Here is a 57,671-nt window from a genome sequence, read left to right on the forward strand (position 1 = left end):
CTTCGGCGGCGCCTTTGTTGGCCGCCTCCATGATGCCCGGGCCGCCGCCGGTAATGACGGCGATGCCGTTGCTGGCGATGTCGTGGGCCATCCGATAGGCCTCCTGGTACATGCGTTCATGCGGCTGCACCCGGGCGGAACCGAAAATCGACACCGCAGGCCCAAGCTCTGCCAGCGCGCCGAAGCCGTCGACGAATTCCGACTGGATGCGCAGCACGCGCCATGGATCGTGGTGCAGCCAGTCGCCGTCATCCTGCTTGAGCAGGCTTTCGGTGGAGCTTTCGCGCGGAATCATGTTGCCGCGCAGGATCACGGGTCCCTGCTGGTATGCCTTCCCTAGCGGCGAGCCGCCTTCGCCCTGCCCTGCTTCATCGCGAAGCGCCTGACGGGCGCTCCCCTTGTTGATCTGAGGTGCCATGCGAACCACTTCCCTTGCCCATTTTCTGACTGACCACCACAGTACCATCGGCAAGGGTGCTGACGACTTCGCCGGCAGTGGATTCCAGGGCTTCCTCCTGTGCCTCGAGCGCCGGATGCGCCTTGGCGAAGCGGGCGGACTGGCGGCTCAGGAGCACGCCGGAGACGGCGGCGGCGATCAGCGATGCCATCAGCACGCCGAAACGCCCTTCCGCCGACAGCTCGGCGTCCGAATAGGCCAGCGAGGCGATCAGGAACGATACGGTGAAGCCGATGCCGCAGGCGCAGGCGGCCGGGAACATGTCGCGCACGCGCAGGCCCTTGGGCATCTTCAGGCCGCCTGCATGCGTAGAGAGCCATGCCGTAATCATGATGCCCAGCGGCTTGCCGACGACCAGCGCGACGACGATGGCGATGACGACCGGCGACACGAGCAGCCTCGGCGTAATGGAATCGAAGTGGACTCCCGTGGCGAAGAAGGCGAAGATCGGCAGCGCCAGCAGCGCCGAGAACGGCTGCAGCTTCTCCGCATAGCGTTCGGCGCGCGGGCTGCGTTCGCCGTACACGGCGCGCGCGGGGGTGAGCAAGCCGACCAGCACGCCGGCAAGCGTCGGATGGACGCCGGCTTCATACATCATCACCCAGGCGAGGATGCCGATGACGGCCACGCCGAACCACGGCACCTTCTTCATGCGCACGAGGAAATACCACGCCACGCCGCACACGGCGATGCCGAGGAACCAGTACCATGCGTTCAGCGACGAGAAGAACACGGCGATGAGGATGATGGCCAACAGGTCGTCGACGGTGGCCAGCGTCATCAGGAAGGCGCGGATGGAGCCGGGCAGCGCTTTGGCGAAGAGCGCCAGCACTGCCAGCGAGAACGCGATGTCGGTGGCCGTCGGGATGGCCCAGCCATGGGCCGTCTGCCCGAAGGTGAACATCGAGCCGTTGGCGATGAGCAGGCTGCCGGGATCGCCGGCGCCTGCGTGGCAGAACAGCGCGATGACGGCCAGGAACAGCACCGGCGGCACGATCATGCCCCCTACCGCGCACAGCATCGGCACGGCGGCCGCCTTCGGATTGGCCAGCGAGCCGGTCGACAGCTCCTGGCGCAGCTCCAGCCCGACCACGAGGAAGAAGATCGTCAGCAGGCCGTCCTGGGCCCAGTGCCCCAGCCCCATGTCGATATTGGTGCCGGGAATGCCGATGTGGAATTCCGCCAGTTCCTCGAACCAGTGCGCGGTAGCCGGGATGTTGGCCAGCAACAGGCCGGCAAGGGCGAACCCCAGCATGATCAGGCCGGAAATCCTGTCGGATGCGGCTATATGCCTGATTTTCGCCCATACGCCGTGCGTGGATTCCATCGGTCCCTCCAGTCAGGCCATGCGGCCCCTAGGCTTCGCAAAACGAAAGGCCGCGCAAACGGCCAGCCTTTCCATTATGCCGCGCCGCGCGTCCTATGGCAGGGAACGGCCCGTTCCTTGACCAGAACTCCCCAATCGCAAACAAATTGGAAAAGCCCTTGCGTGCATGCGCTCGCAAGGGCTTGTCGTGCGCGAGACAGGATTCGAACCTGCGACCTGCTGATCCGTAGTCAGCTGCTCTAATCCGCTGGGCTACTCGCGCAACGCCATATTCATTTCTATGACCAAGCCGGCACATCCGCAATGAACGTTCCAGCTCCGTGCGCGAGACAGGATTCGAACCTGCGACCTGCTGATCCGTAGTCAGCTGCTCTAATCCGCTGGGCTACTCGCGCAACATCGCCCTGAGCTGCAATCTCTTGCTTGCTTCAGGCAACTCGTTTAATCTACAACCGTTTGAGCAAAACGCCAAATCACGGCGTGTCGCATATTGACAACCCAGGCGGAAGCGTGGCCAGAGGCGCCCTATTCGCGCATTGCGCTGCGGGCCACGCCTCCCCGGACGATATTCAGCCCGCGGGCGCGGGCGCCCTGCGGCTCATGCATCAGCAACGGCACGCCTCCGGCGACCGTATCCTCGGTGACCACGACTTCGGCCACGTCGTTCCACTCCCCCAGATCATACATCGCGCCTTCCAGCGTTTTCTCGAGGATGGCGCGCAGCCCGCGTGCGCCGGTCCCCTGCGCAATCGCCTTGTCCGCGATGGCGCCGATGGCGCCTTCGGTAAAGGACAGCCTCACGTCGTCCACGGCGAACAGGCGCTGGTATTGGCGCACCAGCGCATCGGCCGGCTCCGTCAGGATGCGCATCAGGTCTTCGCGCACCAGCCCGTCAAGGGCCGTGACAATGGGAAGGCGCCCGATGAATTCCGGCAGCAGCCCGAACCGGGCGAGATCGTCGGGCGTCGTCTGCGCCAGCAGGTCCTCTGGCGGCACCTGCCGGTCATGCCACGCCGTCGCGAAGCCGCTTTCGCGCTGCCCGAGGCGCCGGGCGACGATATCGTCGAGGCCGACGAACGCGCCTCCGCAGATGAACAGGATGCCGCGCGTATCGAGGCGCACCGTTTCCGGCTCGCGGCCGCGGCGCGCGGGTTCGACGGGCACGTTCGCCACGGTGCCTTCGAGGATCTTGAGCAGCGACTGCTGCACGCCTTCGCCGGAAACGTCGCGGGCCACCGCGGCGTTCTCGCCGGCGCCCCGGCGTGAGATCTTGTCGATTTCATCGATGTAGACGATGCCGTGGCTTGCGCGGCGCACATCGCCATCCGCAGCCTCCACCAGCCGCTGCAGCAGCGTTTCAACGTCGTCGCCAGCATAGCCGGCTTCGGTCAGCGACGTGGCGTCCGCTATCGCGAAGGGCACCTCCATGGCCTGCGCCAGCGTCTGGGCAAGGTACGTCTTGCCCACGCCGGTCGGCCCCAGCAGCAGCACATTCGATTTGGCGACATGCACATCGCCGAGCCGCGCGCCTGCCGCATCCTGGCGTGCAGCCGTGTCGCGTCCCTGCGCCAGCCGGTCGCGCAACGGACCGTAACGCACGGCGTCGGACTGCTCCTCTTCGATGCGGATGCGCTTGAAATGGTTGGTTACGGCAACGGCCAGCGTGCGCTTCGCCGCATCCTGGCCGATGACGTACCGGTCAAGATACCGGCGGATCTGGTCCGGGGAAGGCAACGGGGCCTCTTCGCGTTCCTCGAACGGAGGGTCTTCGGCTATGATGTCGACGCACAGCGCGATGCATTCGTCGCAGATGGCGACGCCGGCGCCGGCGACGAGCTTATGGACGTCGCGCTCCGATTTGCCGCAGAACGCGCAGCGCTTCACGCCGTCGTCGTAGCTGATGACCCTCCCCATGGCGACTTCCCTACCGGTGCTCGAGCACCTCGTCGACGATGCCGTACTCCTTGGCTTCCTGGGCCGTCAGGAACGTGTCGACCTCGATGTCCTTGCGGATGCGTTCGATGGGCTGCCCGGTATGCTTGGCCAGCGTCTTCTCCAGCCAGTCGCGCATGCGCAGCATTTCCTTGGCCTGGATTTCGATTTCGGTAGCCTTGCCGAACCCCTGGTCGATGGCGGGCTGGTGGATCAGCACGCGCGCATTCGGCAGGATCAGGCGCTTGCCCTTCGTGCCGGCAGCCAGCAGGATCGCGGCCGCGGAAGCGGCCTGGCCAAGGCAGACGGTCTGCACGTCGGGCTTGATGTACTGCATCGTGTCGTAGATCGCCGTCATCGCCGTCATCGAGCCGCCCGGGGAATTGATGTACATCATGACATCGCGCTGCGGATCCATGCTTTCCAGCACCAGCAGCTGCGCCATGATGTCGTCGGCGGACGTATCGTCCACCTGCACCCCAAGCCAGATGATGCGGTCCTCGAACAGGCGCGTATACGGGTTCTGGCGCTTGAATCCGTAGGGCGTCTTCTCCTCGAATTCCGGCACGACATAGCGGTCGGCCGGGGCCAGCGCCTCGTCGCGGCGCCAGGACGGCTGGAAGCCCGCGATGCCGGCAGGTCCGGCGAGACGGGCGGCACGGGCTGCAAAACGCGCTTCTTCGCTTGCCATTGCGCTACTCCCCCTTGCTTTCGTTCATCGTGTCGTGAGTCGAGACGAGCTTGTCGACGAACCCGTAGTCCAGCGCCTCCTTGGCGGTGAACCAGTGGTCGTATTCGTTGTCGCGGTAGATTTCCTCGACGGTATGCCCGGTCTGTTCGGCCGTCAGCTCGGCGAGCGTCTTCTTCATGTCCATGATCAGTTCGGCGCTGATGCGCACATCCGTGGACGTGCCCCCGATGCCGCCGGAAGGCTGGTGCATCAGCACGCGCGCATGGCTGGTCAGGAAACGCTTGCCCTTCGTGCCGGAGCTCAGCAGGAACTGCCCCATCGAGGCGCACATGCCGATGCCCACGGTGGCCACGTCGGGCTCGATGAGCTGCATCGTATCGTAGATGGCCATGCCGGCGGTGATCGAGCCGCCAGGCGAGTTGATGTACAGCCAGATGTCCTTCTTGGGATCCTCGGCTGCCAGCATCAGCATCTGCGCGCAGATGCGGTTGGCCATCTCGTCCTTGACCTCTTCGCCCATCCAAATGATGCGGTCCTTGAGCAGCCGGTTGAAAATCGGGTCGACAGGTCCCGCGGGCACCTCGTCGCCTTCCATTCGCGGCGACGGTGTCATGAGATTGTTCACCTTGTCTCCTTTGCTTTATCCGTGTCAAAAGACTACAACTTTCAAGCGACTCGCCTACGGCGTTATTCCACCGGCCGGGTCCCTTGCGCCGCCCTTCCCCGCTCCATGGCACGCGCGGTAGCGGCGGCAACCGCGCAGATGAACGCCGCCGGTACGAACAGGTTCATCGGCGCATCGGTCAGTTCCATGACCAGGCTCATCGCCATCAGCGGCGCGTTCTGCGACGCCGCGAGCAGCGCGCAGGCCCCCAGCATGGCATAGACCCCGATGGAATTGGTGCCGGCCAGCTGCATCCACAGGATTCCCAGTACGCATCCCATCGACGACCCCAGCGCGATTGCCGGCGTCAGCACGCCGCCGGAAGCGCCGGCGCGGATCGTCGCCAGCGTCATGGCCCATTTCGCCGCGAAGGACAGGAGCAGCAATCCTATGAGCGCCATCGACGGCGTACCGGAAAAGCCCATCTGCGCCGTGGCGCGCCCATTGCCCATGACCTGGGGCACCCATATCGCCACGATGCCGGTGGCGATGCCCGCCACCGGCAGCATCCACAGTATGGCGCGCCCAGACGCCTTGCTCCGTTCCGCCCATCGCGAACCGCGCCGGAACCAGGCCCCCAGTGCGCCGAGCACGATGCCGGCAGGCAGCGCGAACAGCATCAGGTCGGGGCTGAAATCGGCGTTGACGGCGCCGAGCTCATAGAACGCGTGGGCGCCCTTGACCAGGGACGCGACCCATGCGGCAAGCGAGGAGCAGGCCAGCGCCAGCACTGCCTTCCGGACGGTGATGTCGGCCAGCAGGATCTCCAGCGTGAAGAACGCGCCGGCCAGCGGCGCGTTATAGACGCCCGCCAGCCCCGCGCCGGCCGCCACCGCCACGACGGTGGCGATGTCGCGGTCGTCGAGCCTCAGCAGGCGCCCGGCGCGCTGCCCGAGCATCGCGCCTACCTCCCTCGGCGCAACCTCGCGCCCTACCGACAGCCCGGTGCCGACGATGAAGATCTGCAGGCCCGCGTGCGCCAGGGTCTGCCACCAGGGCATTTCGACGCCGCGCACCGCCTGGGCCACCGACGGCACCCGCTTCGCATGCCCGCGCAGCAGGAACCAGGAGATCGCCGCTATCACGGCGCCAAGCGTGCAGGACACCAGGCGTCTGCGCCAGTCCGTTTCGAACGGGCCGGGCAGCTGCGGCGATTCCACGAAGCCCAGCGCGGCATGCTCGATCCCGTAGAGCAGCAGCGTCAGCAGTCCCGCGCACGCCCCCACGCCCGCGCCGAGGGCAAGCACCGCCGTGGCCAGGGCAAAGCCCCGCGACACGACCGGAGGCTTGGCGCCGGCGGCCTCGCCGTCGCTTCCCAGCCGGGAGGGGACGGCGAAATCGTTGTCGAAATGCCCGCTGCCGAGTGGTTCCCCCATGCCGGATGCCTCCTTGGAAGTCGCTTATGCCATTCCCCAGCATATACGCGGGCGCCCTCCCTGCGCGTTGCGTGCAGGGAGGGCGCCTGGCAAAGCCCTAGTGGGCGCGGAATCACTCGGCGTCGGCCGGGGCTTCCTCGGTGTTCGCCAGTTCGTCGGCGACAGCGGCGGCTGCGGCGGCAGCGGCGACCGTTTCGTCCTCTTCCGGAGCCTGGGCTTCCTCGGAGCCCAGGAACTCGGTGACGTCGTAGTCTTCGCCGTCGATCGTGAACTTCACCTTGCGCATGCCGGCGACCATGCCCTTGGAACGGGCGACTTCCTCGACCGCGGAACCGATCTGGCCGTTCTTGATGATGGCCTGGATGAACATGTTCGGGTCCATGCCGTACTGCTGGGCGATCGACGCCAGGAACTGGAAGACATCGCTCTGGGCGACCTGGACGTCCATCTGCTCGGCGAGCTGGTCGAGGACCATCTGGGTCTTGATGTCCTTGTCGACGGCTTCCTCGGCGTCCTTCTTGGCCTCTTCGCTGGCTTCGGCCGGATCGCCGGACACCTGCTTGAGCTGCTGCTCGACCATGTTCTCCTTGATGCCCTTCGGCACCGGGATGTCGAGGCCGTCCTCGAGCTTGGCGATGAACGCGTCGCGCGCGGCCGTGAACTGGCGGCCCTTGGCCATTTCGGCGGCCGACTTCCTCAGGTCTTCCTTGAGCTCGTCGAGCGTATCGAACTCAGAGGCTTCCTGGGCGAACTCGTCGTCCAGTTCAGGCAGTTCCTCGGCCTTGACGGAGTTGACCTTGACCTTGACCTGCGCCTTCTGGCCTTCGTGCTCGCCGGCCTCCAGCGTGGATTCGAACGTCGTCTCCTCGCCGGCGGACAGGCCTTCGAGGGCCTCGTCGATGCCGTCCAGCATCGTGCCGGAACCGATTTCGTAGCTGACGCCTTCCTGGGCATCCACGCTTTCGCCGTCGATCTGGGCGTCGAGGTCGATGTTCACGTAGTCGCCCTTGGCAGCCGGGCGGTCCACGCCGACGAGCGTGCCGAAGCGCTGGCGCAGCGCCTGGAGGCGCGCGTTGACGTCTTCGTCGGAAACCTCGACCTTCTCGACCTCGACGACCATGTCGTCCAGGCTCGGCAGCTCGAAGTCGGGACGGCGTTCCAGCGTCGCCGTGAACTTGAGCTTCGTATCGTCGTCAGCCGACTGGGGCACCTCGACGACCTCGATCTCCGGACGGTCCATCGGATGGATCTTCTTGGTCTCGATGGCCTGCGAATAGAATTCAGGAACGGCCTTGTTCAGGGCCTCGCCGGCGACGGCGCCGAAGCCGACGCGCTGGTCGACGATCTTGGCGGGCACGTGGCCCTTGCGGAAGCCGGGAACGGTGATCTGGCCGGCGATGTCCTTGCGGGCCTGGTCGAGGAAAGGCTCGAACTCTTCCTGGTCAACGGTGATGGTGAGCTTGGCCTTGGTCGGCTCGAGGTTCCTAACGCTGATTTTCACGCTTTTCGCTCCTCACGATTAGCTTATGTCGTATTCTTCTGCCCGAGGGCAACTGCTACATGATAACGCGACTCAACGACGCTGAAACGAGCTCGATCTGCCACGGCCGGGCCCCCTGGTCCGCAAGGAATGCGGGCACGTCCAGATGCGAGGGATTCGCCCAGCACAGATTGCGCAGGATCGCCGGCTTGAGCAGCACGTCGGGCGCGATCTGCACGTCCTGCGCAATGGACGCGACTTCCTTGCGCGCCCTCTGGAGCCGCTCGTAGCGCCGGGGATGGTGCGTCTTCCAGATGCGCATGTTCTTGGGCGCATTGGCATGCGCATCGTCATCGCCGCCGTTGGAGGGCAGTTCGGGCCACTCGCTGCGAGGAAGCGCCAGCGCCTCCTGGATGGTCTCCTTCCACACGGAGGGCTTGACCTGGCGCTGGATCGGCGCATAGCGTTCGTACATCTTGTCCTGCTCGGTGCCCAGCTGCATGCGCACGCGTTCATTGAGGGAGCGGATGGCGCGGAAGGCGCGCGCATTGCGCGGCTTCTTCTGGGCGGCCTCGATGATGGCCCTGTCGCTCAGGAGCAGCGACGGCGAGATGTCGTAGCGCCGCGCGAGTTCGTCGCGCTTCGTCCACAGCGCCTTGACGACCGCAAGCCCCTGGCCGTCCTTATGCAGGGCGGTGATATGCGAGACATGCATCCACGGCACCGCATGCCTGCGAGGCCCTTGCCTGCCCTGCGCAAGCATGTAGCTGAATTCCTGCAGGGCCCACTCGTATTTCCCGGCGGCCTTCAGCTCGGCGGTCATGATGTCTTCCAGCTCGATGAGCAGCTCGACGTCCAGCGCGGCATAGCTGCGCCAGTCGCGCGGCAGCGGACGGTAGCTCCAGTCGGCAGCGGAATGCTCCTTGGCCAGCCGCACGCCCAGATAGTGCTCGGTGACGTACGCCAGCCCGAAACGGCGCAGCCCGAGAAGCCTGGCGGCCATCTCGGTGTCGAACAGGCGCTGGGGCTCCATGCCGAGCGCGAAGAAGCCCGGCAGGTCCTGCGGGGAATCGTGCAGGATCCAGGTGGCGTCCCCGATCGCATCGTTGAAACGCCCCCAGTCGGCGCCCGCATTCCCCAGCGCCACCGGATCGGCCAGCGCTATGCCGGCGCCTTCGCGCTTGAACTGCACGAGCCAGTCTTCATGGCCGTACCGGTAGCCGGAGGCGCGCTCGGCATCGGCCGCCAGGGAACCCGAGCCCTGCGCGAACCGCTCGCACATCGCCTCGAACCCTTCCAGCGTATCGATGACGTCGGGAACCCCCTCCTGGGGTTCGGTCTGCAATACCGGCGCGTCCTCCACGGCACCTCCCGCCCACGACGTTAAGGACAATCCTCACTTACTGGATGATGGCCCCACTCCCCGACAGCGTCAGTACACCTTGAACCCGTGCGATTCGAACTGCTCCTTGACGCGGGCCTTGAGCGCCGCGCTCGGGCCTTTCTGGTCCTCCAGCGGATAGGGAATGCGCAGCTCATGCCACTTGGGGCGCCCCAGCTGGTGGAAGGGCAGCACGTCGATGTGCTCGACGGCATCGCCGAACCGCTCGCAGATGCGGGCCACGTTCTCCACGTTCTCCTCCGAGCTGGTCAGTCCGGGCACCAGCACGAAGCGCACCCAGATCTTCTTGCCGGCCTTCGCAAGCCGTTCGCCGAAATCGATGGTCGGCTGCAGCACGCCGCCGGTGACCCTGCGGTAGGTCTCCTCGTCGCCGGACTTGACATCCAGCAGGCACAGGTCGATATCCTCGATCATGTCGTCGGTATAGTCCTTGTTTAGGAATCCGGAGGTATCCAGGCAGGTATGCACGCCCATCTGCCTGGCGGCGTGGAAGACCCGCGAGACGAACTTGCCTTGCATCATCGATTCGCCGCCGGAAAAGGTGATGCCGCCGCGGGTCGCCTGGAACAGGTCCTTGTACCGTTCGACCTTGGCGATCATGGCGTCGAGCGTCACCGGCTTGCCGTCGCGCATCTTCCACGTGTCGGGGTTCTGGCAATACTGGCAGCGCAGCGGGCAGCCGCTCATGAACACCGTCATGCGCGTGCCGGGCCCGTCAACGGACGTGTTGATGTCCCAGGAATGCACGAAGCCGATATCGCCGCTCTTGAGGGCGGCGATCCGGTCGCGCCGGTCCAGGCCGATCGGCGATTCGAAGCCCGACAGGCCTCCCATCAGCGTCTGGCTGCGGTATTCCTTCGATTCGCGCAGCATGTGCCGTTTCGTTGAGCGGAACTGGGCACTCTGTTCCATGGCGGGCCCCTTTCTCGGGCAATCGGTTCAGGTACGGGCGGCCGGCAATGCGCAGGCCGCAACGAAAAGGAGGCGGAAGGCCGCAGCCTCCCGCCTCCGGCCGGCACGCTGGCCGGTCAATGGCGCGCTATCAGTCGGTGACGGCGCCCTGGTGGAACGTACGCGAAATGACGTCCAGCTGCTGTTCCTTCGTCAGCTTGACGAAGTTCACGGCGTAGCCCGAAACGCGCACGGTCAGGTGCGGGTACTTCTCGGGGTGCTCGACGGCGTCCTCGAGCTGCTCCTTGCGCAGCACGTTGATGTTCGCGTGGTACAGGCCATGGCCGTTGCCGGCGTCGAGGATGCCCACGAGGTTGGCGATGCGCTCGTCTTCGTCGCGGCCCAGGCCATCAGGCGTGATGGTGTTGGTCAGCGAGATGCCGTCGAGGGCGTCGTTGTAGTCGATCTTGCCGACCGAGAACATGCTCGGCAGCATGCCGTGGGAGTCCATGCCGTTCTCCGGGTTGGCGCCCGGAGCATACGGCGTGCCCTTGTGGTGGCCCGACGGGAAGGAACCGGTGTTCTTGCCGTACTCCACGTTCGAGGTGATCGTCAGGATCGACTGCGTCGGGACGGCGCCGCGGTAGACCGGAAGGCGCTTGACCTGGCCCATGACCGTGCTCACGACCCACTTGGCGATGTCGTCGGCGCGGTCGTCGTCGTTGCCGTAGACCGGGAACTCGCCCTCGGTGCGGTAGCCGACGATCAGGTCGTCGTCGGCGCCTTCGACGTACTCGTACTCGTGGCCCGGCATGTCCTTGGCGTCCTTGTTGTAGATCGGGTACACCTTGGCGTACTTGCAGGCCGACAGCGAATCGGCGGCGATGGACAGGCCGGACATGCCGCAGCCGAGGGTGCGGTAGACCTCGCGGTCGTGCAGCGCCATCTCGATCGATTCATACGCGTACTTATCGTGCATGTAGTGGATGATGTTCAGCGCCTCGACGTAGGTTTCCGAGAGCCATTCGAGGGCCTTCTCGTAGTTGGCCTTGACCTTCTCGTAGTCCAGCGAGCCGTCGGCTTCCGGCTTGATCGGGTCGATGATGCCCTTGTCGATGACCTGCATGCCGGTCATTTCATCGCGGCCGCCGTTGATGGCGTACAGCAGCGCCTTCGCGGAGTTCACTCGCGCGGCGAAGAACTGCATCTGCTTGCCGACGCGCATCGGGGACACGCAGCATGCGATGGCTGCGTCGTCGCCCCAGTGCGAGCGGATTTCCTTGTCGGATTCGTACTGGATGGCGGACGTGTCGATCGACGTCTTCGCGCAGAAGCGCTTGTAGCCCTCCGGCAGCTTCGGATCCCAGAAGATCGTGATGTTCGGTTCCGGGCCCGGGCCGAGGTGCTCGAGCGTCAGCGTGTTGAGCAGGCGGAACGAGGTCTTCGTGACCATCGTGCGGCCGTCGTCGCCGAAGCCGGCGTCAGACCAGGTCGCCCAGTAGGGGTCGCCGGAGAAGATCGCGTCGTAGTCCTTCGTGCGCAGGAAGCGTACGATGCGCAGCTTCATGACGAGGTTGTCGATGATTTCCTGCGCCTCTTCCTCGGTGAGGATGCCGCGCTTGAAATCGCGCTCGAAGTAGCAGTCGAAGAACGCGGACACGCGGCCGAAGCTCATGGCGGCGCCGTCCTGGCTCTTGATGGAGGCAAGGTAGCCCATGTAGGTCCACTGCACCGCTTCCTTGGCGTTCATGGCCGGACGCGACAGGTCCAGGCCGTATTCGTTGCCGAGGGCGATGAGCTTCTTGAGCGCCTTGATCTGCTCGTCGTGCTCTTCGCGGTAGCGGATCCAGTGCTCGATTTCCGGCTCGGTGAAGTCGTTGCGGTACGGCACCGCGTCCTTGTCGCGCTGCTTGAACTTGATCAGCTGGTCGACGCCGTAGAGGGCGACGCGGCGGTAGTCGCCGATGATGCGGCCACGGCCGTAGGCATCCGGCAGCCCCGTGAGGATCTTGTTGTGGCGGGCGAGCTTGATGTTCTTCGTGTAGACGCCGAACACGCCGTCGTTGTGGGTCTTGCGGTACTTGGTGAAGATCTTCTTGACGTCCGGGTCGACTTCCTTGCCGGCTTCCTTGATGGCCTGCTCGACCATGCGCCAGCCGCCGTTCGGCATCATGGCGCGCTTGCAGGGCTCGTCGGTCTGCAGGCCGACGATGACGTCGTCGACTTCCGGGGACTCGATGTAGCCGGCCTTGAACGCGTCGATATCGGCCGGGGTGTGGGTATCGACGTCGTACACGCGCTGCTTGCGCTCGACGGCGAGGTAGTTGTCGTCGAGGTATTCCCACAGGTGCTTCGTCTTGTCCGTGGCGTCGGCGAGGAACGATTCGTCGCCTTCATACGGCGTGTAGTTCTTCTGGATGAAGTCGCGTACGTCGATGTCCTCTTCCCAGTGGCCGGGAACGAAGCCTTCCCAGGCTTCCTCCTTCAGCGCTTCCGGGGAGACCGGGGTCGCATCAACTGCTGCCATTTCCACTCCTTCTTTGGGGATCAATAACGACGCGCCTTCGTGTCGTTGCCTGACATCCAAGTGTAACGAAAAAGGGCCCGGAAAACAGCCAGTTAGGGCGTGAGCTTCGTCACATTTGCCCCGAAACGGACCGGGGCGGCCGATTCCCGTACGAACCGTCCGCCCCGATAGGGCCTCATTGCGCAAGGCCAGCCGCTACAGGACGGACGCGCGAACCGTCCGTCCCTGATAGGGGCGCCTTCGCCGGCGGCCAGCCACTGGAGCTACTTGCCGGCGGCGTCGGGCCATGCGTTCCATTCGCGGTTCTCCTCGTCCCATTTGCGGTTGCGCTCCTTCGCCGTCTGGAGCGCCTGCTCGGCCTCCTGGCGCGTCGGATAGGGGCCGAGGCGGTTTTCCATCGGCGATTGCGGCCCGAGCTCCACCTTGCCTGTGGCCGTATTGAAGTACCATTCCTGCTTGTCCATTGCGTTTCCTTCCTGATGCGGCATTGTCGTTGCGGCGGCGCGGGCGCGCCGCTATTCGCGGAACCGGCTGGTGACCGGCAGGCGCCGGTCGCGGCCGAACGCCAGCGCGCTGACCTTCGGCCCCAGCGGATACTGGCGCCGCTTCCATTCAGCCCGGTCCACCAGGCGCATGACGGTGTCGACGGTTGCCTCGTCGAAGCCATCGGCAAGCAGGTCGGCGCGGCCGTGCGCATGTTCAATATACGCTTCGAGCACCTGGTCGAGCAGGCCGTATTCGGGCAGCGAATCGGAATCCTTCTGCCCGGGCCGCAGCTCCGCGCTCGGCGGCTTCTCGATCGAGCTGACCGGAATGACGTCGCCGTCGACCGGGATGCCGGTCCAGCCGGATTCGTTGCCGACGATGGGCAGGCCGCCGATGCCGATGCCGTTCCGGGCCGCCTCGTTGCGCCAGCGCGCCAGCTGCCAGACCCTCGTTTTGAACAGGTCCTTGATGGGGGCGTAGCCGCCGACCGCGTCGCCGTAGATCGTCGAGTACCCGCAGGCCAGCTCGCTCTTGTTGCCGGTCGCCAGCGCCAGGACGCCGCGGGAATTCGACGAGGCCATGACGATGACGCCGCGGATGCGCGCCTGCAGGTTCTCCGCCGCCACCCCTTGGAGGGCAAGCTGGCGCTGGAACGCCTCGAACAGCGGCTCGATGGGCTGGATCTCATAGTGCGCGCCGATATTGGCGGCCAGCTGCGCCGCATCGTCCTTCGAACCGTCCGACGAATACATGCTGGGCATCGAGATGCCCCATACGTTTGCGCCGCCGCAGGCATCGGCCGCCATGGCCGCCACCAGCGCCGAATCGATGCCGCCGGACAGCCCCAGCGTCACGCCCGTGAAGCCGTTCTTGGCCATGTAGTCCTTCAGGCCGAGCACGCAGGCGCAGTAGACCTCTTCATCGGGTCCCATTGGCTCGGCGATGTCGCCGGGCCGCTGGCGGGCGGCCTGCGGATCGATGTCGAGCAGGCTCAGGTGCTCGCGGAACATCGGCGCCTGCACGAGCAGCGTGCCATCGGCGTCGACGGCGAAGCTGGCGCCGTCGAAGACCAGGTCGTCCTGGCCGCCGACCTGGTTGACGTATATCAGCGGCGCATCCACCTGCGCCGCGCGGCGCCGGGCCAGTTCATAGCGCACGCCCGACTTGCCTTCCTCATAGGGCGATCCGTTGAGCGTGAGCAGCACGTCGATGCCGTTGCCGGCCAATTCGGCGACCGGGCCGCCATCCTGCCAGATGTCCTCGCAGATCGCCACGCCTACGCGCACGCCTTCGATGTCGAGGACCACCGAGCGCTCCCCCGGCGAGAAGATGCGGAATTCGTCGAACACCCCGTAATTAGGCAGGAAGTGCTTGTCGTAGGCCGCCCAGACGACGCCGCCGTGCAGCACGACAAGCCGGTTGCGCGGCTTGCCGGTTTCATGGTCGGTGCCGATGGTGCCGACGACGACGTACAGCGACGCGAGGCCGTCGCCTGCCAGCCGGCGCGCGATTTCCTGGGCTGCCGTCCACGCCGCACGGCGGAACGTCGCGCGCAGGGCGAGGTCCTCGATCGGGTAGCCGGTCAGCGTCATTTCGGGGAACGCGACGACCTGCGCCCCCTGGGCCGCAGCCTGCTGCGCATAGGAAAGGATCTTGTCGGCGTTGCCTTCCAGATCCCCTACGCAGGTATCGATCTGGGCAAGCGCAAAACGAATCGTGCTCATGGAAGGCAACTTTACTCCGCAAGCGCGCCCGGCACCGCCAGGTCGAGCGCGGCGTTCGCATAGAAGCTGGCGCCCGTGGCGACCGCCTCGTCCAGCGCGTTGAATTCCGGCGAATGCCATCCAGCGCATCCCGGCGCGCCATTGGAGCCGATGAAGGCGAAGAGCAGGCGCGTGCGCTTTCCGTATTCGGCGAAGTCTTCGCCCGCCATCGACGGGATGATCGGGCGCAGCGACGCGTATTCGGGAACGCGCCGCGCCGCGATGGCCGCCAGTCGCGCGTCGCTGGCAAGCGGCACCTGGATGTCGTCCCACTCGATGTCGGCGTCGATGCCGTAGGCGCTGGCCGTTGACGATACGATCCGCGCGAACCTTTCGTGCGCCAGCCGCCCGTCAGCCGGCGTGAAGTACCGTACGGTGCCCTGGAATCCGGCTTCGGCAGGCACGACGTTCCATACATCGCCGCCATGCACTTCGGTGACGGACACCACCAGCGGGCTGAAGGCCGATACGTTGCGGCTGACGATCGTCTGCAGCGACTGCACCATCGCAGCCATCGCCTCGATTGGGCCCGTTCCCCGCTCCGGGTAGCCGGCGTGCGTGCCTTCGGCGTGCAGCGCCACGGAGAACTTCACGCAGCCGGCCATCATGGGTTCGGTTCCGACGGCGATCTGCCCGACCTTGTAGAGCGGGTTGTTGTGGGTGCCGACGATGGCGTCGACGCCATCGAGCAGCCCGGCCTTCATGACGGCCTTGGCACCCAGCCCCGTTTCCTCGGCCGGCTGGAACAGCAGCCGCACGTTCCCGCAAAAGGCCTGCGGATGTTCGGCAAGCCAGAACGCGGCGCCCAGCAGCGATGCCATATGGATGTCATGGCCGCACGCGTGCATCGTTCCGGGGTTGGCCGATGCGAAGGGCAGTCCGGTGCGCTCGGTGACCGGCAGAGCGTCGATGTCGGCGCGCAATGCGATGCACGGCCCTCCATCGGCGCCGGGCGCGGCACCGCGAATCTGGGCGGCCAGCCCTGTTTCCATCGAGTCCTCGAGGAACTCAACGCGTTCGTATTCGCCAAGCAGGCGCCGCAGGTACGCGGTGGTCTGCCGCTCCTGGAAGCCGCGCTCGGGGTGTTCATGGAGGTAATGGCGTATGGCCCGCAGCTGCGGGGTGAATTCGATGTTGACGGTCATACCACCAAAATACCGCCTGAGGCGCACGGCCATGGCACAGCATCTCGCAAGGCCCGGCTTCCGGCGGACCAGCGGACGCAGACGGGCGCCCAACCTCCCGATGCACTCCAGGCTCGGATCCCTCCCAGCGGACGCAGACCGCCTTGTTGCTGAACGGCTGCCATCCCAACGAAGTCGCTCCCAGCCCCGCGGGCACAAGCTGCCTGGGCATGAAGAAGCCCCGTCCAGTGGACGGGGCTGGGGACGGCACAACCGGCTGGATGGCCCTATCGCCTCAGCAGCCGCTTGGCGATGGCGTTGGCGATGCCCTGCACGACCTGGACGAGCACGATCATGATGATGACGGCGGTCCACGTCACCGTCTGGTCGAACTTCTGGTAGCCATAGGCGATGGCGAAATTGCCCAGGCCGCCTCCGCCGATATAGCCCGCCATCGCGCTCATGTCGAGCACGCCGATGAACAGGAAGGCGTACGCGAGGATCAGCGGGGCCAGCGCCTCGGGAATCAGCACCGTGCGGATGATCGTCAGCTTGGATGCCCCCATTGCGCGGGCGGCCTCGATGACGCCCGGATCGACGGGCACGAGGTTCTGCTCGACCAGTCGGCTCGTGGCGAACGTGCACATCACGCACATCGGGAAAATGGCTGCGGCGGTGCCGATGGACGTGCCGATGACGGCGATGGTCACCGGCTGCATGGCCGCCAGGAAGATGATGAACGGAATGGGGCGCACGATGTTGACGAGGATGTCCAGAACGCGGTAGACCACGCGGTTCTCGAACAGGTTGCCGGGACGCGTGCCGTAGAGCACTACGCCAAGAACCAGCCCGAGGGCGCCTCCGACGACGAGCGTGACGAGCACCATCTGCAGCGTCTGCCCGATGGACTGCCACAGCAGCGGCTTGAGCACCTCCCAATCGGTGCGCGAAGCAAGCGTGGCGGCCTGCGTCTCCATGTTCAGTGCATTCACTGGCGTTCCTCCTTGGGCGCAACATCGACGACGTCGTCTACTTGTTCAAGCGAGCTGCCGGCAGGCTCGGCATCGGCCGCCCCGGGGGCCGCGGACACGGCGGATGCCTGCGCGACACCCTGCGCGATGTTCGCGGCCGCCACGGCCTGGCCGTATGGCACGGGGTGATCCTTCGTGCCGAAATCCACCACGTCGCTGTTGCGTTTGAGCTCGGCGAGGAAGGACTCCAGCGCCGGGCCTTCTCCCCCGAATTCGTAGGTAAGGGCGCCGATGGCCATGCCGCGCACCGTGTCGATGCCTCCGTACAGCAGGCTGGACGCGATGCCGTAGCGCGCGATGAGTTCGGAAACGTTCTGGCCAGACGCGGTGATGATGGGATTGCCCTGCCCGTCGGTGATGTCATGCTGGCGCACCACGACCGTCACGAGGCGTCCGGGCCACTGCTCGCGCATGAGCGCGACGCGTGCCTCGTCCGGCAGCCCGTTCATCGCGGTGGCGATGAACCGCTTCGTGACGGGCTGCTGCGGCGCGGCGAACACGTCGTAGACGTCGCCGCCTTCGACGACGCGCCCCGCCGACATGACGGCGACGCGGTTGGCGATCTGCTGGACGACGTTCATCTGGTGGGTGATCAGCACGATGGTGATGCCGAAGCGCTCATTGACGCGCTGCAGCAGCTCGAGCACCTCCGTGGTGGTCTCCGGATCGAGCGCGCTGGTGGCCTCGTCGGCCAGCAGGATCTTGGGGTTGGTCGCCAGTGCGCGGGCGATGCCCACGCGCTGCTTCTGGCCCCCGGACAGCTGCGAAGGGTACTTGTCCGCATGGTCCTCGAGGCCGACGAATTCCAGCAGCTCGCGCACGCGCTTGTCCTGGTAGTCCTTGCGCCAATGGTCGAGCTGCAGCGGATAGGCGATGTTCTGGGCCACCGTCTTCGTAGAGAAGAGGTTGAACTGCTGGAAGATCATGCCGATCTTCTGGCGCAGCGGGCGCAGCTTCGATTCGGACAGCTTCGTCACGTCCGTCCCCATCACCGTCACGGTGCCGCTGGTGGGTTTTTCCAGCGCGTTGATCAGCCGCACCAGCGTCGACTTGCCCGCTCCGGAATACCCGATGATGCCGAAGATGTCGCCCTGGTTGATGGTCAGGCTGACGTCGTCCACGGCCCTCGTCGCCTCCGCGCCCCGCGATGCGCCCCTGGCGCGGAATTCCTTGACCACATGGTCAAACACGATGATGGGTTCCGCTTCGCTCATCAATCAACCATCCATTTCTTCCTGTCCGGTGCAAAACACGCCCATTGTACTCAATGGGCGCGCTTTGCCATGCCATGGCGCTACTCGTTGTCCTTGACGTCCTGCTCGATGTCCGCCAGATACCCCTGCAGCTGCTTGGCCGTGAAGTCGTCGGCGAAGACGGCGGTGCCGTCGGAGTTCTCGGAAAGCTTGTCGAGCACCGCCTTGCTCTGGAAGATCTCCACGCACTTCTTGTAGACGTCCACGTCCACGTCGTCCTTGCGTACGACGAAGACGTTGATGTACGGACGGCTTTCCTCCGATTCGGCGTCGTCCTGGTAGATGGCGTCGGTCGCCTTGAGCCCGGCGTCGGCGACGTAGTCGTTGTTGATGACGCCGGCGGCGATGGAGGGGTCGGACTTGAGCGAATTGGCGATCTGCTCGGCCTTCATCGGCACGACCTTGACCTTGGATGCCGCCGTGTCGACGTCCTGGGGAATCGTGAAGGCGGTCCAGTCGCCCTTGAGCGTGATCAGGCCGGCGGCCTTGAGGACGCCCAGGGCACGTGCCTGGTTGGTCTCGTCGTTGGGGATGGCCACCGTCGAGCCGGCCGGGATCTGCGAGATGTCGGTGTACTTGAGCTTCCCGCTGTCGTCGACGCCGGAATAGACGCCGAGCGGGTAGATCGCCACGCCGCCGATCGGCTGCAGGTCGTCGTTGTTCTTGACGTTGTAGTTGGCCAGATAGAGCAGATGCTGGAATTCGTTCATGTCAAGGCTGCCGTCGGACAGGGCCGGGTTCTCGCTGGTGTAGTCCTGGAAGTCCTTGATCTGCACGTAGATGCCCTGTTCCTTCGCCTCCTTCTCGAATTCGACCCATTGCGGGTCGGTCGCGCCGACGACGCCGATGACCACCGGATTGTTCTCGCTGCCCTTGGGCGCGTCGTCCTGCTTGTTGACGGCGCGCATGCCGAAGAAGACGGCCAGCGCCACGACGGCGACGACGATGACGGCGATGAGGATGTTGCGCGGCGTGTGGTTGACGCGCACCGGCGCATCGGTATCGATGCCGTCGGCGCCGTTCTTGTTCGGTTCCGGGGTGCTGCTGTTCGGGGTGGTCATCTTCCTTCTTTCCTTTCACGGGGGTTCGTGGCCGTCTCCAGGCCTTGTGCGCGCCGGCCGCCTCTTGCCTACGGGCCCGGCGAAGCGCATTCCACGATACCGGTTGCGCTGACCGTACACGGCGCATTTGCGGAAAACCATTATTCACGTTCGTTATAGCCGCTTATCGCTTCGGGTGAGCGCGCCGCATCAGGGCGCATCGGTATGCTAGGCTTCCCTCCATGAGCACTATTATCATGCACACCTCCGAAGGTGATATCAAGCTCGACCTGTTCGACGACAAGGCCCCGAACACCGTCGAGAACTTCCTTGGCCTGGCCACCGGCAAGAAGGAATGGACCGATCCGTTCACCGGCAAGAAGTCGAACAAGGCGTTCTACGACGGCCTGACGTTCCACCGCGTCATCAAGGACTTCATGATCCAGGGCGGCTGCCCGCTGGGCACCGGCACCGGCGGCCCGGGCTACGATTTCGACGACGAAATCGACCCCTCGCTGTCCTTCGACCGCCCGTACCTGCTGGCCATGGCGAATGCCGGCCTGCGCCGCGGCGCCGATGGCAAGCCCCATGGCACCAACGGCTCCCAGTTCTTCATCACGACGGTGCCGACGCCGTGGCTCAATGGCCACCACACGATTTTCGGCGAAGTCGCCGATGAAGAGTCCAGGAAGGTCGTCGACATCATCGACTCCGTGGCCACCGGCCGCGGGGACGTGCCGCTGGAACCCGTCGTCATCACCGAAATCGAAATCGTCGAATAGCCGGCGCCCCGTCATCGCGCCACGAAGGCCCCTCCCGGCGGGAGGGGCCTTTTCCATGCCCGTTCAGTGCCTGTCTTCGTCGTCGCGCCCGCGCATCGCGCGCATGCGCGGCTCGGCCTGCTCCTTCGCCCCGGTCAGGCGGTAGACGTCGTAGACTCCGTCGATGCGCCTGATGGCGGCCAGCAGCGAGTTCAGATGCTGCGGATCGGCCATTTCGAAGGCGAACTGGCTCGTGGCGACGCGGTCCGAACCGGTGGAGATCGTGCCGGAAAGGATATTGACCCCGTGGTCGGACAGCACGCGCGTCACGTCGCTAAGCAGGTGCGGCCGGTCGAGCGCCTCGACCTGGATGCGGACCATGAACACGCCCCGGCCGCCGGTCCATTCGACCTCCACGACGCGTTCCGGCTGCTGCTGGCGCAGGTAGATCATGTTGACGCAGTCGACGCGGTGGACGGAAACGCCTTCATTGCGCGTCACGAACCCGATGATGCTGTCGCCGGGCACCGGCATGCAGCAGTGCGCGAGCTTGATCCATACGTCCTTGACGCCCTTGACGGATACGCCGGCATTGCCCGCGCCCGTCTTGGGCTGCCCGGTACGCAGCGGCAGCACTTCCTGCTCGACTTCTTCGCTGACCTCGTCGGTGCCCGCATCCTTGACCAGATGGGTGATGACGTTCTGCGTCGACACCTGCCCCTCGCCGATGGCCGCCAGCACGGCGTCCGGCGTGGTGAAGCCGATGTCCTCGGCCACGCCGACCATCGCTTCAGGCGTCAGCAGCGTCGAGATCGGCAGGTTGCGCTTGCGCATGGCGCGCGTCAGCTCGTCGCGGCCTTCGTCGATGGCCTCGCTGCGGCGCTCCTTGCTGAACCACTGGCGGATCTTATTGCGGGCCTTCTGGCTCTTGACGAAGCTCATCCAGTCGCGCGACGGGCCGGCCGTTTCGGATTTGCTGGTCAGCACCTCGACGGTATCGCCATTCTCCAGCTTCGTGTCGAGCGGCACCAGCCTGCCGTTGACGCGCGCGCCCATCGTGCGATGGCCCACTTCGGTATGCACCGCATAGGCGAAATCGACCGGCGTGGCCGCCTTCGGCAGCGAGACGATCTTGCCTTTCGGGGTGAAGACATAGACTTCCTTCGACCCCAGGTCTTCCTTGAGCGAGCCGAGGAATTCGTCGGAATCGGGCGTCTCGCTGGTCCAGTCGGCCAGCTGCTGGATCCATTTGAGATTGTCGGACGCCGACAGCTCCTCGCTTTCGCCGCGCCTGCGGTCTGCGTCGTCGGGCGCCGACAGTTCGCGCCCTGCCTGCCCGTTCGCCTTGTACTTCCAGTGCGCCGCGATGCCGAATTCGGCCCGGCGGTGCATGTCCCACGTGCGGATCTGGATTTCCACCGGCTTGCCGCCGGGGCCGACGACGGTGGTGTGCAGGCTCTGGTACATGTTGAGCTTCGGCATCGCGATGTAGTCCTTGAACCGTCCCGGCACCGGGCTCCAGCGCGCATGCACGGCGCCCAGGACCGCGTAGCAGTCGCGGATGGAGTCGACGATGATGCGCACGCCCACCAGATCATAGATGTCGGAGAAATCATGGCCGCGCACGATCATCTTCTGGTAGATGGAGAAGTAGTCCTTCGGGCGTCCGGTCACGGTCGCCTCGATATGCTGCTCCTTGAGGTCCTCGTTGATCTCGGCGATGATCTGCTTGAGGTAGACGTCGCGCTGGCCCGCACGGCGCGATACGAGCACGACGATCTCGTTGTAGATCTTCGGATAGAGCACCTTGAAGCTCAGTTCCTCGAGCTCCGTCTTGATGGCGTTCATGCCCAGCCGGTTCGCCAGCGGCGCGTAGACGTCCAGCGTTTCGCGGGCCTTTTTCTGCGCGCTGGACGGCTTGACGTAGCGCCAGGTGCGCGCGTTGTGGACGCGGTCGGCGAGCTTGACGACGAGCACGCGCACGTCGCGGCTCATCGCCACGACCATCTTGCGGATGGTCTCGGCCTGGGCGGAATCGCCGTACTCCATCTTCGAAAGCTTCGTGACGCCGTCGACGAGCCCGGTAACGGTATCGCCGAACTCGGCCCGGCACTCCTCGAGCGTATAGTCGGTGTCCTCCACGGTGTCGTGCAGCAGCCCGGCCGCCACCACCAGCGGACCCATGCCAAGGTCGGCCAGGATCTGGGCGACGGCAAGGGGATGGATGATGTACGGCTCCCCGGATTTGCGGCGCTGCGTGGCATGCTGGGCGACTGCGCGGCGGTATGCCCGGGAAAGGATCGACATGTCCTCGCCGGGATGATGCTGCTGGCATGTCTTGAGAATCGGCAGCAACGGGTCGAGCGCGTTCTCGCTGATTTCGCACCCAAGCATGCTCGCCGGCTGCATTTCGCGTTCCCCCTGGGCCATCAGGTGCACCTCCGTCTCGTCGTGTAGGCCCATTCTAGGCCACGGCCGACTCAATTCCGGTCGAGCCGAATCCGCGCTCGGCCCTGTCGGAGCCCGGAAGCCGGTCGGCAGGCACGAAGACGGCTTGCACATAGCGCTGGATGACCAGCTGCGCAATGCGGTCCCCCGGATGGAACACGGCGGTATGCTCCGGATCGAGGTTGACCAAGGCCACCTTGATTTCCCCCCGGTAGCCCGCATCGATCGTGCCGGGCGCGTTGACGACCGTCACCCCCTGCTTCGATGCGAGGCCCGAACGCGGATGGACCAGCCCGACGTAGCCGGCCGGCAGCGCTATCGCCACGCCGGTGGGCACCAGCTTGCGCTCGAACGGCCTGAGCGTCACTTCCTCGCTGGCGCTCAGGTCGGCGCCCGCGTCGCCCGCATGGGCGTAGCGCAGCGTGACCGGATGGTCCGGATCGAGCGAGCGCACCAGCACCTCGGTGCGTTCCGGCTCGTTGTATGCGGGATCGAAGGTCATCAGGCTGCGCACTCCTCGCATACCGGCTGGCCGTCTTCGTCGGTGTAGGCAAGCTGGCTGCGATGCTTGACCAGGAAGCATTCCGAACAGATGAACTCGTCGCCCTGCATCGGCACGACGGTCACCGAAGCGTCCTCGTTGCTCAGGTCGGCGCCGGGCAGCTCGTAGTCTTCGGCGATGGCGTTCTCGTCATCGTCCATTCCGTTGCTGGCGTCCTGCGACCCCTTCGAGAGCGCCTGCAGCGACTCCTCATCCTCATCCGCGTTGCGCGGGGAATCATAATCCTGTGCCATGGCGACTCCTTTCGTCGTCTCGTTTGCTGTCTGCGGCTGGAGAACGCCGCGACCTGACGGCGCAACAGCGTTTTCCCCGCATAGAATACACGATTTATAACATACGTAAAGCCCGACACGGCACCGCGCGTGTAATATGTTCCATATTGTTGACATGAAAGCAGGGGGAGCAATGGCAGACGTTCCTGATGCAGTGGCCCGGTTCGACCATGTGACGCCAAGCGGCGCGCTGGCCTTCACGGCCGGGGGCCGCGAGTTTCTCGTCGAAGTCGACGACACGTTGGAACGCGCCCTGCTCGAAGCCAAGCAGATCCTGTCCGAACAGCTTGAGGAGAAGCCGGCGCCGCATGCGCCGACGCTGCCGATATCGCAGATCCAGTCGCTGATCCGCGCCGGCGCGGATCCCGACCAGGTCGCCCAGCGCTACGCGCTGTCCGCCGCGCTGGTCCGCCGGTTCTCCGCATCCGTCGAAGCGGAGAAGAAGAACGCCATCGAGCAGTTCCTGTGCGTCCCCGCGCCGCGCGAAAGCCGCATGCGCACCATCTCCGACCTGATCGACCGCACGCTGGCGGCCGCGCGCGTGCTGCCCGGCTCGGTCAAGTGGAAGGCCACGCGCCGCGGCCACGAGCCATGGCAGATCAGCGCCACGTTCCAGTCCGGCGGCCACGACGTCGTGGCCCATTGGTCCTGGAACATGCATGACAACGCCGTGACCTGCGAAAACAACGCCGCCAGCACGCTGCTGGGAGAGCGCATCCCCGCCGAAGAGACCGCGGCGAAGAAGAACGCCCAGCCCGACGTGCCGTTCCCCGTGGCGCTTGACCTGCCTGGCGATTCAGCCCGGTCGGCCCGCATCGAGATGACGGTCTCCTCATGGCGGCGCGACGAGGACGCCAGGAGCGCCTCCCAGCGCGACGACGAGCGGATGAAGGCCAGCAAGCCGGACCAGCCATCCGCCCCGGAATCTTCAGCAGACGGCATGCCGTCACCCGGGGAAGCGGCCGGGGCCGGCGCAGGCGCTCCGGCGCAGGGTGACAGCCCCGCCACCGGCGCGCAGCAGCCTGCCGCAGCCCGGCAAGAGGAAACGGCCGTCAATACGCCAGCCGCGCAGGAAGCCGTTTCCCTGGCTGGCGAGGCGGATGGCGCCCCTTCCGATGCCGATGGGCAGGCTGGCGCCGCGACGGAAAAGGCCACGAAACAGCGCCGCCATTCAGGACGCAGCGCGGTGCCGAGCTGGGACGAGATCCTGTTCGGCTGATCAGGCGACGTCGATGAAGCAGGGGATGTCCATCTCCATGCGCGTGCGCGAACCGTGGACCCCCGGCAATCTCGTAGCCCCGTCCGTCTGGGTCGCGCTGTCGACGATCGTCGCTTCCCCTGTCGCGCAGGCCACGACGTCGCCGATGACCGGCATCGCATGGGGGGCGAGCGGTCCGTAGAATCCCGCATCGGCCAGCTCGCGCTTCGTCGCTACCCAGGCATCGTCGCCCAGCCTGCGGGCCCAGCGCCTGCGGATGTCGTCGGGCTCGCAGCCGGGCTTCGCATACAGCATGACGCAGCGGGGCTCCCCTGCCGCCAAGGCGACCCCTTCATTCAATTCGGCGTCCCCCGCGATGTCGATGCGCTTGCCTGGATCGGCGCGGACCATGCCATGGTCGGCCACGATGACGATCAGCGTGCCCCGGGGCGCCATGCGCCGCAACGCCGCAAGCTGCCCGTCGACTTTCTCCAGCGCAGTCGCCCATTCCACGCCGTCCCAGCCGCTGGCATGGCCGACCTTGTCGGCTTCGCGCATGTACAGGTAGGTCAGGCCTGGTTCGCGTGCCGATTCGGCGGCCTTGCGCACGCGCTGCATCGGACGTTCGTCGCCGATATAGGAAGCGCCCCGCAACGCCGCCTTCGTCAGCGGGGAGCCGGCGAATTTCCTCAGGCCCACGCTGGTGGCGCGCATTCCCTGCGCGGCGAGGGATTCGAAGACGGTAGGCTCGCGCTGCAGGTCTTCGGGAGCCGGCGCATCGCGGAAGCCGATAAGCTGGCAGGCGCGGCCAGTCGCCGGATTGAGCTGGGTATAGCCGGCCATGGCCGTCAGCCCCGGGCAGGTGCCGGTGCCGAAGGTGGCGAGCGCGGCGACGGTGGTGCTCGGCGCGCAGGTCGAAATCGGTTGCTGGTTGGCTGGCTCCTTCATCAGCGCGCGCAGATACGGCGCGTGCGCCAGGCGCTGCGCCACGTTCCAGAACCCCATGCCGTCGACGAGCACGACGATGGCGCTGCGCGCGTCGGGAAAGCCGAGCGCCTCCTGCAAGGCGCGCGGATCGGCATGCACGGCGGTGGGGACCGGTGCGCCGATGGCCGACGAGACGGCTGGCAGCACCGCCGACAGGTGGCGCGCCCCTCCCCTGGGTCCGTCCGCATCGCCATAGGCTGCGAACGGGACGAATTCAAGAAGCTCTCCAGGGGACGGGACGTCGATGCTCATACCCCTCATTCAATCTTCTCCTCCAGACTGGTAAAATGGGCCCGTTCCGGGCAACCGCTCCGGCACGCTGGATTTTTGGGAGCAGTATTCTATGGCGTCGCGTCGCAAAACACAATCGGCCTCCTACGACCCCCGTACGGTCAAGGAGCACATCGTCGAAACCCCGCTGAACGAGGAGATGAGCAAGTCGTTCCTCGAATACGCGTATTCGGTGATCTACGCCCGCGCGCTGCCCGACGCCCGTGACGGCATGAAGCCGGTCCAGCGGCGCATCGTCTACCAGATGGGCGAAATGAACCTGTTGCCGACGCGGCCGTATATGAAGTCGGCCCGCGTCGTCGGCGAGGTGATGGGCAAGCTGCATCCGCACGGCGATTCCGCGATCTACGAGGCAATGGTGCGCCTCGCGCAGCCCTTCGCGATGCGGCTGCCGCTGGTCGATGGCCACGGCAATTTCGGCTCGCTGGACGATGGTCCGGCCGCCTCGCGCTATACCGAGGCGCGGCTTGCCCCGGCCGCGCTGGGCATGAACGCCGACATCGATGAGGATACCGTCGATTTCGTGCCGAACTACGACAACAAGCTGCGCGAACCGTCCGTGCTGCCTGCCGCCATCCCCAACCTGCTGGTCAACGGCGCCTCCGGCATCGCCGTCGGCATGGCCACGAACATGGCCACGCATAATCTCGCGGAGGTGGTCGCGGCCGCCAAATACGTCATGAAGCACCCGGACGCCACGCTGGAGGACCTGATGCGGTTCGTGCCGGGCCCCGACTGGCCGTCGGGCGGCACGATCATCGGCCAAGGTGGCATCCGCGACGCCTATGCCACCGGGCGCGGCACCGTCACGACGCGCGCCAAGAGCCATGTCGAGAACGTGACGGCGCGCAAGAAGGCAATCGTCGTCACGGAGCTGCCGTACATGGTGGGCCCCGAGCGCGTGCTCGAGCGCATTTCGGAAGGCGTCAAATCCCGCAAGCTCGAGGGCATCACCAGCGCCATCGACCTGACGGACCGCCATAACGGCACGCGGCTGGTCATCGAGGTCAAGACCGGCTTCGACCCCAACGCCGTGCTGGTGCAGCTGCTCAAGCACACACCGCTGCAGGAGAACTTCACCATCAACAACGTGGCGCTCGTCGACGGGCGCCCCCATACGATGGGGCTGCGTGAAATGCTGGACGTATGGATCGCCCACCGCCGTTCGGTGATCCGGCGCCGCAGCAAATACCGCAGGAAGAAGGCGCTGGAACGCCTGCATCTGGTGGATGGCCTGCTGCTGGCCATGGTCGACATCGACGAGGTCATCCGCGTCATCCGTTCCTCCGACGACGCGGAAGCTGCGCGCCGCCGGCTGATCGAGGCCTTCGACCTCGACGACATCCAGGCCCAGTACATCCTCGAGCTGCGGCTGCGCAGGCTGACGAGAATGAGCCGCATCGAGCTTGAAGCCGAACGCGACGACCTGCGCGCCAGGCTTGAGGAGCTCGATAAGGTGCTCTCCTCCGATGCGCAGCTTGACCGCGTCGTCGTGCATGAAATGGATGCCGCCGTCAAGGAGTACGGCACGCCGCGCCGGACCGTCATCCTCGACCCCGACGAAAGCGGGGCGCTGCGCCCGGTGCTCCCGCATGGCGACGATTCGCTCGCCGGCGAGGCGGCGGCCCTGGCCGCGAACGCCACGTCGCTGGCGTCGACGGCCGCCGACGTGGCCGCCGCGAAGAAAGCGGCCGCCAGGGGCGACGGCGAAGGCGCCGTCGCCCAGGCCCTCCAGATCGACGACGAGCCCTGCGCGATCGCGCTTGGCGCCAACGGCCTTGTGGCCCGCATGCCGGCGGCTGCTTATGGCGCCTACCGCAAGCGCACGGCCCGCACGCCCCGCGCCCAGGGCGACTGCATCATGTCGATGGCGCTGACGACGACGAGGACGCAGTATGCGCTCATCACGTCCGCCGGCCGGCTCGTGCTGGCGCATACGGTGGAATTGCCGAGCCTGCCTCTCGATGCCGGGGGCGCCGTATCCGTCCAGGGCGGCATCCGCGCCGACGAGCTGCTGCGCGCCACGCAAAGCACCAAACCGGTTGCCGGCGAGCACGTCGTCGCCATCGTACCGCTGGAATCGGGCGGCGACGGCGATGCCGGGAAGCTTCCGCCGGCGCCGCTGGCGATCGGCACGAAGCACGGCGTGGTCAAGCGCTGGAACCGCGAGGCGCCGACGACGATGGATTCCTGGAGCGTCATCGACTTGAAGGACGGCGACGAAGTGCTCGGCGCCGCCGAAGCCGAAGACGGCGACCGGATCGTGTTCATCTCCTCCGACGCCTCGCTGCTGGCCTTCGACGCGAAGAACGTGCGCCCCCAGGGGCGCAATTCCGCGGGCATGGCCGGCATCCGCCTCGCCGAGGGCTGCCAGGCCAAGGCGTTCGGGGTCGTGGAGGCGCAGGACGTGGCATGGTCGTTCACACCTGCGCAGACCGATGACGATGGCAACGTCGTCACGCCGTATGAAGCGTCCGGCGCCGTGGTGCTGACGGTGGCCGGGGATGCCGACGCGCTGGCCGGCACCGACAACGGCGCGGCAAAGCTCACCCCGCTGGAACTGTATCCCACGAAGGGCCGCGGAACCGGCGGCGTGCGCTCCCAGCGATTCCTCAAGGGGCAGAATGCGCTGCTGTTCGCCGCCGTCGGCCCCTATCCGATGGTCGCCTCCTCCGAATCCGGCCATCCCGTTGCGCTGCCTGCCGTCGACATGCGCCGCGACGGCTCGGGGACCGGCCTGGACGCCCCCATCGCAATGGCAGGGTGACTGTACGGAATCGACGCGTCCGACAGCTTCCCGGCGCATTGGCGGCGTGGCCAGCGCTGCCGGTCCGCCGCGAGCCGCTGCATGGCGGCAGGCGCCTAGCGGTAGAGCTTGAGCCCTTGCGGCGTCGGCGTGAAGCCTGCGCCGCGCAGCGCGAAGAACAACGGCGAACGCTGCGTCAGCGCTTCCCCGTTGGCTTCGGCAAAGGCGACCGGGGCGCCATGGTCGCGCTGCAGCGTGTAGGCCAGTTCATGGCAGGCGGACCCCAGCAGGCTCTCCACGTCGGTGAAGGCCATCAGCTTCCGGCCCTTCGTGTTGGCGAACAGCACCGGCACGCCATCGCGCAGCGCCACGAATGAACCCTCCCTGCGCACGGGCTTGGGGGCCGTCCGGCCGGATTGGCCGCCGTCGGCTCCTGCAGATGCCACCGGCGGCCACGAAGCGGCGCCGCCATAGATGACCGCCGGATCGATGGCGCTCAGCGTCACCGATGCCGCGGACGACGTCGCCGGCACCGCGCGCAGCGCATCGACGGTATCGCGGGTGGCGAACTGGGCCGCCCCGAATCCCTCAACGAACATGCCGCGTATCAGCAGCCCCTTGTCCTCCATGCGCTTGAGCACGGGGTATATGGCGCTGAATCCCCCCGCGATGCCGGCCTGCTCGACGATGGGCGGCGCGACGACGCCATAGCGGTCGAGCAACCCCTCCACTTCGTCGATGCGGTACTGCTCAGGGGCCACGGAAGCCGCCTCGCTGCCGGACATCGCCGCCGACACATGGCGCCACAGGCCGCCCATCGACGGCGGCAACGCCGTGCGCGCATGCATGCGGCGGCGTGTCAGCGAACGCCCGATGCCGCGGGGCTGCAATGCTTTGGAGTGGGCGGCCCCCTGCCTCCCCTTCGCCGCCGCGCCGGCTTGCCTGGCGCGCATGACGGCGACGGTGCTGTTCGTCAGCTTCCCCTGCTCCACCAGATTCCATAGGGCCGCCGCGAACCCCTGCGATGTCACGTCCGGCAATACCAGCTCTCCGGTGGCGTCGTCGACATACGGTTCGGCATGCTGCGCCCAATAGGCTTTTGCCAGTTCCATCAGCTGCGGCGCCGGGTAGGCGCCTCCCCCGGCGAGCACATGCTCGATGGCCTGTTCCAGCGTCATCCCCCCGTTCGGCTCGCCACCGGCATCCGCCGGACGCGCCGGGCCAGGCGCCATGGAAGCCGACAGCCGTTCGAGCTGCAGCGAATCGGACGGATAGAAGGCCGTCTTGCCGTCGGCATCGCCTACCCATACGACGGCGCCGGACATGACGAGCTCGTCCAGCAACGCGGGCGCATAGTCGCGTACGCGGGCCGGGAAGACGCTTTCCTCCCATGCCCGCAACGGCAACGCGACGCCTTCGAGCTGCTCAATGACGCGCAGCAGCCCGTCGGCCCCTTCATAGCGTTCGGCGCCGACCGCGCCTACGCCTTGCAGCCCGAGCAGGAACCGCTGGTAGTCCGCCGGCGTGACTGGCCGGATGGCCTTGCGCGCCGCCCGCAGCGACTGGGCGCGGATGCGCTGGAACACGTCGCGGTGCACCCATTGGCCTACGCCGTCGGGCAGCCGCCCGTCGAAGCGGCCGGACATGAGCTCGCCGCGCGCCTTGAGCTCGTCAAGCGCACGCACCGCCGTTTCGGCATCGAAGCCGCATTCATCGATCATCGTCGAAGCGATGAACGGCCCATGCGTTTTGGCGTAGCGGTTGACGCGCCCTGTAACGTCCCGTTCGTCGAGCTCGTTCCAGAACGTGCGATCCGCCAACGCGGCAGCCACGTCGTCGATGGCCGCCTCGCTCAGCACCGACGCATAGTCCGACGAGCCCAGCAGCTGCTCCAGCACGGCCGGATCAAGGCTGAGCAGCTGCGAATTGCGCTCGGCAAGCGGCGTATCGTCGTTGTACATCACCGAACCGACGAAGCCGAACATGAGCTGCTCGGCCATCGGCGACGGAAACGGCGTCGTGACGTCGCTGACGGCGATCAGGCCGGCATTGATCCGCTCCATCAGCGTCCTGAACGACGGCAGGTCGTAGACGTCCTGCAGGCATTCACGCGTCGTTTCGACGATCAGCGGGAAATTGGGAATCGGACGCGCTGCGGCCAGCAGCTGCGAGGCGCGCAGGCGCTGCTGCCATAGCGGCACGCGCTTGCCCGGATTCATGCGCGGCATATACAGGGAACGGGCGGCCACTTCGCGGAACCGCGAGGCGAACAGCACGCTTGAACCGACCTGTTCGGCGACGATGCGCGCCGCTTCGTCGGCATCGAAGCGGATGATCGACGGGATGTCGATTGCGCCGTCGCCGTCGGGCAGCTTGATGACGATGCCGTTGTCGGCGGCGAAGATCTGCCCGGAGAAACCGTAGCGCTGCTGCAATCTCGCGTTGATGGCCAGCGCCCATGGCTCATGCACCTGCCGTCCATACGGCGAATGGACCAGCACCGTCCAGTCGCTCTCTTCGTCCTGCGTGCGTTCGACGACGATGTGCGCGCCGTCCGGCACGTTGCCGGTAGCCGCCTGCTGCTGGGACAGGAACTGGGCGAGATTCTCGATGGCGCCCCCGTCGAACCCGTCGCGCTTCAGGCGTTCCATCGTCTCCTCGTTGAAGGGGGTTTCGTCGCCCAGCGCCGCCGTCATGTCGCCGATCCACTGCCCCTGCGCCTGCCCGAACGCGAAGCTGCGGCCGGCCTGGTCGCCGTGCCAGAACGGCAGCCTTGCGCTGCGGCCCGGAGCGGGGATGACGATGACGCGGTCGTTGGTGATTTCCTGCACCTGCCAGGTCGACGTGCCCAGCGTGATGATGTCGCCCACGCGCGTTTCGTATACCATTTCCTCGTCGAGCTCGCCGACGCGCCTCGGTCCCTTGCCGCCGTCCGCCTGGGGAAGCACGACGGTATACATGCCGCGGTCCGGAATCGTGCCGCCGCTGGTCACGGCAAGGCGCTGCGCGCCGGGACGCGGGGAAATCATGCCGGAATCCGCGTCGAGCATGAGCGGCGGCTTGAACGCCGAGAAGTCCTCGGATGCATAGGCGCCGGTCAGCATCCCGACGACCCCGTCGAACAGCTCGCGCGGCAACGTGGCATACGGGGCTGCCCGTCGCACGAGCGCGAACCATTCGTCGGCGTTGATCGGCTCGATGCTGGCTGCCGCGACGGTGTGTTGCGCGAGCACGTCGAGCGCGTTCGCCGTCATATGCATCGGCTCCAGCGCCCCGGCGTTCATCGCCTCCACCGCGGCGCCCGCTTCGGTCAGTTCGCGCCGTGTCAGCGGGTAGATCAGCGCATGGCTGGTGCCCCCGACCTTGTGGTCGGCGCGCCCGACGCGCTGCAGCCCCGACGATACCGACAGCGGCGGCGCGATCTGGATGACCAGGTCGACCGATCCCATATCGATGCCCAGTTCGAGGCTGCTGGTCGCGACGACGCAGCGCAGCTTGCCGCGCTTCAAATCGTCTTCGATCTGCTTGCGCCGGTCCTTCGATACCGAGCCATGGTGCGCCATCGCGATGACGTCGTCCGGATCGGGCGAGCCGACCAGCATCGACGTCGAGCCATACGAACTGCGCCGGTGCGCCGGCTCGTCCGGACCGTCGCCTTTCTGGCCCCACGCCTCGAACTCGCGTTCAGGGTGCATGCGCTGCGCATACAGGTCGTTGATCTGCGCCGTCAGCCGTTCGGCGACGCCGCGCGAATTGACGAATACGAGCGTCGTCCTGTGCGCCAGGATCTGGTCGAGCACGCTCGCCTGCACCTGCGGCCAGATCGAGAACGTCTTCTGCTCACCCCGGGCTGCCGTGGGAGCCGGCGGCAGCCCGGGTCCCGGCGCGTTGCCGCCTTCCTGGCTGCCGGCGCTTCCTTCGCGCCGTTCGGCCGCCCGGCGCATCGCCGGCGTCACCCCGGAAATCCGCGGCGCGGCGGCATCCGCGGCGCACGGGCTTTTCAGCCGGCCCCCGTCGGGCATGCGCCCCGCCGCATCGACGACTTCGAGCTTGAGATGCGGGGGCGCCGCGGCGTTGACAACGGTGACGTCATGCGGGCCGCCAAGGAACTTCGCGATCTGGTCGACCGGATTGACCGTCGCCGACAGGCCGATGCGCTGCGCCTTGGCCTCCAGCAGCGCGTCGAGCCGTTCAAGGCTCAGCGCCAGATGCGCGCCGCGCTTGCTGGGCGCGACGGCATGGACTTCGTCGATGATGACGGTATCGACGGTTTTCAGCACGTCGCGCGCCTTCGATGTCAGCATCAGGTACAGCGACTCGGGGGTCGTGACGAGGATGTCGGGAGGGTTGCGCGCAATGGCGGCCCGTTCCTGGGCGCTCGTATCGCCGCTGCGCATCGCGATGCGGATTTCAGGCGCCTGGAGCCCGTCGGCTTCGTACTGCGCGCCGATGCCGGCCAGCGGCGTTTCCAGGTTCTTCGCGACGTCGACGCCGAGCGCCTTCAACGGCGATATGTAGAGGACCTTGACGCCTTTGTTCCTGCGCCTGCCCCGTTTCGCCCGCGCGTTGCCGTCCGCCTGCACAGTGCCTGCCGTCTGCGCCTTGGCGGCGAGCAGGCGGTCGATTGCGGCGAGGAACGCCGCGAGCGTCTTGCCCGATCCGGTCGGCGCAATGACCAGCACATCGTCGCGCCGCTGGATTGCGGGCCACGCCTGCGCCTGCGCCTGCGTGGGCGCGCCGAATGCGCCCGCGAACCATTCGCGGGTAGGCTCGCTGAAGCCCTCAAGACCATCGAACATATGTTCTACCCTACTCCTTTGGACACATGCCCATGCCGCGCCGCCGTCGCCGTTCCCCGCACAGCGTGACCGGCTGCGCGCCACGACGCCTGACACCCCCGACCCCCGGACGATCCCAGGACGGCGCCGAGCAGTCCGGACACCCCGGATCCCGATGCGCCGCCGTTAAGGCAAACGGACATCCAGAGAGCAGGAACGGCCGGCGCGGGACTTCGCGCGCCGGCCGCTTGCATTGCGCCCTCAGCGGCGCACGCGGCGCCGCAGCGCCTCATGCATCGCCACCATCAGCGCAAGCAGCGCCAATACATACCAAGGCAGCAGCCGGATCGACACATGCTGCGCCAGCACGCCGAACAGCGCCGGCATCGCCAGCGTGCCGACATAGGCGAACGCCATCTGCACGCCGACGATGGCCTGCGATTTGTCGGCCCCGAAATAGGACGGCGTCGAATGGATGACGCATGGGTAGATCGGCGCGCAGCCCAGGCCCAGCACGACGAATGCAATGAGCGAGGCGGCCGGATTGGAACCGCCAAGCAGCAGGATGAGCACGCCGACGGCCAGCAAAGCCTGCCCGAGCCGGATCATGGCCGGATCAGGCAGCTTCATCGTCACGAAGCCGCTCAGGAACCGTCCGGCGGTGATGCCGATGAAGAACAGGCTCGCGTATTCGGCGGCTTTCGCGGCGGAAAAGCCGTCCACCTGGTGCATATAGCTCGACGCCCACAGGATGCAGGTCTGCTCGATGGCGCAATAGCAGAAGAACATCGTCAGGATCTGGGGCGCTCCGGCGAGCTTCAAGACGCCCAGCAGCCCCAGCGGCCGGGGCGCGTCCGCCTCTTCGGCGCGGGCGGCTCCCGCGGCATTGCCGGCCGGCGCGATGGCGCCTGCGTCGTCGCTCATCTGCGGCTGCGTCGACGCGCGCACGGCCTGCGGCGCCGACCGGCCCCGGTTTTTCCACAGCGGCAGCGACAACGCCAGCACCGCCGTCAGCGCCAGCTGGATGAACCCGATGGTCCGGTAGCCACCCTGCCATCCGCGCTGCGCTTCGATGGCGAAGCTCATGATGTACGGTCCGGCCAGCGCTCCCACTCCCCACATGCAATGCAGCCAGCTCATGTGCCGGCTGGCGTAGTGCACGGCGACGTAGTTGTTCAGCGCCGCATCGACGCCGCCGGCGCCCAGGCCGTAGGGAACGGCGAGCGCGATCAGGGCCCAGTAATTCGGCGCGAACGAGAACCCGAAGAGCGCGGCGCAGGTCAGCGCGACGGAGCATGCGGTGACCTTGCCGGCGCCGAACCGCAGCGTCATGCGGTCGGACAGCAGCGCCGACACGATCGTGCCGGCGGCTATCGTCATCGAGATGCCGCCTGCCCAGCTCAGCGGGGCGTCCAGCGACACGCTCATCGTAGGCCACGCAGCGCCGAGCAGCGAATCCGGCAGTCCCAGCGAAATGAACGCAAGGTAGATGACAGCGAGCAGCAGGCTGGCCATGGCGCCTCCAATGGACATGACGACGGGGATTGCCTTAGATTATAGAGTTCCCCCGTGCATCCGCATCCGCCCCGTTGCATTATCGCGATACAATCGCGCACGATGTTGACAGTGCACTGCCTGGCATGCGCAGCCGGGCGCCAGCACAGGGAAAAAGGGCCGTGGCATGTGCGGCGCGTAAGCTGGGACGCATGGGCTTTGCTAACGAACGGGAACCGCTGACAATCGGATTCGTTTTCGACGATACGCTGGATGTGCTCGACGGCGTGCAGCAGCACATCGTCACGCTCGGCGAGGAGCTATCCCGTCGCGGACACACCGTGCACTACCTGGTCGGGGAAACGCATGACTCGCCGGTGCCGAACACGCATTCGCTGGCGCGCAACGTCAAGGTGACGTTCAACGGCAACCAGATGCGCATCCCGAGGCCTGCCGACCCGCGGGCGATCCGGCGCGTGCTGGACGCCAACCATTTCGACATCCTGCATATCCAGGCACCCTACAGCCCGTTCATGGGCGGCGTCGTGCTGTCGAACGCCGATCCGTCGACCGGCGTCGTGGCGACCTACCATATCGCATCGGCCAATCCGCTGGCGCAGGCCGGAGGCGCCGCCCTCGGCCTGATCAACGGCTTCACGCATCGCCGCGTCGACGAGGTCATCGCCGTCTCCCAGGTGGCGGCCCAATACGCCACCGCCACGGCGCATGTGCGCGGCACCGTCATCCCCAACCCGGTGAACGTGGACAGGTTCCGCCAGGCGGCCAGCGCCGGGGCGCCGGGCCCCATCGACGCGATCATGAACCTGAAGGTGCCGTTCCTTGAATCGGTCACGCTCGGCTCGCTGCTGCCTGGGCGCCGTCCGCGCCAGCATGCGCCGGCCAATCAGGCAGCCCCGATGCCGGCCCATGGCAACCACATCGTGTTCCTCGGCCGTTTCGTGGAGCGCAAGGGCGCATCGTTGCTGATCGACGCGCTGGCCTATGCCGAACGGCACGGCATGCTGCCCTATGGCACGCATGTCTCCTTTGCCGGCAAGGGCCCGCTGCTCGAGGAATGCAAGGCGCGGGCGAAGGCGCTGGCCACGCCGGTGGAATTCCTTGGCTTCGTACAGGAGCGCGACAAGCCGGCCCTGCTCGCCAGCGCGGACGTGGCCGTATTCCCGTCGACCGGCGGCGAAAGCTTCGGCATCGTGCTGCTGGAGGCGATCGCTTCGGGCGCCGGCGTGACGCTGGGCGGCGATAACCCCGGCTACCGTTCGACGTTCCGGGGCGATGAGGACATGCTGTTCGATGTCACGCCTGAAGGCCATGCCCAGGCTCTGGCGGGGAAAATCGCGAAGGCGCTGACGGATGCCGGCTGGGCGCGGGACGTGCACGCCCGCCAGCAGCGGCTGCTTGCCCGCTACGACGTGTCGACGGTGGCCGACCAGGTCGAAGCGGTATACCGGCGCGCATTGGGCCGCCGGCGCGGTGCGCAGTGACGCACAGTGCGCTGCCACGCGCTCCGCGCCGGCGCGATGACGGTCAGGTATCGATCTTCGAACGGTCGAAGTCGTTGGCGTTGTCGACGATGAACTGCCGGCGCGGCGGCACTTCGTCGCCCATCAGCAGGCTGAAGATCTCGTTGGCCTGCTCCGCTTCGATCATGCGGATGCGGCGCAGCATGCGCGTGCGCGGGTCCATCGTCGTGTCCGCCAGCTGGTCGGCGTCCATTTCGCCCAGCCCCTTGTAGCGCTGGATGTCGGGGTTGTAGCCGATGCCGGCTGCGTCGAGTTCGGCCAGCTTGCCGGCGAGCTCGTCGTCGGAATACGTGTAGATGAACTGCCCCTTCTTCGTCCCCGACAGCGCGATGCGGTGCAGCGGCGGCACGGCGGCATATACATGCCCTTCCTCGATGAGGGGGCGCATGTAGCGGTAGAACAGCGTCAGCAGCAGCGTGCGGATATGCGCGCCGTCGACGTCGGCGTCGGTCATCATGATGATCTTGTCGTAGCGCGCCTGGCTGATGTCGAACGAAGCGCCGGAGCCAGCGCCGACGACCTGGATGATGGCCGCGCATTCCTTGTTGCCCAGCATCTGCGCCAGCGAGGCCTTCTGCACGTTGAGGATCTTGCCGCGGATCGGCAGCAGCGCCTGGAACGCCGAGTTGCGGGCCGCCTTCGCGGTGCCGAGCGCCGAATCGCCCTCGACGATGAACAGTTCGGCCACGTCGTCGTTGCCCGGCTGGCAATCGGACAGCTTGGGCGGCATCGACGCGGATTCCAGCGCGTTCTTGCGGCGGGTGACTTCCTTCGTCTTGCGCGCCTGGATGCGGGCATGCATTTCGCCGACGATCTTCTCCAGCACGCGGCCCGACTGGTCCTTGAAGCCGCGTTTGGAGCCGCTGATCATCTCGCCGAACTGCTGGTCGGTCAACCGCGAGACGACGCCGCGCACCGGGGCGGTGCCCAGCACGTCCTTGGTCTGCCCCTGGAACTGCGGTTCGGCGATGCGCACCGTCACGACGGCGACGAACCCGGTGAGGATATCGTCGCGCTCGACCTTCATCTTCGCGTCCTTGAGATTCACCTTGAGCTTGCGCGCGTTGTCTTCGACGGCCTTGCGGATCTGCTTGGTGATGGCCGCCAGGAAGCCGTCGACGTGGCTGCCGCCGCCGGGGGTCTCGACGACGTTGACGAACGAGCGAATCGTCGTGTCGTAGTTGTCGACCCAGCGCAACGCGATGTCGACGCCGCAGGTGCGGGTGATCTTTTCGGCATGCAGGTCGCCGTTGGCGTCCACGGCCTGCGTCTCTTCGGTATAGGTCCCCTCGCCGGTGATGCGCCACACGTTCGACACGGGCTGTCCTGCGGACAGGAAGTCGACGAAGTCCACGACGCCCCCGGTGTGGCAGAATTCCTCGACGCGGCGATGGCCGGGGCTTTCGGCGCCCTCCTGCACGCCGGCAGCCTCCTCCCGGGGGGGCTCGCCGGCCTCCCGGGATTCGGTGCCATCCTGGGATTCCGCGGCGGCCTCGGCGAGCTCGCTGTCGTCGGCCTTGGCTTCCACGACGTCGGTCTCGACGAGTTCGTCGCGCTCCTTGTCGCCGGTTTCGGCGATGTTCTCGTCGATGACGGTGATCGTCAGACCCGGCACGAGGAAGGTCGTCTGCCGGACGCGCTCGATCAGCTGCTCGTAGCTGAACCGCGCCGTATCGTTGAAGATTTCCGGATCGGCCCAGTACCTGATGCGCGTGCCGGTCTTCCTCTTCGGCACGGTGCCGGTGATTTCCAGCTCGGTAGGCTTGTTCTTGCGCGTCTTCTTGAAGGGCGACGACGGCGACGGATGGTCCGGATCGGCGTCCGCATAGACGCCGGGATGGCCCTGATGGAACGTCATGCGATGCGTCTTGCCATCGCGGTCGACCTCGACGTCGAGGCGCGAGCTTAAGGCATTGACGACCGACGACCCCACGCCGTGCAGGCCGCCGGATGCGCCATACGACGAGTTGCCGAACTTCGCTCCGGCATGCAGCTTCGTCAGCACGACCTCGACGCCGGTCATCTTCGTTTTCGGCTCGATGTCGACCGGAATGCCACGGCCGTTGTCCTCGACTTCAATGGAGCCGTCATCATGCAGCGTCACCGTGATGTGGTTGCATACGCCGGCCAGCGCCTCATCGACCGAATTGTCGATGATTTCCCACAGGCAGTGCATGAGGCCCTGCGAATCGGTCGTGCCGATATACATGCCGGGCCGCTTGCGCACGGCATCGAGGCCTTCGAGCACGGTAAGGTTCTTCGCGCCGTACGCGTCGGCGCCATCGTTCGCTTTCTTCACCATCGTTGTCCATCCTACCCAACGCATAAAGGAGCCCCCTCGAAGGAGGGGGCCCGAACGCCGATCAATCGATCACTGGTCGAGGAAGTCGCGCAGCGTCTGCGAGCGCGAAGGATGCCTCAGCTTGGACATCGTCTTCGACTCGATCTGCCTGATGCGTTCACGCGTCACGCCATAGACGCGGCCGATGTCGTCGAGCGTCTTAGGCTGGCCGTCTTCGAGGCCGTAGCGCATCTTGATGACGCCGGCCTCGCGCGGGCTGAGCGTTTCCAGCACCTGCTTGAACTGCTCCTGCAGCAGCGAGAAGGCGACGGCGTCGGACGGCGCGATGGCATCGGTATCCTCGATGAGGTCGCCGAATTCCGAATCGCCGTCCTCGCCCAGCGGCGTGTGCAGCGAAATCGGCTCGCGGCCGTACTTCTGCACTTCCTGGACCTTCTCGACGGGCATGTCGAGCTCGCGCGCCAGCTCGTCCGGGGTGGGCTCGCGGCCCAGGTCCTGCAGCATCTGGCGCTGCACGCGGGACAGCTTGTTGATGACCTCCACCATGTGCACGGGCACGCGGATCGTGCGCGCCTGGTCGGCCATGGCCCTCGTGATCGCCTGGCGAATCCACCACGTGGCGTAGGTGGAGAACTTGAAGCCCTTCTTCCAGTCGAACTTCTCGACGGCGCGGATCAGGCCCAGGTTGCCTTCCTGGATCAGGTCGAGGAAGAGCATGCCGCGGCCCGTGTAGCGCTTGGCGAGCGACACGACGAGGCGCAGGTTGGCTTCCAGCAGATGGTCCTTGGCTTTCTTGCCGTCGTTGGCCGCCCACTTGAGTTCGCGCTTGCGCTTGAAGTCCATCGTGTCGCCCTGGGTGTCCAGCAGGTGCTGGGCATACAGGCCGGCCTCGATGCGCTCGGACAGGTCGACTTCCTGCTCGGCATTCAGCAGGCTCACGCGGCCAATCTGCTTGAGGTAGTCCTTGACGGGGTCGGCGGTCGCGCCGGTGGTCACCACGCGGCGCTTGGGGTTGGTTCCGGGCTTGCGCGGCGTTTCAGGCACATTGGACAGGACGTCGTCGTCATCGTCGTCATCGTCGCGCACGACGAACGCGCCCTTCTGCTGGGGCTCGGCGGCCTTGGCGTCGGCCTCGTCCTCGTCGTCATCGTCCTCTTCGGGCTCCGATTCGCGGTCGATACCCAAATCGTCCTCGTCGTCCGCTTCGCCGTCGTCTTCGAGGTCGGCTTCCAGGTCGATGTCCTCGTCGTCGAGCTGCTCGTCGTCCAGCTCGGGCTGCTCGTCGTCGGCGGCATGGCTTTCCGCCTTCTTGGACGTCTTCTTCGCCGGCGAACGGCGTGCGGATGCGCTGCCGGCGCCCTTGGCGCCCTTCTTGGCGGCGGACTTCTTCGCGGCCGGCTTGCGCTTAGGCGCGGCCTTGGCGGGGGTTGCGGCAGCGTCCTCGCCTTCGGCGCCGGTTGCCGGAGCCTCCTTGGCGGACGTATCCTTCGCGGCTGCCGTGGTTTCCTTAGTGGCCAAACTCACCCTCCTGATTCATGGCACTGGCACGGACCCATCCCCTTCAGGCAACGCAAAACCGGGGAATCATGAGGTCCGTCAACTACGTGAGTAAACCATAAAACCGGGACTATTATTCCGTCTGGATGGCTTCGCCGCCGCCCTTGCCGTCCGCTGCCCTGCTGGTTCCCGCGGATGCCGGAAACGCGCCGGCCGCCATGGCATGGGACACGATTGCCAGCAACCGGTTGTCTGGCGCCTCCTGCCGCGCCTGGCGCAGCGCCTGCGGCGTCGACGGCTCGCCAAGCCACCACGACAGATAGGCGACCATCACCAGGGCGCCGCCCCGATACCGTCCTCCAACGGCTTCGGCCAGCTGCCTGAATCCCGCCATGCCGCGCACGCAGCGCGCACGCTCCGCCTGCGCCTGACGGGCCTCGAAGGCCTGTGCCAGCACGGATGCATAGAAACGCGTCGCGCGCTTCGACGCAGGGTCGGCCGCCACGTCCAGCAACAGGGGCGGCGACCATCGCGAAGGCGGCACGACCATCGAGATCACCATCGCGTCGCGCATCGGCGCGCAGGCAGCGGCTACCGCGACCGCGGGCGTCAGCCGCGCATCGTTGCCGTCAAGGTATTCAAGCCACAGGCGCAGGGGGCTGGCGAACCATTCGCGCACAGCCTGCCTGTCCCCCAGCTGTTCGCGCATCTCCTGCAGCTGCGCGGCTTCGGCGGCGCAGCCGTCATCGGCCGCGCCGCCAGCGTGCGCTGCATGCCGCGCACATCCGCATGCATGGCAGCCATCGGCTGCGCACCCGTTCACGCCGCCATCGGGCCCTGCGCCTTTGCACGCCGCTCCATTGTGCAGGGACTCGTTCGTCATGTCCGCCATATGCCGTTCGCCTCCTTGGGTATGCGCCGCCCCGCCGGCAGCCGCGTTGCTTCCACTGTGCCGCCAGCGCACGGGGGCGTCCCAGCGCGGGACGGCATTGTGGATGGCAACCCGTGTCGTCCACGGCTATCCACATTCCCGTTGCAACCGGCTTTGTTTTCGTTTGCTGGACGAGCACGAAGGCAGCTGCACTCCTGCGCCTTGCGGTGGGGAGGCTCCAAGACTCACGAAACAGCTATGAGGCTGTTCTGCTTGGTTCGCGTTTCAACGGGTCCTGCGTTGCCGCCCATCCTGGGGCCGGTCGTCTTACGGTTCCTCCGCGCGCGTTTAGCGTCTCCCACGGCACTCGGGGCGACGTAGCGTTCAAGATTCACGGCGGCATTCCAGTCGCGGTCCACGCCCTCACGGGCGTAGTCGCATGACGGGTTGTCGCAGACGAACACGCGGTCCGTGAGGGACAGCTTGGCTTTCACCGTCCCGCACTTCGAGCATGTCCTGGAGGATGGATACCAGCGGTCGGCCACGATCAGCGTCGCACCGGTCTCCAAGCACTTGTAGGCCAGGTGGCGGCGGAACTCGCCGAGCCCCGCGTCCGATATGGCCTTGGCAAGACAGTGGCCGCGCTTCATGCCGTCCACGTTCAAATCCTCAATGACAACCACGTCGTAGTCGCGGGCAATCATCGCCGTCGCCTTGTCGATGGCGTCCCGGCGCCGGGCGGCGATTCTCGCGTGCTGTTTCTGTAACGCCAGACGCGCCTTCTTCCAACGGTTCGAACCAAGCACGCGCCTAGAAAGCCGCTTGCTGGCGCGGCGCAGCTTCCGCTCGCCCCGCTGGCAATGCTTTGGGTTGGCAATGACGGTGCCGTCCGACAAGGTGGCCAGGGTTTTGACGCCAAGGTCCACGCCGACCCTCCTGCCCCCATTTTTAGGGGCGATTAGATGGTCGGGGTATTCGACGGTCAGCGACGCATACCATGCGCCCGCATGATATGAGACGGTCATGCGCACCACGCGCCCGGCGCCGACGCGTTTCTCCACGTTCTCGAAGCAGTGCACGCGCCCGATCCGCGGCAGCTTCAATGCCTTCGGGTCCCCTTTGATAAGCCCGAAGCTGCCGGTGGTGTACGCGAACTTCATGTGCCTGGCACGCGTCCTGTACTTCGGGAACCTTATCTTGCGGCCCTTGCGCTTGCCGTGCCTGGAGTCCGTCCAGTTCTTCAGCGCGTTCGCGAGGCATTCGACACCGTAGGAGTACGCTTCCTTCGAGTTCTCCCGCCACCAGGGGGCAACCTCGTCTTTCCATGAGTTCCATGTCTTGCGCAGTTCGGCGCGCGACCAGCCCACCCAGCCGATATGCCCTTCAATGGCCCTTTTGACCAGGGTGAGCATGAAATTATAGGCAAACCGGGCAGCCCCCGCATGCGCACGCAGCAACCGCCCCTGCGCCGGGGACGGGTCCAGGCGCACCCGCACCGCCCGCAACATCAGGCCACCCCCAACGAAAACCGGAAAGCACGACGGTCCTGCAAAACGCGATACGCCAACCGCATGGCCCCGTCACCTCCCAGCATTCGAACAAATGTTCTAACATGCTCCAGTATAGAAGACGTTGGGCTGCAAACACGCCAGCACGGCAGGCAACGCCAGGCAACGCCAACGGAAAACAGACGAAAACAAATGGCAAAGCCAGCAGCTGGCAGCCCTCCCCGTACCAGGGCGATGCCGGCGCAAAACGCCACGCGGTTCCCGGACGGAATGGCCCCTCCCGGTACCGCGGCGATGTCGGGCGGCTGTGGGTGAATGGCACCATGAGCGTTGACGGGGATTTGCAGCAGATCGAACCACGCATTGCCGCCTTGGTGGCGCGGCACGCACAGGTACCCCAGGTCAACGAGGCATTGCGCGACGTCGTGCAGGCCGTGCAGGCGCAGGCGCTCGCTTCCAGCCAGGGCGGCAAGCGGCTGCGCGCATTGCTGGCGATGGGCGCATTCGACGCCGTATGCCCCGGCCGTCCGCAGCCCCGGCGCGATGCGTTGCTGGACATGGCCTGCGCCATCGAGGTGTTCCAGACGGCCGCGCTGGTCCACGACGATATCATCGACGACTCCGACCTGCGGCGCGGCAAGCCCAGCGCGCACAAGGCCCTGGCGGCCGCCGCAGGCGACGACGCCCTCGGCCAGGGCCTGGGCATCATGCTCGGCGACCTGCTCGCCACCGCCTGCATCGGCATCGTCGACGAAGCCCAGCGGCGCATGCCGGCGGACTGCGCCCCGCGGTTCCTGCCGGTATTCCTGGCGATGCAGCGCGAAGTGGAGACCGGGCAGGTGCTCGACCTGGCCATCGAGGCGATGCCGCTGGACGATCCCAAGGCCCTCGCCGGGGCTTCGTTGGAGGTGTTCCGATGGAAGACGGCCAGCTATACGACGATCGCGCCGCTGGAGCTGGCGTTTCTCGCAGGCGGCTTCGATGCCCCCAAGGCCCATGCGCATGCGCTGGCCATCGGCGCCCCGCTCGGAGTGGCGTTCCAGCTCGCCGACGACCTGCTGGACGTCGCCGGCGACCCGCAACGTACGGGCAAGCCCGTGGGCGGCGACATCCGCGAAGGCAAGCGCACGGTGCTGCTGGCCGACGCGCTCGAGGGATCCCGGCCGGCACAGCGCGAAGCCCTCGGCGCCATATACGCCAAGGATGCACGCGACAGCGACGACGTCGATGCGGCCATCGCCATCTTCGCATCCAGCGGCGCGCTGCATGCATCCCGCAGTCGCATCGAATCGCTCTGGCAGGACACCGTCCGCGCCATCGACGCCCTCGGGTTGCCCGATGCCCAGCGTGCACAGCTGGCGTCGCTGTGCGCCATGTTCGTGCCGGGCATCGGCCGCTGAACGGCACGCCGTCCCGCTATCGGATGCAGCGTCTTGGCAGCTGCAGGCCAACGGGTAGAATGTTGTTCGTTTCTCCCCTGCCGCTTTCGGCGGCATTCGCAACGGACATGAAGGGAACGGCCCGGCACCATGAACGACGATGGCAGCATCATGCACGGCACGGTCATCGACTCGCGTTACCGCATCAAGCGCAAGATAGCCGACGGCGGCATGGCCACCGTCTATCTGGCCGACGATGAACGGCTCGGCCGCACGGTCGCCATCAAGGTCATGCATATCCAGCTTGCGCAGGGCCCCCATCGCGCCCAGTTCGTCGAGCGGTTCCGGCGCGAAGCGAAATCCGCGGCGTCGATTGCCAATCCCCATATCGTGCAGGTCTATGACAGCGGCGAGGTGAACGGCCGCGACTATCTGGTCATGGAATACGTGCGCGGCGTGAACCTGCGCCAGAGCATGAACGCGAACGGCACGTTCAGCGTGCGGGAAACGCTGCGGATCGTGGCCGAAACGCTCGATGGCCTGTCGGCCGCCCACCGTGCCGGCGTCGTCCACCGCGACATCAAGCCGGAAAACATCCTGCTCAATAGCCGCGGACGCGTGCAGATCACCGATTTCGGCCTGGCGAAGGCCGTTTCGCAGGCCACGCTGTCCACCACCGGCATGCTGCTGGGGACTGCCGCCTATCTGGCGCCGGAAATGATCGAGCAGAACCTCGCCACGGCACAGGGCGACTGCTATTCCGTCGGCATCATGGCGTGGGAGATGCTCGCCGGGCAGGTGCCGTTCCAGTCGGACAATCCGGTCACGCTCGTGTTCAAGCACGTCAATGAAAACGTCCCCTCCATCGCCACCATCTGCCGGGGCATCGACCCGCAGGTGGCCGCCTTCATCGCGTTCCTCACGGCCAGGGAAGTGGGCAAGCGCCCCGAGGACGCCGCGGCCGCGCTCATCCGGCTCAAGGAGCTCGTCGCGCAGCTCGACCCGAAGGCGCTGGACTACCGTTATGACCCCAATGCCCCGACAATCGACGCACTGGGCGATGTCAGCGCCATGGGCCTGACCGCCCATTTCGCGACCAGCGACGCCACCAGCGCGCAGGTCGGGGAAATGTGGGCCGGCAGCGCCAGGCAGATGCAGGAGGAAAAGGACCGTCAAGAGCAAGCCGGCCATGCAGCGGCCACCGGCACGGCAGGAAGCGGTGCAGGATCCCCCCGCGGCTCCGGGGCCCCCAACGCATCCACAACAGATGGCACGGCTGGGGGCGCCGCCGGATTGGACGGTGCCGCCCCTGCGGATGGCGCAAAGGAAGGCGAAGCCACGCAGGACCCGAACGCCACGGCCGTCATCGACGACCCCGAACGCACGCGCACGATGGCGCAGCACGACGCAGGAGAGCCCCGCACGCGCCTGCTGAAGCGCAAGGGCGCCGGCGCGGCGACCCCGCCGCAGACGCCCGAAGGCCCACAGGATGATGCGCCGGCAGACGGCGACGGCGCGAAAGACGGACACGGCGGCAAACGCTCGAGGCGCTGGCCGCTGGCCGTGCTGATCGCCGTCCTCGTCGTGGCGCTCGCTGGCGGCGGCGGTTTCGCCGCGTGGTACTACATCGGCCCGGGAAGCTACTGGTCGCTGCCCGTCCCGGAAGGCAGCGACTGCGCCGAGGGCGAGGAATGCCCCATCGCCGGCGTCGAATGGTCCAGCTATGCCAAGGAGCTTGACGCACAGGGCATTCCCTACGCCGTCACCGAGGAATACAGCGATTCGGTGGCCAGCGGCAGGATCATCTCGACGTCGCCGGCCACGGCGGGGGCGCACCTGAGCAAGCGCACGAACCAGACGCTGGCCGTCGCCGTTTCGAAAGGCGTCAAGCAGGCCACGGTACCGTCCGATATCCTCGACGCCTCCAGCGATGCCGGCAAGGACCCGATCCGCGCGCTGCAGGATGCGGGCTTCACCAACATCGTCCACAACGCTTCCGACGACCAGTACTCGTTGACGGTGCCCGATGGGGCGGCCATCGCCGTCAGCCCCGACCCGGGCACGACGCTCGACCACAACGCCGCCGTCACCGTCACGCTATCGAAGGGGCCGATGCCGGTGTCGATGCCGGACATCGCCGGCAAGGCGAAGTCCGAGGCGGCGACGCTGCTGGAGGCCGCCAAGCTCAACGCCACCTATAGCGAGCAGTACAGCGACACGGTCGAGGCCGGGACGGTCATCTCGTCGTCGGTAGCGGCCGGCACGACGCTGCATTGGGGCGACGACGTCGACGTCGTCGTGTCGAAGGGGCCCCAGATGGTGACGCTGCCGGACGTGGTGGGCATGAGCACCTCCGAGGCGACCAGCACGCTGGAAGCGCTGGGCCTGAAAGTCAAGGTGAGCGCCCCGCTGGGCGACCTGACGCATACGGTGCGCATCATGTCGCCGTCGGCCGGCGACAGCGTGCGGCTGCGCGACGCCGACGGCAACGCGACGGTCGTGACGCTCACCGTCGTCTGACGGGGCCTACTCGTTGGCGAATTCGTTGCTTTCCTCGCCCTTGGCGGCCGCTTCGGCCTTCCGGGCCTCCTCGTCGGCCTTGAGCTGCGCCTTGACGACCTGGGCGTATTCGTCGACGTATTCCTGGCCCGTCAGCTGCTGGATTTCCCTGACGATGCGGTCGGTCAGCTCCCGCAGCATGTCATGAGTGACCGCTTCGGCGGGAACGGCTTCGACTTCGATCGGCTTGCCGTACACGACCCGCGAATGGCCGTGGCTGGGGATGACCTGGCCGGGCTTCTGCAGCTCGCGCGAGCCGATGATGCCGGTCGGGATGATCGGGCAGCCGGTTTCCAGCGCCAGCCGGGCGGCGCCGGTGTGCCCCTTGTACAGGCGGCCGTCGGGGCTGCGCGTCCCTTCGACGTGGATGCCGAACAGATGGCCTTCGTCGATGATTTCGCGGGCATGCTCGAGCGCCCCCAGCGACTTCGAGCCGCCCGAACGGTCGACGGGGAACACGCCGGCCGACGTGAAGAACCACTTCTTGATCCGGCCCTTGATCCCCTTGCCTTCGAAGTATTCGGCCTTGCCCATGAAATGGATCATGCGCGGGCATGTCATCGGCAGCAGCGCGTCGTCGATGACGGCCAGATGGTTGGCCGCGATGATGCCGCCCCCGTGCTGCGGGATGTTTTCCAGGCCTTCCACCGTCGGGTTCATGCGGCGCTGGGCGATGGGGCCGAACGCCTTAACGAAAAACCAATACAGCATGATGGAAACCCTCCCGGCGGTTGGTGGCCCGCGCGATTACAGTAGTGTGGTATGACTGACCACAACAATACCAACGGCAGCGAAGAAGAGCCGGGCGCAAAGGCGCCGTCCGGCGCCCCTTCGGACGTTCCTGCGCATGATCAGCCTATGGGCGGCGAATCCTGGGAGGACTTCCTGGCGGCCCATGCCGACGACCTTGAAGACGTCGAGCATTCGCGCACGGCGAAACGCTTCAGCAAGCATGCCGAACGCGAGGAGAAGAAGGCACTGCTGTCCGTGACGGACCTGAAGAAGAACGCCTTCGTGTCGGGCGACCGGTATGCCCAGCCGGGCCCGCGCGACCATACCGGCACCAGCTGGCTCGATACCGACGACGTGATGGACCGCTATGGCGACGACTTCGTGCCGCCGAACCCGCAGCTGGGCACGCCCTCCCCCGGGCGCGCCGTGCTGTGGGCGTTGTTCATTCTCGGCGCGCTGGGGCTGATCGCCACGTGCCTGTTCCCGGCGGTGGCGGCCATCCTCGGGGTCGTCTTCGGCCTGATGCTGCTCATCGGCGCGGGCGGGCTGCTGGCCACCCACCGCGGCCACGACGAGTCCAAGGACGGCTTCGACGACGACGGGGCGCGCGTCTAGTCAGTTCACATGCGCCTTGGCCGAGGCGATCCAGCGGTCGAGCAGGTCCGCGGCGCGCCCCGAGTCGACGGCTTCCTGCGCCTGCAGATAGGCGTCGCGGAAGCGTTCGGGCAGCGCCGCGCCGGCATCGACATGGGTGCCCTCGGCAACGATGGCCGAGGCGGCGTTGAGCAGCGCCGTGCTGCGGAACGGCACCTCTTCGCCGGCCAGGAAGTCGCGCACCGCCTGCGCGTTCTGCTCGGGCTCGCCACCGCGCAGGTCGTCGACGGTGACCGGCAGCAGATCGAGTTCGGTGGTGGGGTCGAATTCGGTTTCCGTGACGGTGCCGTCGCGGAATTCCCAGACGGAGATCGGGCCGGTCGGCGCCATCTCGTCAAGGCCCTCGTGGGACGTATAGACCATGCCGGTCTGGCCGTTGGCGGCATACACCTGCGCCATCAGCGGGCTCAGGCGGCGGTCGGCGCAGCCGATGGCCACGTGCTTGGGATGCGCCGGGTTGGTCAGCGGTCCCAGCACGTTGAACACGCACGGCACGCCGATGGCGGCGCGCACCGGGCCGACATAGCGCATGGCGGGGTGGAAGGTCTTGGCGAACGCGAACGTAATGCCCACTTCATCGGCGACGGCCGCCACGGCGTCCGGGTCGAGGTCAAGCGGCAGCCCGAGCGCTTCGAGCACGTCGGCGGCGCCGCACTTCGAGGAGGCGGCGCGGTTGCCGTGCTTGACGATCTTGATGCCGGCCGCGGCCGCCACGATCGAGCCCATCGTCGACAGGTTGACGGTATGGGCGCCGTCGCCGCCGGTGCCGACGATGTCCGTGGTCTCGCCGTCGATGGCGAGCGGCACCGCATGGGCGCGCATCGCCTTGGACGCGCCGGCGATTTCGTCGGCCGTCAGCCCCAGCTGCTGTTCGGTGGCGAGCACCGCGCCCACCGTCACCGGGTTCGCATTGCCCTGCATGAGCTCGTCGACGAACCATTCCGCTTCATCCGCATTGAGATGCTGCCCGCTGACGAGCTTGGTCAGAATCGATTTCCACATGATTTCCGCCATGAATCCCTCCTTTGGATGACATAACGCATGGGTTTGTTGCATTCAACGTCCCATTGTATCGTCGCGTTTGCGCGCCATCGCGCGGATTCCAGAATGCAAAAGGCATCGAAAAGCCCGGAACGCATCCGATGCGTTCCGGGCTTCAGGCCATCAGGAACCTGCAGGGTCCGTCAAGCCGCCTTCTGTTCGTTCTGTCCGTGGCACAGCTTGTACTTGCGTCCCGAACCGCACGGGCACTGGGCGTTGCGGCCGGTGCCGGGGAACGTGCGCCCATCGGCCCACGGGCTCTTGAGCTCGTTGCTCTTGGGGCGGCGCGAAGCCGGGACCTTGCCTTCGGCATGCGTCAGCGGCTTGGGGCCGGCCGGCACATGGCGCACGCCGCCATCGACGGCTTCGGCCTCGGCCGAGATTTCGCCGGCAGCCTGCTCGCTGGCCTTATCGGCCGCCTTGCGCTTGGCGGAGACATGGAGGCGCTCGGCATCCTTCTCGTCGAGTTCAAGGGCCGCAGCCGCTTCATCGAGCGGTTCGTTGCCTTCGGAGGGAGCTACCGGGCCGGTCGCGCTCAGCGCCGCGTCCTTGTCGGGATCCTGGTCGCCGATCGTTTCGCCCATCTTGATTTCGGCGGCATCGACTTCGGCGATGTCCTCCTCGACCGCGTTGGGGTCCTCGGTGTGGCCGACGTGGCTGACCTCGATGTTGAACAGCAGCTGGATGGTCTCCTCCTTGATCGCCTCGATCATGGAGTTGTACATCTGGTAGCCTTCGCGCTGGTATTCCACCAGCGGATCGCGCTGGCCCATGCCGCGCAGGCCGATGCCGTCCTTGAGGTAGTCCATTTCATAGAGGTGCTCGCGCCACTTGCGGTCGAGCACGGCGAGCACGACGCGGCGTTCGAGCGTCTTGAGGTCGTCGTCGCTGAGCTTGGCGAAGTACTCGTCGTACTGGTCCTGCGCGTCCTCGACGAGCACGGCGCGCACGGCGTCCATCGCCTTGTCGCCCTTGAGCCCCTTCGTCGCCCGCTTGACGTCGTCTTCGGACACCGACATCGGGTACAGGGCCTTGACGGCCTTGAACAGGCCGTCCCAGTCCCAGTCGCGCGGCTTGTCGGAGGAACGGGTGGCGCCGTGGATGTAGCTGACGATCGTGTCGTCCATGAAGCGCATGACGTCGTCGTGGATGTCTTCGCCCTTGAGCACCGCCTGGCGCTCCGCGTAGATGACGGTGCGCTGCTTGTTCATGACGTCGTCGTACTTGAGGACGTTCTTGCGGATTTCGAAGTTGCGCGACTCGACGGACTTCTGCGCCGTGCGCACGCCCTTCGACACGCTCTTGGCCTCGATAGGCTCGCCTTCCGGCATGCCCTTGGCCATGACGCGGGCGACGAGCTGCGTGTTGAACAGGCGCATCAGGTCGTCTTCGAGGCTCAGGTAGAAGCGGGATTCGCCCGGATCGCCCTGACGGCCCGAACGGCCGCGCAGCTGGTTATCGATGCGGCGCGATTCATGGCGTTCGGTGCCCAGCACGTACAGGCCGCCGAGCTTGACGACCTCTTCGTGCTCGTCCTTGACCTGCTCCTTGATTTCCTCGAGGGTGGAGGGCCACAGCTTCTCGTACTCCTCCGGCGTGTCTTCCGGGGAATAGCCTTCGCGCTTGAGCTTGGCGTCGGCGAGGAACTCGACGTTGCCGCCGAGCATGATGTCGGTGCCTCGGCCTGCCATGTTGGTGGCGACGGTGACGGCGCCCTTGCGGCCGGCGACGGCGACGACGGCGGCTTCCTGCTCATGCTGCTTGGCGTTGAGCACCTTGTGCGGGATGCCGGCCACGTCGAGCAGCGACGAGACCACTTCGGAGGATTCGACGGAGGCGGTGCCCAGCAGGACCGGCTGGCCCTTCTTGTGGCGCTGCGCGACGTCGCGGATGATGGCGGCCAGCTTCTCCTTCTTCGTACGGTAGATCAGGTCGTCCTTGTCCTGGCGGATCATCGGCTTGTTCGTCGGGATGGGCAGCACGCCGAGCTTGTAGGTGCCCATGAATTCGGCGGCTTCCGTTTCAGCGGTGCCGGTCATGCCGGCCAGCTTGTCGTACATGCGGAAGTAGTTCTGCAGCGTGATCGTCGCGAAGGTCTGGTTCTCGGCCTTGACCTCGACGTTTTCCTTCGCCTCGATGGCCTGGTGCAGCCCTTCGTTGTAGCGGCGCCCGGGAAGGATGCGGCCCGTGTGCTCGTCGACGATGAGCACCTCGCCATGCGTGACGACGTAGTCCTTGTCCTTGAGGAAGAGCTCCTTGGCCTTGATGGCGTTGTTGAGGTAGCCGATCAGCGCCGTGTTGTTCGGCTCGTAGAGGTTGTCGATGCCCAGGTAGTCCTCGATCTTCGTGATGCCCGGGTCGAGGATGCCGACGACCTTCTTCTTCTCGTCGACGTCGTAGTCCTCGTCGCGGGTGAGCTTCGTGACGAGCTTGGCGAACTGGCGGTACCAGCGGGTGACGTCGCCTTCGGCGGGGCCGGAAATGATCAGCGGCGTACGGGCCTCGTCGATCAGGATGGAATCGACTTCGTCGACGATGGCGTAGTGGTGTCCGCGCTGGACGAGCTCGCCCTTCTCCCACGCCATGTTGTCGCGCAGGTAGTCGAAGCCGAATTCGTTGTTCGTGCCGTAGGTGATGTCGGCGTTGTACTGCTTGCGGCGTTCGGCCGGCTTCTGCTCAGTGATGATGCATCCGACGCTCATGTTGAGGAAGCGGTAGATGCGGCCCATCAGCTCGCTCTGGTAGCTGGCCAGGTAGTCGTTGACGGTGATGACGTGCACGCCCTTGCCTTCGAGGGCGTTGAGGTAGCTCGGCAGCGTGGCCACGAGCGTCTTGCCTTCGCCGGTCTTCATTTCGGCGATGTTGCCCCAGTGCAGCGCGGCGCCGCCCATGAGCTGGACGTCGAAGTGGCGCTGGCCGAGCGTACGCTTCGACACCTCGCGGACCGTGGCGAACGCCTCGGCCATGATGTCGTCGAGCGACGCCCCGTTGTCGAGCTTCGTCTTGAACTTGGCGGTCTGGCCCCTGAGCTCTTCGTCGGACAGCGCAGCAATCTCGTCTTCGAGCGCGTTGACCGCCTTGGCGACGCCTTCCAGCTTCTTGATCTGGTGGCCTTCGCCAATACGCAGGGCCTTGTCTACGATATCTACCACATTCACTCCCTTGGGTGTGTTCAATCGGTGCAATCCACGGCCCAGCATACCGGAAAGCCACGGCGCGAAGCCTCAAATCTCTTCCTTTTTACGAAAGTTTCCAAAAAGCGGGCAGAACCTTCACATTCCGGCAGCTCCTGCAGCAACGGAAAGGGGCCCGCGCCACCCAACTGGCGCGGGCCCCTTCACTGGCCCTGTCGGACTGCCCGGTGCGGCTCAGTCCTCAAGCTTCTTGGCGTTCTCAGGCGTTTCGATTTCGAAGACGCCGTAGCTCCAGCCATGGCGATGGTAGACGACGGACGGGCGGTTCGTTTCCTTGTTGACGAACAGGAAGAAGTCGTGCCCGATCAGCTCCATTTCATAGAGCGCCTCGTCGATGCTCATCGGCTCGGCCAGATGCAGCTTGCGGCGGATGACGATCGGCGTGTCGCCGACCTGCACCTCGACCGATTCGCCCGGCGCGAGGTCGGAGGCCACGGCAGCCTGCGGGCTGTCCATCGGCTCGTCCTCGATGTCGGCGCGCTCCTCTGCCGGCGGGACGACCTTGCCCTCGTCGAACACGGGCGCATAGCCCTTGCGATGGTCCTTGCGGCGATCGCGGGCGCGGCGCAGGCGCAGCGTCAGCTTGTCGAGCGCCAGGTCGAGGGCCGTGAACATGTCGGCGCTGGCGGCTTCGGCGCGCACGACGGTGCTCCCGGCAACGACGGTGATTTCCACGCGCTGGGCGGTATCGGCCATGCGCGGGTTGCCCTCATGCGACACGACGACGGTAATGCGCTGCGTGTCGGGGGCGATAGCGGTCACACGATTCATCTTGCTTTCAACGACGTCACGGAACCTTTGCTTAATCTGCGTGTGGCGTCCGGTAATGACGATCTCCATGTGGACCTCCCTAGACTCAAGCGGTGCTACCCGCTATATGACGGATCGAAGGGGGCTCTCCCCCGTTCGAGTACCTACATTGTAACCGACCTTGGCGGTTTGCGGAACACGCGGGCTACACAGTGAGCGCAATCCGGAAAAACGTTCATTCCATTGGCGTTTCGGACGGGCAACCTGCTATGATGGAACGCTTGAGACCCCTCGATGGCCGCGGCCGGCCCTTTCTTGTTAGGAAGGTTTAGGCTGAGGAACTTCCGGGCTCCGCAGAGCACGATGGCGGATAACGTCCGCCCAGGGCGACCTGAGAGATAGCGCAACAGAGAACAGACCGCCTCCCTTCCGGGCTTTTCGCCTGGTTGCGAGGCAAGGGTGAAACGGCGGTGTAAGAGACCACCGGGCCGCTGGCAACAGACGGCCGCATGGCAAGCCTCATCGGGAGCAAGGCCAAGCAGAAGGCGTTACGGGCTGCTCGTCCAAAGCCTTCGGGTAGGCTGCTAGAGCCTGGCGGCGACGCCAGGTCGAGATGGATGGCCATCCGCGCCCCGTCAGCGGGGCGTGACAGAACCCGGGGTATGAGGGGTCTCGCTTCATTTCCCGTTCATCATTCATCGTCGGCGAACAGGGTTTCGGCTACCTCGCGCAAATCGGCGCCGTCATGGCCCTTGCGCCCTCCCGCGCTCCAGAACCTGCGCAGCCTGGCCTGCCGTTCCATCCCTCGCGTCTTTGCGGCGACCTTGCGTCCCAGCTCCCATGCCGCGTCGACGAACACGCCTTCGCGGGCGGCTTTGTCGGCCACGCGCGCGGCCACGTCCGCCGATACCCCCTTGCGCCGCATTTCGCGCATCGCGCCGCGGCGGCCGTATTGCCGCGCCGCAAGCGAACGGAGCAGCCGGCTTGCATAGCCTTCATCGTCGATAAGGCGCAGCTCGGCCAGCCGCTGCAGCGTCGGCTCGATCGCATCCTGCGCATAGCCCCGTTCCTCGAGCTTCGTGCGCAGCATGCCGCTGGGGCGGTCGGCTGCATCCAGCAAACGCAGCGCCGCTTCCTTGCAGGCTTCGGCATCATGGGGGTCGTCGGCCTGCGCGCAGCGGAAGCTGCCGCGCCGCGCGAATCCCTGCGCCGGCCGCGAAGAGGCATCCGCGCCCTGCCGGCGACCGCGCGCACGCCGGGACGGCTTGCGCCGCGCATCGGCCGAGCACGCTTTGTCCGAGCATGCATTGTCCGAGCACGCATTGGCCGCACGCGCATCGTCCTGCACTCCATCGTCCTCGGCCGCCTCGCGCTCCGGGGGGACGGCCATGCCGCGTCCCCGGAGGAATTCCTCGGCGCTGATCATTGCGGCCTCCGGCTACGCCTGATCCGCAGCGCCGTCCGCGCCGTCGGCGGCGCTATCGGGCTGGACGCCGGCTTCGCGGGCTTCCTTCGCCTCTTCCACTCCGGAATCGGCGAACTGGTCCGCGCCTTCGATGAGGCCGAACTTCTGCTTGACCTTCATTTCGATTTCGGCCGTCAGGTCCGGATTGTCCTTCATGAACTGGCGCACGTTCTCGCGGCCCTGCCCCAGCTGGTCGCCTTCATAGGTGAACCACGACCCCGACTTCTTGACGACGTCGGTCTGCAGCGCCATGTCAAGCACGGAGCCTTCCTTCGAAATGCCCTCGCCATACAGCGTGTCGAACTCGGCGGTGCGGAACGGCGGCGCCATCTTGTTCTTGACGACCTTCACCTTCGTGCGGCTGCCGACCGCTTCGTCGCCGTTCTTGATCGTCGTGCCACGGCGGATGTCCAGGCGGATCGTCGAATAGAACTTCAGCGCGTTGCCGCCGGTAGTGGTTTCGGGGTTGCCGAAGAACACGCCGATCTTCTCACGCAGCTGGTTGATGAAGATCGCCGTCGTGTTGGCCTGCGCCAATGCGCCGGTCATCTTGCGCAGCGCCTGGCTCATCAGCCTCGCCTGCAGGCCGACATGGCTGTCGCCCATGTCGCCTTCGATTTCCGCCTTCGGCACCAGGGCCGCCACCGAATCGATGACGACGACGTCCAGCGCGCCCGAGCGGATGAGCATGTCGGCGATTTCCAGCGCCTGTTCGCCGTTGTCGGGCTGCGAGACGATCAGCGAATCGGTATCGACGCCCAGCTTGCGGGCATAGACCGGGTCGAGCGCATGCTCGGCGTCGATGAATGCCGCCACGCCGCCGTTCTTCTGCGCATTGGCGACCACGTGGAGCGCCAGCGTCGTCTTGCCCGACGATTCGGGCCCGTAGATCTCCACGACGCGGCCGCGCGGCAGGCCGCCGATGCCGAGCGCCATGTCCAGCGCCAGCGCACCGGTCGGGATGACCTCGACGTCCTGCTCCGGCTTGTCGCCCAGGCGCATCGCCGACCCCTTGCCGAAGTTCTTCTCCACCTGCGCCAATGCCGAATCCAGCGCGGCCTTGCGGCCCGCGTCGAGTTTCCTGGCTTCCTGGCTGTCCTTCTTGGCGCCCTTTGCGCCTGCCTTCGCTGCCGCCATCGGCTGCTCCTTTCATAAAAACATCATTCCTGCGCCTTGCGCCGCTTGCATTCCTAAGGCTCCACGCTATGCCGCCACGCGTACCGCAGCCAAGCGCACGGCACTGGTGTGGATGGCAAGGCGTGTCATCCACAATCATCCCCGGCCATGCGTGGCGGACCGCCGCCCAGTGGCGCCGGGTTCAGGCTAGCTCGTTTCAGTATAGCCGCTTTGTGCGAACATTTGTTCGAATATGGCGATTCAACACCCAATGCCCACATGGGGCGCGTCAATGGAAATCGACCGGCAGCGGCGGAGCCGCATGGTCCTTGCCCCACCGTGCGGCATCGGTCACCTCCATCTGGTCGCACAGCACGTTCCAGACGGTGCGGGGCTCCTCCCCCGCTTCCAGCGCTTCGACGACGGTGCGTCCCGAAAGCTTGACCAGCTTCTGGTCATGGGCCAGGGCGCGGCCATAGCTGCGGCCGAACACCTCTTCAAGCAATTGCCAGAATTCCCGTTCACGCATACCGGCCATAGTAGCCGCCATCGCCCCCACGCGAAAACGCCAACGCGCCGCAGGGCCGAAACGCATGAAGCCCGCCGTTCCCCTAGCGGCGGGCTTCATGACCGGAGTCGTTATGCTGTTATGCGCTCCTGAAAGACTCAGACTTCCATCGAGTCGAGGTAGTCGGCCACGAGGCGCAGCATCTGGGACGTCGTCAGCCCCAGCGCCTCGGAGATGGAGGCGAGCAGCTCGGAGCTCGCTTCCTTCTGGCCACGCTCGACCTCGGACAGGTAGCCGAGGGAGACGCCGGCCTTTTCGCTGACCTCGCGCAGCGTCTTGTGGTCGCGGGTGCGCAGTTCGCGCAGCACATGGCCGATCGCTTCGCGCAGCGACGCCTCATGCACTTCGCCAAGCGCCTCGCGCTTGCGGATGATGGAACGAGGACGGACGCTTTCGCTGTCCTCTTCCTGCCACAGGCGCGCCAGCGCCGCCTGGCGCTCGTCCTTGGCCTTCTTGGCGGCACGTGCGCGAAGCACCTGCTGCTGGGCGAACATCACGGCCCTGCGCTGCGCCGGAGTCAGTTCCCGCATGCGGGCGCCGGCAGAGCGCACTGAAGTCGTTTCGGTCCCAACCTTCTTGACCTCGGTAGTTGTTTCAATATTGGCAAGAGCAATGGATGCCATTTTCGCCACCCCTTTCATAATCGACGAAAATCCAATAACTGCTTACATTCTTAACTACAGTTTTCAAATCTTTAAGGAACCTGAAAACCTTCTTGCGTTTCTCAGAACATCGCGGACCGTCGTCGCCCGGATCATCTCCCGCGAGCCTTGCAATTCCAGCCTGATGGAGAAATTCAGCCGGGGGGCTAGGCCGCGGAAAATAGTCGGAAACGACACGCCCGAATAGACCAATCCCGCCGGTTTGTCGCCGTCTGGACCGGGCCCTGCGACACCGGTGGTGCTCAATCCGATGATTCTTCCATTATATTCCGTCTGGTCAAACAACGCGGCGGCGCCCGTCGCCATCTGCTCGGCGACCTGCGGGTCCACGGCGCCCCGGGCTGCCAGCAGGGCGCGGTCGACGCCCAGCACCGATGCCTTGGCGGCGATGTCGTAGGTGACGGCCGAGCCGAGGAACGTTTTCGACGCCCCGGGAATGCGCACGAACGCGTCGGCCAGCAGGCCGCCGGTGAGCGATTCGGCGCAGGCGATCTTCACGTCGCGCTCAGCGCACCATGCCAGCAACGAGGCGGCGAGCCCGTCGCACTCATCCTGCATGTCGCGCAGCAGCCGCCTCTCGTCCATCGCGCGCCCCTAGCGGCCCTGCTGGCCGTCGCCGGCCGGCGCCTTGCGGTGACCGAAGGTGTTGACGAGGTATTCCCAGCCGGAATACAGGCACAGGATCAGCGAGAAGTAGATCAGGGCGTAGGTGATGACGAAATAGACGCTGAGCCACACCGCGTTGCCGCTCGGGTCGATCGTCCATACCGGAAGCATCAGCATGCCCAGGCCGATGCACTGGGTCAGCGTCTTGTACTTGCCGGCCTGCGATGCGGCGATGACCTTGCCGC

The 57,671-nt window shown here is 66.1% G+C and carries 43 protein-coding genes, 2 tRNA genes and 1 other RNA gene (2 of these 46 running past the window's edge); 8 read left to right on the top strand and 38 right to left on the bottom strand.

Annotation, left to right across the window (positions count from 1 at the left end; genetic code table 11):
- The 18 genes from AC1AXT_RS01545 to AC1AXT_RS01630 all read right to left on the bottom strand — a co-directional run.
- Nucleotides 1-295 carry the beginning of an LOG family protein gene (locus tag AC1AXT_RS01545; protein WP_476540507.1) on the bottom strand. Its footprint begins 383 nt before the window's first position, so 295 of the gene's 678 nt are visible here — the first part of the coding sequence; it begins with the start codon at nt 293-295; the stop codon falls past the left edge of the window.
- Nucleotides 296-368: 73 nt separating this feature from the next.
- The gene (nhaA, locus tag AC1AXT_RS01550; protein ID WP_476540077.1) at nt 369-1,784 is read right to left on the bottom strand and encodes a Na+/H+ antiporter NhaA; all 1,416 of its coding nucleotides are present in this window, start codon (nt 1,782-1,784) and stop codon (nt 369-371) included.
- A 188-nt stretch (nt 1,785-1,972) separates the two neighbouring features.
- Nucleotides 1,973-2,046 (bottom strand) — tRNA-Arg (locus AC1AXT_RS01555).
- Between the two features lie 59 nt (nt 2,047-2,105).
- Nucleotides 2,106-2,179: transfer RNA gene (locus AC1AXT_RS01560), tRNA-Arg, on the bottom strand.
- A 130-nt stretch (nt 2,180-2,309) separates the two neighbouring features.
- A complete protein-coding gene (gene clpX, locus AC1AXT_RS01565) occupies nt 2,310-3,698 on the bottom strand; it encodes an ATP-dependent Clp protease ATP-binding subunit ClpX (protein ID WP_476540079.1) in 1,389 nt (462 codons plus the stop codon).
- Nucleotides 3,699-3,708: 10 nt separating this feature from the next.
- Nucleotides 3,709-4,407: an ATP-dependent Clp protease proteolytic subunit gene (locus tag AC1AXT_RS01570; protein WP_476540081.1), complete on the bottom strand. Its 699-nt coding sequence runs from the start codon at nt 4,405-4,407 to the stop codon at nt 3,709-3,711.
- A gap of 4 nt (nt 4,408-4,411) precedes the next feature.
- On the bottom strand, nt 4,412-5,002 hold the full coding sequence (locus AC1AXT_RS01575; protein ID WP_476540509.1) for an ATP-dependent Clp protease proteolytic subunit: 591 nt from the start codon (nt 5,000-5,002) through the stop codon (nt 4,412-4,414).
- A gap of 92 nt (nt 5,003-5,094) precedes the next feature.
- Entirely contained in the window at nt 5,095-6,447 is a 1,353-nt protein-coding gene (locus AC1AXT_RS01580) for a chloride channel protein (protein ID WP_476540083.1), read from the bottom strand.
- Nucleotides 6,448-6,559: 112 nt separating this feature from the next.
- Complete coding sequence (gene tig / locus AC1AXT_RS01585; RefSeq protein ID WP_476540085.1) at nt 6,560-7,948, bottom strand: trigger factor; 1,389 nt, start codon at nt 7,946-7,948, stop codon at nt 6,560-6,562.
- Nucleotides 7,949-8,003: 55 nt separating this feature from the next.
- Nucleotides 8,004-9,290 carry an HRDC domain-containing protein gene (locus tag AC1AXT_RS01590; protein ID WP_476540087.1) on the bottom strand — a complete coding sequence of 429 codons (1,287 nt, stop codon included), beginning with the start codon at nt 9,288-9,290 and terminating at the stop codon, nt 8,004-8,006.
- A gap of 69 nt (nt 9,291-9,359) precedes the next feature.
- A complete protein-coding gene (gene pflA, locus AC1AXT_RS01595; RefSeq protein ID WP_476540089.1) occupies nt 9,360-10,241 on the bottom strand; it encodes a pyruvate formate-lyase-activating protein in 882 nt (293 codons plus the stop codon).
- A gap of 130 nt (nt 10,242-10,371) precedes the next feature.
- Nucleotides 10,372-12,747 carry a formate C-acetyltransferase gene (gene pflB / locus AC1AXT_RS01600; protein WP_476540091.1) on the bottom strand — a complete coding sequence of 792 codons (2,376 nt, stop codon included), beginning with the start codon at nt 12,745-12,747 and terminating at the stop codon, nt 10,372-10,374.
- Nucleotides 12,748-13,010: 263 nt separating this feature from the next.
- Entirely contained in the window at nt 13,011-13,211 is a 201-nt protein-coding gene (locus AC1AXT_RS01605) for a hypothetical protein (protein WP_476540093.1), read from the bottom strand.
- A 51-nt stretch (nt 13,212-13,262) separates the two neighbouring features.
- On the bottom strand, nt 13,263-14,957 hold the full coding sequence (locus AC1AXT_RS01610; RefSeq protein ID WP_476540095.1) for an NAD+ synthase: 1,695 nt from the start codon (nt 14,955-14,957) through the stop codon (nt 13,263-13,265).
- Between the two features lie 11 nt (nt 14,958-14,968).
- Nucleotides 14,969-16,141: a M20 metallopeptidase family protein gene (locus tag AC1AXT_RS01615; protein WP_476540097.1), complete on the bottom strand. Its 1,173-nt coding sequence runs from the start codon at nt 16,139-16,141 to the stop codon at nt 14,969-14,971.
- A 266-nt stretch (nt 16,142-16,407) separates the two neighbouring features.
- The gene (locus AC1AXT_RS01620; RefSeq protein ID WP_476540511.1) at nt 16,408-17,097 is read right to left on the bottom strand and encodes a methionine ABC transporter permease; all 690 of its coding nucleotides are present in this window, start codon (nt 17,095-17,097) and stop codon (nt 16,408-16,410) included.
- Between the two features lie 11 nt (nt 17,098-17,108).
- Nucleotides 17,109-18,365 carry a methionine ABC transporter ATP-binding protein gene (locus AC1AXT_RS01625; protein WP_476540098.1) on the bottom strand — a complete coding sequence of 419 codons (1,257 nt, stop codon included), beginning with the start codon at nt 18,363-18,365 and terminating at the stop codon, nt 17,109-17,111.
- An 80-nt stretch (nt 18,366-18,445) separates the two neighbouring features.
- Nucleotides 18,446-19,465, bottom strand: coding sequence for a MetQ/NlpA family ABC transporter substrate-binding protein (locus tag AC1AXT_RS01630; protein ID WP_476540099.1), 1,020 nt, complete (start codon nt 19,463-19,465; stop codon nt 18,446-18,448).
- A gap of 221 nt (nt 19,466-19,686) precedes the next feature.
- On the opposite strand from AC1AXT_RS01630, the gene AC1AXT_RS01635 reads away from it, so the two are divergent.
- Nucleotides 19,687-20,226, top strand: a complete 540-nt coding sequence (locus tag AC1AXT_RS01635; protein WP_476540101.1) for a peptidylprolyl isomerase — start codon at nt 19,687-19,689, stop codon at nt 20,224-20,226.
- 63 nt (nt 20,227-20,289) lie between these two features.
- Here AC1AXT_RS01635 and AC1AXT_RS01640 read toward each other — a convergent pair whose 3' ends face one another.
- Genes AC1AXT_RS01640 through AC1AXT_RS01650 form a run of 3 tightly spaced genes read right to left on the bottom strand, consistent with a single transcriptional unit; the run spans nt 20,290 to nt 23,448 of the window.
- Nucleotides 20,290-22,635, bottom strand: coding sequence for a RelA/SpoT family protein (locus AC1AXT_RS01640; RefSeq protein ID WP_476540103.1), 2,346 nt, complete (start codon nt 22,633-22,635; stop codon nt 20,290-20,292).
- A 34-nt stretch (nt 22,636-22,669) separates the two neighbouring features.
- A complete protein-coding gene (gene dut / locus AC1AXT_RS01645) occupies nt 22,670-23,155 on the bottom strand; it encodes a dUTP diphosphatase (RefSeq protein WP_476540105.1) in 486 nt (161 codons plus the stop codon).
- Nucleotides 23,155-23,448: a DUF4193 domain-containing protein gene (locus AC1AXT_RS01650; protein ID WP_476540107.1), complete on the bottom strand. Its 294-nt coding sequence runs from the start codon at nt 23,446-23,448 to the stop codon at nt 23,155-23,157. The genes dut and AC1AXT_RS01650 overlap by 1 nt, the downstream gene beginning before the upstream one ends.
- 172 nt (nt 23,449-23,620) lie before the next feature.
- Here AC1AXT_RS01650 and sepH point away from each other — a divergent pair, with 172 nt between their 5' ends.
- Nucleotides 23,621-24,706 (top strand): septation protein SepH, encoded by a 1,086-nt coding sequence (gene sepH, locus AC1AXT_RS01655; protein WP_476540109.1) that lies wholly within the window; start codon nt 23,621-23,623, stop codon nt 24,704-24,706.
- Here the strand turns inward: sepH and AC1AXT_RS01660 are convergent, their stop codons facing one another.
- Nucleotides 24,707-25,924 (bottom strand): alkaline phosphatase family protein, encoded by a 1,218-nt coding sequence (locus AC1AXT_RS01660; RefSeq protein ID WP_476540111.1) that lies wholly within the window; start codon nt 25,922-25,924, stop codon nt 24,707-24,709.
- A 91-nt stretch (nt 25,925-26,015) separates the two neighbouring features.
- Here AC1AXT_RS01660 and AC1AXT_RS01665 point away from each other — a divergent pair, with 91 nt between their 5' ends.
- The gene (locus AC1AXT_RS01665) at nt 26,016-28,730 is read left to right on the top strand and encodes a DNA gyrase/topoisomerase IV subunit A (RefSeq protein ID WP_476540113.1); all 2,715 of its coding nucleotides are present in this window, start codon (nt 26,016-26,018) and stop codon (nt 28,728-28,730) included.
- Nucleotides 28,731-28,825: 95 nt separating this feature from the next.
- Here AC1AXT_RS01665 and AC1AXT_RS01670 read toward each other — a convergent pair whose 3' ends face one another.
- Together AC1AXT_RS01670 and AC1AXT_RS01675 are read right to left on the bottom strand one after the other, a co-directional pair.
- Nucleotides 28,826-33,508: a DEAD/DEAH box helicase gene (locus AC1AXT_RS01670; protein ID WP_476540115.1), complete on the bottom strand. Its 4,683-nt coding sequence runs from the start codon at nt 33,506-33,508 to the stop codon at nt 28,826-28,828.
- Between the two features lie 240 nt (nt 33,509-33,748).
- Nucleotides 33,749-35,002, bottom strand: coding sequence for an MFS transporter (locus AC1AXT_RS01675; protein WP_476540513.1), 1,254 nt, complete (start codon nt 35,000-35,002; stop codon nt 33,749-33,751).
- 191 nt (nt 35,003-35,193) lie between these two features.
- On the opposite strand from AC1AXT_RS01675, the gene AC1AXT_RS01680 reads away from it, so the two are divergent.
- Nucleotides 35,194-36,483 carry a glycosyltransferase family 4 protein gene (locus tag AC1AXT_RS01680; protein WP_476540117.1) on the top strand — a complete coding sequence of 430 codons (1,290 nt, stop codon included), beginning with the start codon at nt 35,194-35,196 and terminating at the stop codon, nt 36,481-36,483.
- Between the two features lie 43 nt (nt 36,484-36,526).
- Here AC1AXT_RS01680 and AC1AXT_RS01685 read toward each other — a convergent pair whose 3' ends face one another.
- The 4 genes from AC1AXT_RS01685 to tnpB all read right to left on the bottom strand — a co-directional run bounded on the left by AC1AXT_RS01685 (nt 36,527) and on the right by tnpB (nt 42,700).
- Entirely contained in the window at nt 36,527-38,824 is a 2,298-nt protein-coding gene (locus AC1AXT_RS01685) for a DNA gyrase/topoisomerase IV subunit B (RefSeq protein WP_476540119.1), read from the bottom strand.
- 69 nt (nt 38,825-38,893) lie between these two features.
- Nucleotides 38,894-40,342 carry an RNA polymerase sigma factor gene (locus tag AC1AXT_RS01690; RefSeq protein WP_476540121.1) on the bottom strand — a complete coding sequence of 483 codons (1,449 nt, stop codon included), beginning with the start codon at nt 40,340-40,342 and terminating at the stop codon, nt 38,894-38,896.
- Nucleotides 40,343-40,454: 112 nt separating this feature from the next.
- Entirely contained in the window at nt 40,455-41,213 is a 759-nt protein-coding gene (locus AC1AXT_RS01695) for a hypothetical protein (protein WP_476540123.1), read from the bottom strand.
- 224 nt (nt 41,214-41,437) lie between these two features.
- Nucleotides 41,438-42,700 (bottom strand): IS607 family element RNA-guided endonuclease TnpB, encoded by a 1,263-nt coding sequence (gene tnpB / locus AC1AXT_RS01700; protein ID WP_476540125.1) that lies wholly within the window; start codon nt 42,698-42,700, stop codon nt 41,438-41,440.
- 323 nt (nt 42,701-43,023) lie between these two features.
- Between tnpB and AC1AXT_RS01705 the strand changes: the two genes are divergently transcribed.
- A complete protein-coding gene (locus AC1AXT_RS01705; RefSeq protein ID WP_476540127.1) occupies nt 43,024-44,100 on the top strand; it encodes a polyprenyl synthetase family protein in 1,077 nt (358 codons plus the stop codon).
- A gap of 129 nt (nt 44,101-44,229) precedes the next feature.
- Complete coding sequence (locus tag AC1AXT_RS01710; protein ID WP_476540128.1) at nt 44,230-46,599, top strand: Stk1 family PASTA domain-containing Ser/Thr kinase; 2,370 nt, start codon at nt 44,230-44,232, stop codon at nt 46,597-46,599.
- A gap of 6 nt (nt 46,600-46,605) precedes the next feature.
- Here the strand turns inward: AC1AXT_RS01710 and AC1AXT_RS01715 are convergent, their stop codons facing one another.
- Nucleotides 46,606-47,349, bottom strand: coding sequence for a lysophospholipid acyltransferase family protein (locus AC1AXT_RS01715; RefSeq protein ID WP_476540130.1), 744 nt, complete (start codon nt 47,347-47,349; stop codon nt 46,606-46,608).
- Between the two features lie 51 nt (nt 47,350-47,400).
- Between AC1AXT_RS01715 and AC1AXT_RS01720 the strand changes: the two genes are divergently transcribed.
- Nucleotides 47,401-47,985, top strand: a complete 585-nt coding sequence (locus AC1AXT_RS01720) for a hypothetical protein (RefSeq protein ID WP_476540132.1) — start codon at nt 47,401-47,403, stop codon at nt 47,983-47,985.
- Here the strand turns inward: AC1AXT_RS01720 and trpD are convergent, their stop codons facing one another.
- From trpD to hpf, 3 genes are all read right to left on the bottom strand, one after another.
- A complete protein-coding gene (gene trpD / locus AC1AXT_RS01725; protein ID WP_476540134.1) occupies nt 47,986-49,038 on the bottom strand; it encodes an anthranilate phosphoribosyltransferase in 1,053 nt (350 codons plus the stop codon). It lies immediately after the preceding gene.
- A gap of 170 nt (nt 49,039-49,208) precedes the next feature.
- Nucleotides 49,209-52,217: a preprotein translocase subunit SecA gene (gene secA, locus AC1AXT_RS01730; protein WP_476540136.1), complete on the bottom strand. Its 3,009-nt coding sequence runs from the start codon at nt 52,215-52,217 to the stop codon at nt 49,209-49,211.
- Nucleotides 52,218-52,433: 216 nt separating this feature from the next.
- Nucleotides 52,434-53,099 (bottom strand): ribosome hibernation-promoting factor, HPF/YfiA family, encoded by a 666-nt coding sequence (gene hpf, locus AC1AXT_RS01735; protein WP_476540138.1) that lies wholly within the window; start codon nt 53,097-53,099, stop codon nt 52,434-52,436.
- 192 nt (nt 53,100-53,291) lie between these two features.
- Between hpf and rnpB the strand changes: the two genes are divergently transcribed.
- An RNA gene (gene rnpB, locus AC1AXT_RS01740) (RNase P RNA component class A) lies at nt 53,292-53,688 on the top strand.
- 12 nt (nt 53,689-53,700) lie between these two features.
- Here the strand turns inward: rnpB and AC1AXT_RS01745 are convergent.
- The 6 genes from AC1AXT_RS01745 to pgsA form a co-directional block, all read right to left on the bottom strand.
- Nucleotides 53,701-54,399, bottom strand: coding sequence for a regulatory protein RecX (locus tag AC1AXT_RS01745; RefSeq protein ID WP_476540139.1), 699 nt, complete (start codon nt 54,397-54,399; stop codon nt 53,701-53,703).
- 48 nt (nt 54,400-54,447) lie between these two features.
- On the bottom strand, nt 54,448-55,611 hold the full coding sequence (gene recA, locus AC1AXT_RS01750; protein ID WP_476540141.1) for a recombinase RecA: 1,164 nt from the start codon (nt 55,609-55,611) through the stop codon (nt 54,448-54,450).
- A 268-nt stretch (nt 55,612-55,879) separates the two neighbouring features.
- The gene (locus tag AC1AXT_RS01755) at nt 55,880-56,119 is read right to left on the bottom strand and encodes a DUF3046 domain-containing protein (RefSeq protein WP_476540143.1); all 240 of its coding nucleotides are present in this window, start codon (nt 56,117-56,119) and stop codon (nt 55,880-55,882) included.
- Nucleotides 56,120-56,256: 137 nt separating this feature from the next.
- Nucleotides 56,257-56,781 (bottom strand): helix-turn-helix domain-containing protein, encoded by a 525-nt coding sequence (locus AC1AXT_RS01760; RefSeq protein ID WP_476540145.1) that lies wholly within the window; start codon nt 56,779-56,781, stop codon nt 56,257-56,259.
- Nucleotides 56,782-56,844: 63 nt separating this feature from the next.
- A complete protein-coding gene (locus AC1AXT_RS01765) occupies nt 56,845-57,378 on the bottom strand; it encodes a CinA family protein (protein ID WP_476540515.1) in 534 nt (177 codons plus the stop codon).
- A 36-nt stretch (nt 57,379-57,414) separates the two neighbouring features.
- Nucleotides 57,415-57,671: the 3' end of a CDP-diacylglycerol--glycerol-3-phosphate 3-phosphatidyltransferase gene (gene pgsA, locus AC1AXT_RS01770; RefSeq protein ID WP_476540147.1), read on the bottom strand. Its footprint extends 412 nt past the window's final position; the window shows 257 of its 669 coding nt (coding positions 413-669); the start codon falls outside the window, past its right edge — the gene reads right to left on this strand; it ends in the stop codon at nt 57,415-57,417.

This window comes from Bifidobacterium sp. LH_450 (assembly GCF_056356715.1).

Excerpts from the sequence above, each read along its gene's own strand:
- AC1AXT_RS01710 (WP_476540128.1), top strand. The coding sequence starts at position 44,230 with ATGAACGACGATGGCAGCATCATGCACGGCACGGTCATCGACTCGCGT.
- AC1AXT_RS01720 (WP_476540132.1), top strand. The coding sequence starts at position 47,401 with ATGACTGACCACAACAATACCAACGGCAGCGAAGAAGAGCCGGGCGCA.
- pflB (WP_476540091.1), bottom strand. The coding sequence starts at position 12,747 with ATGGCAGCAGTTGATGCGACCCCGGTCTCCCCGGAAGCGCTGAAGGAG.
- AC1AXT_RS01680 (WP_476540117.1), top strand. The coding sequence starts at position 35,194 with ATGGGCTTTGCTAACGAACGGGAACCGCTGACAATCGGATTCGTTTTC.
- AC1AXT_RS01695 (WP_476540123.1), bottom strand. The coding sequence starts at position 41,213 with ATGGCGGACATGACGAACGAGTCCCTGCACAATGGAGCGGCGTGCAAA.
- hpf (WP_476540138.1), bottom strand. The coding sequence starts at position 53,099 with ATGGAGATCGTCATTACCGGACGCCACACGCAGATTAAGCAAAGGTTC.
- AC1AXT_RS01705 (WP_476540127.1), top strand. The coding sequence starts at position 43,024 with ATGAGCGTTGACGGGGATTTGCAGCAGATCGAACCACGCATTGCCGCC.
- AC1AXT_RS01760 (WP_476540145.1), bottom strand. The coding sequence starts at position 56,781 with ATGGCATCCATTGCTCTTGCCAATATTGAAACAACTACCGAGGTCAAG.
- AC1AXT_RS01665 (WP_476540113.1), top strand. The coding sequence starts at position 26,016 with ATGGCGTCGCGTCGCAAAACACAATCGGCCTCCTACGACCCCCGTACG.
- AC1AXT_RS01615 (WP_476540097.1), bottom strand. The coding sequence starts at position 16,141 with ATGACCGTCAACATCGAATTCACCCCGCAGCTGCGGGCCATACGCCAT.
- trpD (WP_476540134.1), bottom strand. The coding sequence starts at position 49,038 with ATGGCGGAAATCATGTGGAAATCGATTCTGACCAAGCTCGTCAGCGGG.
- AC1AXT_RS01675 (WP_476540513.1), bottom strand. The coding sequence starts at position 35,002 with ATGGCCAGCCTGCTGCTCGCTGTCATCTACCTTGCGTTCATTTCGCTG.
- sepH (WP_476540109.1), top strand. The coding sequence starts at position 23,621 with ATGGCAGACGTTCCTGATGCAGTGGCCCGGTTCGACCATGTGACGCCA.
- AC1AXT_RS01745 (WP_476540139.1), bottom strand. The coding sequence starts at position 54,399 with ATGGCCGTCCCCCCGGAGCGCGAGGCGGCCGAGGACGATGGAGTGCAG.
- AC1AXT_RS01635 (WP_476540101.1), top strand. The coding sequence starts at position 19,687 with ATGAGCACTATTATCATGCACACCTCCGAAGGTGATATCAAGCTCGAC.
- AC1AXT_RS01580 (WP_476540083.1), bottom strand. The coding sequence starts at position 6,447 with ATGGGGGAACCACTCGGCAGCGGGCATTTCGACAACGATTTCGCCGTC.
- clpX (WP_476540079.1), bottom strand. The coding sequence starts at position 3,698 with ATGGGGAGGGTCATCAGCTACGACGACGGCGTGAAGCGCTGCGCGTTC.
- recA (WP_476540141.1), bottom strand. The coding sequence starts at position 55,611 with ATGGCGGCAGCGAAGGCAGGCGCAAAGGGCGCCAAGAAGGACAGCCAG.
- pflA (WP_476540089.1), bottom strand. The coding sequence starts at position 10,241 with ATGGAACAGAGTGCCCAGTTCCGCTCAACGAAACGGCACATGCTGCGC.
- tnpB (WP_476540125.1), bottom strand. The coding sequence starts at position 42,700 with ATGTTGCGGGCGGTGCGGGTGCGCCTGGACCCGTCCCCGGCGCAGGGG.
- AC1AXT_RS01660 (WP_476540111.1), bottom strand. The coding sequence starts at position 25,924 with ATGAGCATCGACGTCCCGTCCCCTGGAGAGCTTCTTGAATTCGTCCCG.
- AC1AXT_RS01755 (WP_476540143.1), bottom strand. The coding sequence starts at position 56,119 with ATGCGTGAACGGGAATTCTGGCAATTGCTTGAAGAGGTGTTCGGCCGC.
- AC1AXT_RS01630 (WP_476540099.1), bottom strand. The coding sequence starts at position 19,465 with ATGACCACCCCGAACAGCAGCACCCCGGAACCGAACAAGAACGGCGCC.
- AC1AXT_RS01715 (WP_476540130.1), bottom strand. The coding sequence starts at position 47,349 with ATGCTGTATTGGTTTTTCGTTAAGGCGTTCGGCCCCATCGCCCAGCGC.
- AC1AXT_RS01625 (WP_476540098.1), bottom strand. The coding sequence starts at position 18,365 with ATGAGCGAAGCGGAACCCATCATCGTGTTTGACCATGTGGTCAAGGAA.
- AC1AXT_RS01575 (WP_476540509.1), bottom strand. The coding sequence starts at position 5,002 with ATGGAAGGCGACGAGGTGCCCGCGGGACCTGTCGACCCGATTTTCAAC.
- AC1AXT_RS01640 (WP_476540103.1), bottom strand. The coding sequence starts at position 22,635 with ATGGCCCAGGGGGAACGCGAAATGCAGCCGGCGAGCATGCTTGGGTGC.
- AC1AXT_RS01605 (WP_476540093.1), bottom strand. The coding sequence starts at position 13,211 with ATGGACAAGCAGGAATGGTACTTCAATACGGCCACAGGCAAGGTGGAG.
- AC1AXT_RS01610 (WP_476540095.1), bottom strand. The coding sequence starts at position 14,957 with ATGAGCACGATTCGTTTTGCGCTTGCCCAGATCGATACCTGCGTAGGG.
- AC1AXT_RS01650 (WP_476540107.1), bottom strand. The coding sequence starts at position 23,448 with ATGGCACAGGATTATGATTCCCCGCGCAACGCGGATGAGGATGAGGAG.
- nhaA (WP_476540077.1), bottom strand. The coding sequence starts at position 1,784 with ATGGAATCCACGCACGGCGTATGGGCGAAAATCAGGCATATAGCCGCA.
- AC1AXT_RS01570 (WP_476540081.1), bottom strand. The coding sequence starts at position 4,407 with ATGGCAAGCGAAGAAGCGCGTTTTGCAGCCCGTGCCGCCCGTCTCGCC.
- AC1AXT_RS01685 (WP_476540119.1), bottom strand. The coding sequence starts at position 38,824 with ATGGTGAAGAAAGCGAACGATGGCGCCGACGCGTACGGCGCGAAGAAC.
- dut (WP_476540105.1), bottom strand. The coding sequence starts at position 23,155 with ATGACCTTCGATCCCGCATACAACGAGCCGGAACGCACCGAGGTGCTG.
- AC1AXT_RS01765 (WP_476540515.1), bottom strand. The coding sequence starts at position 57,378 with ATGCAGGATGAGTGCGACGGGCTCGCCGCCTCGTTGCTGGCATGGTGC.
- AC1AXT_RS01670 (WP_476540115.1), bottom strand. The coding sequence starts at position 33,508 with ATGTTCGATGGTCTTGAGGGCTTCAGCGAGCCTACCCGCGAATGGTTC.
- AC1AXT_RS01620 (WP_476540511.1), bottom strand. The coding sequence starts at position 17,097 with ATGGAGACGCAGGCCGCCACGCTTGCTTCGCGCACCGATTGGGAGGTG.